Here is a 54358-nt window from a genome sequence, read left to right on the forward strand (position 1 = left end):
ATCCTGCTGCTCCTGACGGCGCGCACCGACCGCAGCGAAGGCCAGATGCGCGTACGCCGGGCGCTGGGCGAAATTCCGGCGGGTAGCATTACCCGCATCGAGGTGCCGTTGCTGAGCGAGGCCGCGGTGCGGTCGCTGGCCGCGAGCGCCGGGCGCGATGGCGAGGCCATCTACCGGGCCACCGCCGGCAACGCCTTTTTCGTCACCGAACTTTTGTGCGCCGACAACGAGACGATGCCGCCCGCCAGTGTGCGCGACGCCGTGCTGGCGCGCGCCGAGCGCCTGTCCGCCGGCGCGCGTTCGATGCTGGACGCGGTGTCGGTGTTTCCGCGCCGTGCCGACGCCTGGGCCCTGCAGGGCCTGTGCGGCGTCGCTAGCGCCGGCCAGCTTGCCGAATGCGTGTCGAACGGGCTGCTGGACGATCTGGGCGATGCCTATGCTTTCCGCCATGAGATCGCCCGCCGCGCCATCGAGATGACGCTGACGACCAGCCACAGGCGGCAGTTCAACCAGCGGGCTCTGTCGGCGCTGCTCGAACGGGGAGACATCGCCACCGCGCGTCTGGTGCATCACGCGGTCGAGGCAAGCAATTTCGAGGTGGTGCGGGAGTTGGCGCCGCTCGCGGCGCGCGAGGCGTCAAGGGTTGGCGCCCATCGCGACGCCGCCGGCTACTATGAAGTCGCCTTGCGCCAGGCGGACGGCCTGCCGGCCGAAGAGCGTGCCGCGCTCTACGAGCAATATGCCTTCGAATGCCACTTGATCGGCCGCATCGACGACGCCATCGCGGCGCAGGAACACGCGCGCAAGCTGCAGCGCGACCTGGGCAACGTGCTGAAGGAAGGCAACAGCCTCAGGTGCCTGTCACGCTTCGCCTATCTGCTCGGGGATCGGAAGACCGCGGATCTGCTAGGCGCCCAGGCGGTCGCGTTGCTGGAGACCGCGCCCGCCGGCCCGGAACTGGCGATGGCCTATTCCAATCTCTCGCAGTTGGCGATGCTGTCCGAAAGGCTCGACGAGGCATTGTCGCTGGGAGACAAGGCGATCAAGCTGGCCGGGCTGCTCGACCGGCCCGACATCTTCTGCCACGCCCTCAACAATGTCGGCTCCGCCGAGCAATGGCTGGATCTGGCCAGCGGCCGCCAGCGCCTCGCCCAAAGCCTCGAAATCGCCATCGAGCAGAATTTTCAGGAGCACGCGGCGCGCGCCTTCACCAACAGCGCCTGTGTCGAGATGAACCAGCTCGGCTATAGCGAGGCGCGATCCCTGCTCGAGCGCGGCATCAACTACTGCGTCGAAAACGACCTCGTCACCTGGCGCGATTACATGCGCGGCGTGCTGGCCCAGCTGCGGCTGCGTCAGGGGCAATGGGATTTGGCGGAGGCCGAGGCGCTCGACCTGCTTGCCAATGACCAGGCGACGGCTCTTGTGCGCTATCCCGCCGTGGTGGCGCTGGCCAAATTACGCGTCCGGCGCGGCGACTCCGGAACCGGGCCGCTCTTCGAGGAGATGATGCGCTTCCTGGAAAGGGGCGGGGAACTGCAAAGGCTGGCGCCCTATGCGTTGCTGATGGCCGAGCGGGCATGGCTCGGGCAGGCCGACACGGACGAGGCGCTGGACCTGATCGACGCGGCCGAGAGCCTGTCGCCGACGCGGGCCGTGTTCGCCGAACTGGCCTGCTGGCGGCAGGTGCTGGCGCCGGATTGCGACCCCGGCGACACCACGGGCATGGCCGAACCCTACCGGATGCTGCTGTGCGGCAACTGGCGGGGGGCGGCTGATGTGTGGGCGGGAATGGGCGCTTCCTTCGAGCGCGGGCTCGCGTTGCTGCAGGGCGACGAGCCGGCGCAGCGGTCGGCGTTGGAGATTTTCGAGCGCCTCGGCGCCGGGGCGGTGGCCCATAAGGTGCGCGAGATCATGCGGCGCAACGGCGTCAACAACATCGCGCGCGGTCCGCGCCAGACCACGCGCGCCAACAGCGCCGGCCTGACGCAGCGCCAGATGGAAGTGCTGCAACTGATCGAGCGCGGCCTCTCCAACAAGCGGATTGCCGAGCACCTCGCCATTTCGCCGAAGACGGTCGATCACCATGTCTCGGCGGTTCTGGGAAAACTGGACGCCATTTCCCGTGGCGAGGCGACGGCGGCGGCACGCGATTCCGGACTGATCTGAAACTCCAGCAACCGGCAACGGTGCCTCAGTCGTAGGTCAAATCCGTCGCCTTGCCGCCGAACACGCGGTAGGCATAGAAGGAATAGAAGATGATGATCGGCAGCACCACCACGGTGCCGACCAGGATGATGGCCAGGCTTTCCGGCGCCGAGGCCGCCTGCCAGATGGTCAGTCTGTCGGGCACCACGAACGGGTAGAACGACCAGGCAAGGCCGGCAAAGCCGAGCACGAAGATCGCGGCCAAGGTCAGGAACGGCGTCAGCGCATGGCGGTCGTCGGGCTTGGGCAGATGGAAGGTCTGCCGCCACAGCCACAGGAACAGCAGCGCCGACAGGATAGGCAGCGGCGACAGATACAGCATCTGCGGCCACACGAACCATTTGTCGAAGATGCGCGGGCTGGCAAACGGCGTCGCCAGCGACACCGCCGCCATGCCGAGCGCGGTCAGTACCAGCGCGGTGCGCAGCCAGCGCACCGCCTTCTTCTGCAGATCGCCTTCGGTCTTGTAGATCACCCAGGCCGCGCCCATCGCCGCGTAGGCGGCGGCCAGGCAGAACGCCACCAGCACGCCGAACGCCATGCCGCCCAGGCCGACATCGAGGCCGAGCACATAGACGCCCAGCATATAGCCCTGCGCCAAGGAGGCGATGATGGATCCCAGGAGGAAAATACGGTTCCAGCGGTGCTTGCGCTCGGTCGGCACCTTGGCGCGGAAATCGAAGGCGACGCCGCGCAGGATCAGCCCGACCAGAAGCACGAACACCGGGATGTAAAGTGCGGTCAGGATGACGCCATGCGCCATCGGGAAGGCGACCAGCAGCAGGCCGACGGCCAGCACAAGCCAGGTCTCGTTGGCGTCCCAGAACGGACCGATCGCGGCGATCATCGTGTCCTGCTCGGCGTCCTCGGCGGCTGCGAACAGGATGCCGATGCCGAGATCGAAACCGTCGAGAATGACGTAGATCAGGATGGCGAGGCCCATCAGGCCGGCGAAGATCAGGGGAAGCAGGGTTGGCCAGTCATAGGTCATTTTCTCACTCCCCCGCCGCCGGCTGCGACATCGGTGCGTTGAGCACGCCCGGCAGCGGCGATCTATCGCCGTCCTTCGCCGCCTTCAGCGCCAGATGCACCAGCACGCCGAGATAGGCGATCAGCAAAAGCACGTAGAGAATGAGATAGATGGCGAGCGTCAGCGCGACATGGCTGCCGGCGACCGGACCGACGGCATCGGCGGTCTTCAGCACGCCCGTCACCAGCCAGGGCTGGCGGCCGATCTCTGTGGTGTACCAGCCGGCCAGCGTCGCCAGCCAGCCCGACAGCGCCATCGGCACCATCAGCAAGGCGAGCGGTTTCGGCAGGCTGTGGCGGCGCTTGAGGAAAAAGGCGGCCGACCACGAGACGACAAGCATCAAAATGCCGGTGCCGACCATGATGCGGAAGCTCCAGAAGATCGGAAAGACCGGCGGATGATTGCCGGGATAGTCGTTCAGCCCCGGCACCACGCCGCCGGTCGAGTGCCGCAAGATCAGACTGGCCCCATCCGGAATCGTGATCTCGAATTTGTTTTCCTTTGCCGCCTCGTCGGGCAGTGCGAACAGGACCAGCGGCACGTTGGGCCCGGTGTTCCAGTTGGCCTCCATCGCGGCAATCTTCTGCGGCTGGTGTTCCAGCGTGTTCAGCCCATGCTGGTCGCCGGCAAGGATCTGGATCGGGATCAGGATCGCGGCGGTGAAGACGCCGGTGCGCAGCGCCTTCCACATCGATTCCGAACGATCGCCATAGAGGTAGCGCAGCGCCGACAGGCCGGCGATCAGGAACGATACCGTCAGGCCCGACGCCAGCAGCATGTGCACCAGCCGGTAGGGCATCGACGGATTGAAGACAATCGCCCACCAGTCGACGGCGTGCGCCTTGCCGTCGATCATCTCGAAGCCGGCCGGCGTCTGCATCCAGGAATTGAGCGCGATGATCCAGAAGGCGGAGACGGTGGTGCCGCCGGCCACCAGCACCGTCGCCAGCGTATGGATGCGGTTCGACACGCGGCGGAAGCCGAACAGCATGATGCCGAGGAAGGCCGCCTCCAGGAAGAAGGCGGTGAGGATCTCGTAAGCCAGCAGCGGCCCGGCGATGTTGCCGACCGTTTCCATGTAGCCCGGCCAGTTGGTGCCGAACTGGAAGCTCATGGTGACGCCCGAGACCACGCCCATGGCGAAGGACAGCGCGAACACCTTCACCCAGGTGAAATAGGCCCGCATCCAGGCGGAATCACTGGTCGCGTTGTAGCGCAGCTTGAAGAACAGCAGCACCCAGCCAAGCGCAATGGTGATCGCGGGAAACAATATGTGGAACGAAATATTCGCGCCGAACTGCATGCGCGATAGTATGAGCGGGTCCATGGCAGGCTCCGGCAGCTTCCAATATTCGCGAAGGATAGGCCCGTCGCGCCGGTCGGTCAAAGCGGCGTCCCGCCGCGAGGCGGAACGCCGCAGCGCCCCGCCAATATGACGCATGCGCGGCTCTACGCCGTTCGTTTCGGGCACCTCGCCAGGCGCGTCCGCGAACTTGCGCATCTTCAGACTGATCACGGCTTCGCGCACACGCCGATCGGCGGCGCTTGCTGGCGGCTGACGGCAAATTCTACGTCAAGAACAGCCAGCGAGCGTTAGACCGGAAGCTCCTTTCGCACGAACAGGCACTGTCCAGCCGCATCCACTGCTGGCTCGCCCGGGCCGGCACTGTCTTGCTAATGCATGCCGCCCCAAACCGATCTCGGTTTGGGAGAACGACGTGCAGAAAAACAAAGGGGAGGCCAATGCGACGGCGCGTCTTTGTCCAGAACTGTCAGCAGGGCCATTGACTTCCGGTTGCACGCAACGACATTCGGCCTATATCAGGGAACCTCTTTCAAGCAGCCTTTTTCACCCATGCCCTCCATCCTGTCCATTTCCGGGGTCTCCAAGACCTACGCCACCGGCTTCACGGCGCTCAAGGAAGTCAATCTCGACATCCAGCGCGGCGAGATTTTCGCGCTGCTCGGCCCCAATGGCGCCGGCAAGACGACGCTGATCTCGATCGTCTGCGGCATCGTCAACCGCTCGACCGGCACGGTCACCGTCGACGGCCACGACATCGGCAAGGACTACCGCGCCGCGCGCAGCCTGATCGGCCTTGTGCCGCAGGAACTGACCATCGACGCCTTCGAGAGCGTCTGGGCGACGGTCAATTACAGCCGCGGCCTGTTCGGCAAGCCGGCAAACCACGCCTTTGTCGAGAAGGTGCTGCGGGACCTGTCGCTGTGGGACAAGAAGGACGCCAAGGCGATCACGCTCTCGGGCGGCATGAAGCGGCGATTGATGATCGCCAAGGCGCTGTCGCATGAGCCGCGCATCCTGTTCCTCGACGAGCCGACCGCCGGCGTCGATGTCGAATTGCGCCAGGACATGTGGGCGATGGTGCGCCGCCTGCGCGAGGACGGCGTCACCATCATCCTCACCACCCACTACATCGAGGAGGCCGAGGCGATGGCCGACCGTGTCGGCGTCATCAACCGCGGCGAGATCATCCTGGTCGAGAACAAGGCCGAACTGATGCGCAAGCTCGGCCGCAAGCGGCTGGTGATGGAACTGCGCAATCCGCTGGCAACGATCCCGGAAGCCTTCTCGCACTATGCGCTGGAGCTGTCGCCGGATGGCGCGCAATTGACCTACACCTATGACAACCAGGCCGAGCGGCCGGGCGTCGCCTCGCTGATCCGCGACCTCGAGGCCGGCGGCATCCAGTTCCGCGACATCGACACGCAAAACTCTTCGCTCGAGGAGATCTTCGTCAATCTGGTGAGGAGGGAGGCATGAACCTCCGCGCGGTATGGGCGATCTACCGGATGGAAATGGCACGTGCCTTTCGCACCGTGCTGCAGAGCATCGTCTCGCCGGTCATCTCGACATCGCTCTATTTCGTCGTCTTCGGCTCGGCCATCGGCTCGCGCATCACCGAAATCGACGGCATCAGCTATGGCGCCTTCATCGTGCCCGGCCTGATCATGCTGTCGCTTCTGACGCAGTCGATCTCCAACGCCTCCTTCGCCATCTACTTCCCCAAATTCGTCGGCTCGATCTACGAGCTTCTGTCGGCGCCGGTCTCCTATCTGGAGATCGTCATCGCCTATGTCGGCGGCGCGGCCACCAAATCGATCATCCTCGGCCTGATCATCCTGGCCACCGCCTCGCTGTTCGTGCCGCTGCACATCGAACACCCGTTCTGGATGCTCGCCTTCCTGATCCTGACGGCGGTGACGTTCAGCCTGTTCGGCTTCATCATCGGCATCTGGGCTAAAAGCTTCGAGCAGCTGCAGCTGGTGCCGCTGCTGATCGTCACCCCGCTGACCTTCCTCGGCGGCAGCTTCTATTCGATCCACATGCTGCCCGGCATCTGGAAGACGATCACGCTGTTCAACCCGGTGGTGTATCTGATCAGCGGCTTCCGCTGGAGTTTTTACGGCAAGGCCGACGTCTCGGTCGGCGTCAGCCTCGGCATGACGCTGGTGTTCCTGGCCGTCTGCATAGCGATCGTCGCCTGGATCTTCCGGACGGGTTATCGGCTGAGGAATTGACGCGGGCACTCACGGGCAGGTCTGTCGAGATTCAGGCAGGGCCGGCATCACTTGAATACCGGCAGACCTAGATCGCCTTGACCAGCCGCAGCAGCCCCAGCATCTCGATATAGGTCCCCTCGCGGAAGGCGACATAGACCGGCTCTTCGACGCCATGGAAACGGCGCTTGAAGGCCGCCTGGCCCTGCAGGTTGAACCTGCGGCGGTTGACCCATGGCGACGAATAGGCGCGCTGGAAGGTGTTGCGCCAGAAATCGCTTTCGGCAAACCCGCTCGGGGTCACGTCGACAAGCGGCGACAGGCCAAGCGTGACCACTGAGATGCCTTCCTCGCGAAAACGGTCGACCGCGAATTTGGTCAGGCCGATCTCGGCGTGCGGCGAGGCATCGGTATGCTTGCGCTTGAAGGCTGTGGTGTAGCCGATGATCTTGCCGTCGCGACATATCGGATCGAAATCGAGCAACGCAATAAGGTCGCCGTCCGGGCCATGCAGGACGAAGCGGCGCATGTCGGTGCCGAGCTGATCGTAAAACGGACGGTTGAGGAACCCCATTTCCCAGCGCTTGACGATGCGGTCGCCGCGCCAATTGTCGGAGAGCCGCTGTATCTCGTCGAGATGGATCGTGCGTTTGTCCTCGTCGAACGAAAAGCCCTTTTTTAAAAGCCAGCGTTCGGAATAGCGCACGGTCTCATTGCGCTTGCCGGAAAAATCATGTTCGGGCAGGACAAGGCGAGTGTCGATGCCCAGCCGGTTGACCTTGTAGCCGAGCCCGGCCAGCACGCGTGCGGTCTCTTCGCCGATCTGCACGAACCACGGGTCGCCGGCGGTCTCGACGAAGCGCCTGATGTAGTCGGGCCGCCGGGCCGGCGCCGCCACCGGGTCGCCAAGCGCGAAATGATGCTTCATCTTGGTGCCGAAGGCGATGTAGCCGTCGGCGTCGCCAAAATAGGAGAGCTTCGCTTGCACGGCGGTGGAATAGGCGAGCGAGAAGTCGCCGTGGCGGCGCACGATCGCCAGGCGTTCGACATGCGTCAGTTCCTGGCGCTCGACCTTGGGCGAGGCGCCCTCGAGGATTTTGTCGAAATAGATCCGCAAGGAGGGCATGGTCGAGATTTCCGCGTGCCGTCTGTGGCGCGACGTGTCTGTCGACACGCAGGACGCGCCACGGCGCCTTGTTTTTTCGCGGGAAGCCGAAATCGGTTGCCGGTTTCGAATTCCTGCGTCGGTAACGGGATCCGCCCCCGGACCTCGAATCAATCACATTGCCGCGACCTGATTATCGCCGATGCCGCCGATATGCCATATAGGGCGCGATGTATTGGGACAGAAGCCGGCAATCGGCTCCGGCCGGCGTGGCGGTGGAATGCTCCGGAGCGCAGCCGCAGCTTGGCGCGGGCCTCGAAAATCGCTGCCGATCCGCTGTATCGGGGGATCCTGCCCGCGATCAGACGGTTACAGCGCCCTGCGAGCGTTGCGGGGATGCTATAGTGGTTGAATGGGACCGAAGAATGAATGGCTGATACGACAACCAGACAGATGATGGAACAGGTGGCGGCGGTCGAGCCGGCAATCGTCATTGGCGCCGGCGCCGCCGGACTGGCTGTCGCACAGGCTTTGATGAAGGCCGGCGTGCCGACCTCGATCCTGGAAAAGGAAAGCCGGCTGGCCGAGCCCTGGCATCGGCGGCACCGGCAGCTGCGTCTCAACACCCACCGCGATCTCTCGACGCTGCCCGGCCTTGCCTATCCCACGGGTACACCCGCCTTTCCGCCAAGGGAGGTCGTCATCCGCCACATGAACGATTTCAGGGAGACGAACCGCCTGCCGGTGGAGTTTGGCGTTGCCGTCGAGACCATCGTGTTCAGGGGCGATCATTGGGCCATACGCACCAGCGCCGGCTCGCGCCTGGCGCGTCATGTCGTCGTCGCCACCGGCCGCGACAGGCAGCCCTTCACGCCGCAGTGGAAGGGCATGCAGGCCTTCGCGGGCCGGATCGTCCATTCGGCGGATTTTGGCGACGCGACGACCTATGCCGGCAAGAAGGTGCTGGTCGTCGGCGCCGGCAATTCGGGCTTCGACGCGCTCAATCATCTGGCCGACGTGGATACGTCCGCGATCTGGCTGTCGGCCCGCAACGGCCCCGCCCTTCTGCCCAAGCGGATCGGCAAGATTGCCGTGCACCGGCTTTCGCCGCTCATGGCGCGCTTGCCGACCCGCATTGCCGATGCGGTGATCGCGGCGACACAGCGCCTGGTTTTCGGGGACCTCACCAAATTCGGCATGCCGCCCGCGCCGTCGGGCGGCGTCAGCCGCCTGACCTCGGACTACACCGCGATCGCCGCCGATGACGGCGCCGTCGACGCCATCAAATCGGGCAAGATCGTCGTGGTGCCGGCGATACGGGAGTTCACCCGCGACGGCGTGATCCTCGCCAATGGCAGCCTGGTCCATCCCGACATCGTCATTGCCGCGACGGGCTACCGCACCGGGCTGGAGAGCATGGTCGGCAATCTCGGCGTGCTCGACAACAAGGGCGTTCCGCTCTTCAACGGCGGCGAGGCCGATCCGAAACTGCCGGGCCTCTGGTTCACCGGCATGCGGCCGAGCATTCGCGGCTGTTTCGCCAATGCCGCCATACTGGCCAAGGCGATCACCAGGCGAATTGCCGGCTCCTTCCCCGCATCCGCCGCGTCGGGCTGACTAAGGTCGAGGCGACGGAAAACACCGGGTATTCGTCAGCCCGCCATCGCCTTGACCTATTCGCTTGCCTTGTTATATAACATGTTATGGTTATGCATCGAACAGGTTGATCATGGAAGATGTTCTGCAATCCCTTGGATATCTCTGCCTGGGCAGCCGGCTGAAGCGCATAGGCGAGCAATTGCAGGCCGATGCGCAGCGCGTGCTCGATGGCCTGGAGGTTCCGCTTCAGTCGAGTCAGTACCCGTTGCTGGCCGCGCTCGACAGGCTGGGGCCATTGGCTGTCGGCGAACTGGCGCAGTCGCTCGGGCTCACGCAGCCCGGCGTGACGCGAAGCGTGTCGCTTCTGGCCGAGTTGGGCCTGGTCGAAGCCATCCAGTCGGACGGCGACCAGCGGCGCAAGATGGTCTCGCTGACCAGGAAGGGCCAGCACCTGGTCGACGTTGCGAAGCAGGACGTCTGGCCGCGCATCGAGCGCGCCGTCGCGGATCTGTGCCGGGATCTTTCGGGGCCGCTTCTCGATCAACTCGCCGCCATCGAGGACGGCCTGGCCATGGCCCCGCTCGATCGACGCGTGAAAAAAGGCGCAGCGCAATGAAACATGTTCTCGACCGGCCCGTCTGGAGCGCACTGGAGACGCGGCATCGGGCTTTCGCGCAAGGCGGCAAGCTCGCCATGCGCTATTCACCGTCGATCGCCCTCTTCGCCGCCACCGCAGCGGACGATGCCGAAAGCCTGCAGGCATTGGCGGACCTTGTCGGTCCGGGCGAGAGCGTCATCATGGCTCAGGCCGACGCGATTGCCCTTCCGGCCAGCCTCCTGGCAACGTCGTCGGCGACCGCCGTCCAGATGCTCGCCGATGCACCGTTGCAGGCCGTGTCGGATGAGCGCGTGCAACGCCTGACGCAGGACGACGTAGCCGAGATGCTTGCCCTGGCGTCGCTCACCAAGCCCGGGCCGTTCACGTCAGGGGCACTGAGCCTCGGCGACTTCTGGGGCGTGAAAGTTAAGGGCAGGCTGGTGGCGATGGCCGGCGAGCGGATGAAGCAGCCGGGTTACACCGAGCTCAGCGGCGTCTGCTCCCACCCGGAATTTCGCGGCGGTGGCCTTGGGCGACTGATGTCCCTGTTCGTGGCCAATCGGATTTTTGCGCGTGGCGAGATACCTTACCTCCACGCCTACGTCACCAATGCCGGCGCGATAAAGCTCTACGAGTCCATCGGTTTCAAACCGAGAAGCACGATCAATGTGGCTGTCGTCCAGAGCCAGGGGTAGGAGAGCTCCTGGCCCCTGGCGTTCACGCCGATTTCGATTCCAGCCGCCGGAAACCGACGGCTTCCATCAGCATATCCTCGTCGACCATGCCGGCATTGTGGAGCGCAAGCAGGGTGAGAGCCAACTCGCGCGCCTCGGTGGATTCGGGATGCGCTTCGCGCCGTCGGCAGGCCTCGTCGAACACGCGTTGCAGCCTGGCGATATCATCGGGTTTGAGCAGGCCACGGTCATAAACGGACTTAGGCATGGCGGTCTCCTGAAGGAAGAGTTAGGGCGCCATTCCTAAATTGCCAATCTTTCCCGAGGCTTGAACGGTTCAGGCCGGATGGGCCCCGGATCGCCAAGGCCCATCCCGCAATTGCAAACCGGCGCCTGATATCAGACGGCGATCTTGCCGCCGCCCTGTTTCGTAATCGCGACAACCGCCGGCCGTACAGGCATGTCGGGCTTGAAGTCGGGCCAACGGGTCGAGGGATCCTCATAATAGGATGGGCGGCCAAACGCGTCCCAGTCCTCGCCGCCGTCGCCCGGATGCTGGACGGCGACGAAGGCGGTCTGGTCGTCGGGCGCAAACAGCGGGCCGCACATCTCGGCGCCGATCGGCACGCGGAAGAACAGTTTCGAGGTCGCCCGCGCCGATCCCTCCGTGTCGACCGCCCACAGGCCATCGGTGCGGCCGGTGGCCTTCGGACCTTGGCCGTCGGTGGCGACCCACAGGCGCCCGGCCGAATCGACCGCGCAATTGTCGGGCATACCGAACCAGCCATTGGCCGTCGTCGCCGTCGAGAAGGTGGCGCCGACATCGGCCACCGAGGGATCGCCGCATTTCAGCAGCACTTCCCACCTGCCTTTGGCAGCGGCAAAATCGCCGCCCTCTTCCGATATTTCGATGATGTGGCCGAAGGCATTTTCGGCGCGCGGGTTGGCGGCGTCGACCTGGTCGGCCTTGCGCTTGGAATTGTTGGTCAGCATGACATAGACCTTGCCGTTGACGGCATTGGGCTGGATGTCCTCCGGGCGGTCCATCTTGGTGGCGCCGAGCAGGTCGGCGGCGCGGCGTGTCTCGATCAGCACGTCGGCCTGGCCGGTGAAGCCGTTTTCGGTCGTCAGCGGCCCCTGGCCGAAGACGATCGGCAGCCACTCCACCGAACCGTTCTCGGCGAATTTGGCGACATGCAGCGTGCCGTCGTCCAGCAGGTCCTTGTTGGCGGCGCGGTCATTGGCATTGAAGGTGCCCTTGGTGACGAACTTGTAGACATAGTCGAAGCGCTCGTCGTCGCCGAGATAGAAGACGACGCGGCCATCCCTGGCGACGATCGATTCGGCGCCCTCGTGCTTGAAGCGGCCCATGGCCGTGCGCTTCCTCGGCGTCGAGGTCGGATCGTTGACGTCGACCTCGACGATCCAGCCGAAGCGGTTGGCCTCGTTAGGCTCCCTGGCCAGGTTGAAGCGGTCGTAATGCGCGCCCCATTCGTAAGCGCCTTCAGGGATGCCGAGGCGCTTGTAGTTGGCGGCCTCCTTGTGACCCTCCGGCAGTTCGCCGGAGAAATAGCCGTGGATGTTCTCCTCGGACATCACATAGGTGCCCCAGGGCGTGACGCCGCCCGCGCAGTTGTTGATGGTGCCGATGACCTTGGTGCCCGATGGATCGGCATTGGTCTTGACGCGGTCATGGCCGGCGACCGGGCCCGACAGGGTCATTTCGGTGTTCGAGGTGATGCGGCGGTTGAGCTTGCCGTCGCGCACCACTTGCCATTTTCCCGAGACCTTGCGGATCTCGACGATGGTGCCGCCATGCGCGGCCATCTCGACATCGACTTGCTCCTTGCTGAGCGGCGCCACTTCGGCCGCCTTCTTGCCGTCCTTGTCGACGATCTTGACGATGCCGGGGAACATCAGATGCGGATTGGTGTATTCGTGGTTGACCACCAGCAGGCCATGCTCGGCGGAACCGTCGATCGGGATATAGCCGACATAGTCGTTGTTGTAGCCGAACTGCCTCGCCTGGGCTTCGGCCGACTGTTTGGCCGGATCGAACTCCGGCGAATCGGCAAACAGCGGATCGCCCCAGCGCAACAGCACGTCGGCGTCATAGCCCGGCGCGACATGGTGCTTGTCGTCGATGCCGGCCTCGAGTTCGTCGAATTTGAAGGCGGAGCCGTCCGCGGCACGGGCTTCGTCGGCGCTGACAAGTGCCAGCGGGCTGACGGTGGCGGCAATCGCCGAGACGGCGAGCGATCCCTTCAGGAAACCCCGGCGCGAAAACCGCGCGGCGATGATCTCGCCCATGGTGCGGTTGTCGGTGGGATTGATGGCCGGTCCGTCGTTTTCCTCGAGCAGGCTGGTGCGGAATTTGGCGTCGGGGGCGCGGTGTTCGGTCATTGGGGCCTCTGGCTTTGGAGTGGCTGGAGCTTGTGTTTTTCGACCCCTTACAGTCGGCCGGTCACATTTTCGTGACACGGCAAGTCGCTTTTAACGACATTCCACGAAGGCCGGCAAGGCGGCCGTGTCCGCTTGTGCCGGGGAGCCGCGAAATGGGTTCTTGAACAGGCCAGGCAAGGGGTTCTTTCCGTCACCTCCGCCACTCCCGCCAGAGGTGACCTTCAAGCTCGACGGCTGTTGTCTCCCCGTCGGCGGTGATGCGCGGCGCGGCCGCTCCATTGCCCGCGAGGCGGGTTCTCAGGCATGCGATATGGGACTTTAGTCCAAGCTTGCGCTTGCAAAGGTCTTGGGTGACAAACGCAACGGTCGGAGGTCGCTTCCGGTCACCACGTCTTTCGGCGATGTTGGTTGCACTGCAACGTTGGGATGGGCACGCCGGCTCAATCGACGGAGATCAGGATGTACGGATCGATCACGGCCCGTTGCCGACGGCTGACGCTCGGATCGGCGGCTTTCCTGGCGCTGACTCTCGCCCCCTATCAGATTGCCTTTCACGGCTCCGCCCTTGGAATCGACGCCGCCAGCGCACAGGCCGCCAGCGGTGGCCATGGCGGCGGTAATGGCGGTGGCAACGGCGGTGGTAATGGCGGTGGTAATGGCGGTGGCAACGGCGGCGGCAACGGTGGTGGAAATAGCGGCGGCAACAGTGGTGGCGGCAACAGCGGGAACGGCAATGGCAATAGCGGCGGCAATTCCGGAAAAGGCGGCGCCGCCTCCGGCAAGGGCCAGAGCGGCAGCCATGTCAACGCCGCGACCGGCGACAAGGTCGACATCAATGGCAGCACGATCACGGTCGAGCACCCGGACGGCTTGACGGAAAAGATCGAGAACGGCCGTTTCAGAATGCAGGATGCGCTCGACCGAACGATCGTCGACCGCCCGGCCACGCCGGCCGATGTCAAACGTCTTAAGGCTTTGTGAATCCGGGCCTTGTGAAGCTGGTCAACAGGCAACGGCCGGCTTCGCATGTCACCTCCGCCGCCCCCGGCGGAGGTGACCTCGTTTTTATCGATCCTCGCGCGGTTTCCCCCATGGCGCCGGCATAGCGATGGCGTCTATGCGCGGTTCCGGTCGCGGTCACGAAACTCACGCATCATCAGGGCCGCCTCGGTGCGGTTTCGCGCGTTGAGTTTCGACAGCACACCGGTCATATGGTGCTTGACGGTCTTCTCCTGCAGATCCAGCCGCAGGGCAACTTCCTTGTTGCTGAGCCCCTCCGCCACCAGCCGCAGGATCTCGCTCTGCCGCTCCGTGAGTTGCCGCAGCCGGTCCGCCATGCCGTCGGCAGGCTGCTGGGACTGGAGATCGGAAAGCAGCCGCGCCGACAGCATCGGCGAAAGATAGCTCTCGCCTGCCACCACGTTGCGCAGGATGTCGGCGAGCGCACGCGATCCGACACCTTTGAGGACATAGCCGTGTACCCCGGCATTCAGGGCCTTGGTCACGTCGGCATTGGCCTCCGAAACCGTCAGCATGACGATCTTCTGGGCGGGATGGTTGGCAAGGATGCCTGCAACCGCGGTCAGGCCGCCGCCCGGCATGGAGATGTCGAGCAGCAGAATGTCGGGCCGCGCCGTCGACGCGATGCGTTCGGCGTCCTGCGCGGTCGCGCCTTCGCCGACCATCTCGAAGCCGCCGATCTCCGACAGGCTGCGCGTCACGCCTTCACGAAAGAGCGGGTGATCGTCGATGATGGCGATACGAATGGCTTCGGTCATGCTTGCTCCTCAACCGATAAACTGATCACCAAGCGCGTGCCTTGCGGTCCGGTCAAGGCTTCGAACTGGCCGCCAATGCTTTCGACCCGCTCCCTGAGGCCGGCGAGCCCCAATCCCTCGACCCGTGCCGCCGGGTCGAAGCCTGGTCCGCCGTCCGATACTTCGACGAAGAGCCGGCCGCCTTTCATTCCGGCAGCCACCGCCTGATCCTTGCCGCGGCCGTGGCGATAGGCATTGTTCAGCCCTTCCTGTACGAAACGATAGATGCTGATCTTCTCCGAAGCGCCGGGTTCGGGCAACTGTCCTGGCAGCGTGAGCGCCACCGACGTTCCGGTTCGGCGCTCGTGCTCTTTGACGGCCAGCCGCAATATTTCCGTTGCCGCGGCCGTCTCTATCTGCGGCAGGACAAGGCCGTTGCAGATGCCGCGTATCTCTCGCATCGCATCCTCGAGCGTCTTGCGGATCATCGCCACCTCGGTCGCGCGGTTCCCCTCCCAATGGTCATCGCCGGTAAACACCGGGCTGTCCATGCGTAGCGCCGCCAGGGCCACGAGTTGGGCCGGCCCGTCATGCAGGTCGGCGCCGATACGGCGCAAATATCTTTCATTGAGCGCGGTGGCGCGGCGGGACGCCCGCTGTACGCGCTGCCGCAAGGCGCTGTTTTGCGTCACCAGGTCCTGCAGCTCCGACACCTGGCGGCGCAGCGCTCCGCGCTGGTCGTCGATGGTGCGGCTGCCGCGCAGCACGATGCCCGACAGGAGCAGGAATGCCGTCAAGGTGGTGCCGGCCACGATCAGCCAGCTCGACAGCAGGGCGGAGGCCAGCGTGGCTTTGAAATCGGTGGCGATTTCGTAGAATTCGGTGACCGCCACCACATCGCCGGACCAGGGTTCGCGCACGGGATTGTAGATCTCCAGCAACGGCTCACCCGAAGCCCGCTCTTTCTCTTCGTTGTCGTCATACGTGTCGAACTGGGCAGCGACGTTGCCCTGGAAGGCGGAACGCAGGTGGTCGTTCAGATCGAAGCGGCGGCCGATCAGGGAGGAGTCTTTCGAATAGAGCACGGTGCCGTCGCGGCGCCACAGCCTGAACGACACCAGGCGCTTGCCGAGCGCGCCCTGTCCGAGCGTTTCGTCGAGCGCCTGCTTGACGGATTCGCTGAGTTCCTCGCTCTTGCGCAGGTCGGGCAGCAGCGGCGCGATCACGCTGTCGACATAAAGCGCCGTCGTGGCGGCCGAATTGCGGGTGACGCCGTCTCGGATCTGCGTCGTCACCCAGGCACCCACCAGCAGCATGACGACCAGAAGGCCAAAACCACCGGCAACGAGGAATTGCACAGCGAGCGAAAGCTCGCTCCAGCGCCGCGCCAAGTTCTGAAAGATGCGTATCATGAGCCCCTGACCGCCCTTCGATCGACAGGCTGGGCGGCGTCGATACATTGAGCCTCTGTCTTGCCGTTGCCAAGACCTTCGTTTGAACGAGGTCGCTTGACGTCCCGGCGCGCTTCGGAAACAAGGGCCGCGGCACAGGCGGCGGCAGCCGCTTCGAGGAGGGACGGGACGTTGAGTTTTTCGGGATTGCTGCAGCTTGGCTTTTCGACGGTCATCTTCCTTTTGGCGGCGACCGCGGCCAAGCAATGGGGATTGGCGCCGAGCCTGGGCAAGATCCTTTTGACGCTCGCGCTCTACTCGCTGGGCAATCTGATCATGCTGCGGCTGATCCGCGAATTCGGCATGTCGGTGTCGTTCAGCCTCTCGGCGGTCATCCAGCTGGTCTCGGTCAACGTCGTGGCGCTGGTGTTCTTCGGCGAGCGCGTCAACGCGCTGCAGGCGACCGGCATCCTGCTGGCGATCGCCGCGGTGGCGCTGATCACGCTCGGGCCCTATCTGCAAGGACGATGACCCGAGATGACGGCTGCGATACCGATCCGATGAAAGACACCGCCACCACCTTGCTCAACCGGATCGAATTCCCGGTCCTGCTGGCCGGCCTGGTCATCGCCGGCGGGCTATGGGGCTTCGTGGAACTGATGGAACTGGCGCGGACAACCGAGCCGCATGGCTTCGACACCGAGATCCTGCTTGCCTTCCGCCAGGCGGGGCAGCCCGGCGTGCCGCTCGGCCCGCCATGGCTGGAAGGGGCGATGCGCGACATCACCAGCCTCGGCAGCACCAGCGTGCTGGTGCTGATCACGGCGGCGACGATCGTCTATCTGCTGTTGATCCGCAGGCCGGGAACCGCACTTCTCATCTTCGTCGCCGTGGCCGGCGGCCAGCTTCTGTCGAGCCTGTTGAAAGTTGGCGTCGACCGGCCCCGGCCCGAACTCGTTTCGCATCTGGTCAACGAGACGTCGCTCTCTTTCCCGAGCGGCCATGCGATGCTGTCGGCGGTGACCTACCTCACGCTCGGTTCGCTGGCGGCGCGCTTCCTGCATGGCCGGGCGACCAAGATCTACGTTCTGTCGCTCGCCGTGCTGACGGCGGTTCTGGTCGGCGTCAGCCGCATCTATCTCGGCGTCCACTGGCCGTCGGATGTGCTGGCGGGCTGGTGCGCGGGCTTCGCCTGGGCGATGCTGTGCTGGTTGGTGGCGCGGCTTCTGCAGCGGCGCAAGGTGGTGAGCGACGATGCCTGATGGGGCGCCTGGTGCCCCTCAGGCCCGTCGTCAGATCAATCTGTTGATCAGGTGCCCGCAGCCCGTCAGCATGAAAATTGTCGACAGCAGGCATGCCGACGTCGTCAAGGTCCTGAAAATTTTCAACTGCGTTGCCCCCTAGCCCCGATAGAAACACCCTATCCTGCAATTCCCGGGACGTACCAGAAAAATGAACACGGGATCTGGCCGATGATCGCTGCCGCATGGGCCTGGCCGGTATCGACCAGAAGACACGCGCCGAGCGCGCCGGCGTTTTGCTTCCGACCATCCGCGACGCGCCGAGCGCAATTGGCGGGGAAGTCTCTTCGCGTCCGGCTTCCATCAGGAAGAGGAGGGCCGCCGCGTCCTTAACGGTTGAGCGACCTTGGACCGCTGACGAATGGGCTGCCCCTGACATAAAAGCGCAGCGGCCGGTCCGCGTCCTTCGAAATGCCGATCCTGATGCCCTGCCCGATTTCGCCGTGTGGGTGATTATCGCTTGCGAGCCATAGCGGGCCCTTCCGGCAAAGGTCGAGCCCGTCGAGCGAACGATCGATCCGCAACGCCATCGCCAGCCGTCCCGGTCCGCGCGCCAAATCGCGCAGGCGCTCGACACTGCGGTTCCGCCGCATGATCGCGATGCCTTCGAGCGGCTCGAGAGCCCTGATCAGAACGCCGGTGCCGGTGCCCTCCATCCCGCTCGAGACGTTCAGCATGTATGAGACGCCATAGGCGAGATAGACATAGGCGTGCCCCGGCTCGAGGAACAGCGAACGGTTGCGCGAGGTCATGCCCCGGTAGCCGTGCCCGGCGGCATCGCCGACGACATACGCCTCGGTCTCGACGATGCGGCCGCTGGCCATGCCTTCGGGCAAGTCGCGCACCACCAGCTTGCCGATAAGATAACGGGCGAGAGCGGCTGTATCGTCAGGCAATTCCGAACGGGCGATCGGGCGGTAGGAGGTCATCGTCATGGCGGCCGGGTTCTCAGGGGTCCATCCATGCCAAACCTCCCTGACCGTTGTTGTCGATGGACAGTCCTACCACGGCCCACCTCACGGCTGTTAGCGATGGTCGCCCGGGATGGCGCGGGATAGCCCCGAAGCGCCGGTTCTCAATCGAGCTTCAATGCCACCACCTCGCCTTCGTTCATCAGCGGCACATAGAGGATCGACTTGCCGTCGGTGCCGATGTCGGCGCTGCCCGGCTTGAAATGCGCCACTGCTTCCGGCGCACTGCCGGCCCTGTACCGGTAGAGCGTGCCGGTCATGTAGGCGGTGGCATAGATGGTGTCGCCGATGGCGACGACGCCGTCGAGGTAGGCGAATTTCTGCGCGCCGGGCAGCGGCGAGACCATTTTGCTGGCGAGGTCGACGGCCAGCAGCCCACCGGGTTCCGTTGTGCTGAAGTCGGGCTTGATGCCCTTGCCCCAGGAGGCGACGATCAGCCTGTTGCCATCGGCGAAGACGCCGTTGGGCGAGGCCAGCATCGGGTCCTTGACTAACAGTTCCGGCGTGTCGCCGCCGATGCGGTAGATCGTGTCGGCCAGCATGTCGGTGACATAGACCTTGCCGGCCTTGTCCGATGTCATGTCGTTGAGGAAGACGGCATTCGGCACGGCGATGCTGGCGACCAGCCTGCCGCTGGCGAGGTCGACGACGCGAATTTTGGTGATGTCGGCGACATAGAGCTTGCCGCCCGATATCGCCATGCCCTTGGGCGCGTCCATGCCGTCGGTCCAGTGCTGGGTCACCGTCTTGCCGTCCGGGGACAGCACACTGAGATAGCCGTTGCCGTCGGCATCGCCGGGATTGCCGACGATGTTGGAAACGATGATGCGGTTGTTGGCGGCGTCGAACAGCGCCGATTCCGGCTGTTCGAGCCCCGTGGCGCGCCAGAGCTCGCCGGCCTGGGCGGCCGGTGTGGCGGCGATACCGATGGTGGCGGCAAAGGCGGAGAAGATAAGGCGGGCGGAAATGATGAGGCGGTTCATGGCGGGTCTCCTGTGATGATGGCGGACAGCTATGATTTTCGATACTTCTCGGGAAGCCTGATTGCTGTTAGTATCGAATATCGATACGAAACTCCCGGCAAGAGGTGCATCCCGTGAGCGGTCTGATCTTCGAGGCGCTGAAGCGGACGCTGAAGGCGAAGGGTGTCACCTATCGCGAGCTTGCCGAGCGCATGGGTGTTTCCGAGCCGACGGTGAAGCGCATCTTCCATGAGAAGAACTGTAAGCTCGACCGGCTGGTCGAGATCTGCGCGGCCGCCGGCGTCGAGCTGGAAAACGTGCTCGGCTCGATGAACCGGGGGCCGGGGCCGGTCAACCACATCGCGCCCGAGATCGAGCGCAGGCTGGCCGGCCGGCCGGCGCTGCTGTTCATCTTCGTCATGCTGTCGGAGAAATTCACGCCGCAAGGCATCATGCGCTCGCAAGGCCTGAGCGAGGCCTCGATGTTCCTCTATCTGCGCGACCTCGAGGAACTCGGCCTTGTCGCGCTCGGGCGGGGACTCACGGCGAGGCTGCTGGTCGAGACGCCGATCCAATGGAATTTCGAGGGCCCGCTCAGGCCGCTGTTCGAGATGACCAACAAGAACTTTATCGGCTGGGCCATCACGCACATCGAGAAGGAGGCGACCTTCGTCAGCTTCTCCAGGCGCATGCGGCCGGAGACGGCGGAGATGGTGCGGCGCGAGGCGGAGGAATTGGCCGATCGCGCCAGGCTGCTCGCCCATCACGACCAGCACACCACGCCCGAGGACGGTCTCACCGGCTACAAATGGACGTTTGCCTTCGGCGCGACGCCGTTTCCGGCGATCATGCCGATCGGCCCGCACCCGCGCGATGCCGGCGCGCGGCCGCCCGAGCAGTCCGCGGCAAAAGGACGGCGCCCGCTTCCGGCGTGAAAGGACTATTCGGCGGCCTTCGTCTCCGCGTCCGCAGCCTTGTCGTCCCAGGTCACGGCCCGGTAGTCGAAGCCATATTCCAGGGTCGGCTTGACGATGCGGAAATAGGGCGACAGGTCGAAGTCGCGCGGCGTGTACAGCGAGTGGTGGCGGATGTGCAGGATTTCCTTGCGCGAATAGCTCGACTGCGCCGAGGCGCGGCCTGGCGCGCGGGTGATCTCGGGCAGGATCGGATAGCGGATCTGGCCATACGCCTCGGCAATCAGCGTCGAGCAGATGGCGCGCGTCGGGTCGCCGGAGCCGAAGGCCAGCATGCGGCGGCGCCAGCGCACCGGCACCGGCGGCGTCGGCAGGAAAAAGCGCAGCATGTCGAAGATGTTCTTGAGGTCGTATTTCAAGCCAAGCTTGCCGACCATGAAGGCGACGACCATGTCGCGGTCCTCCGGTGCCAGGCCGCTCGCCCGGCAGATGCGGGTGTTGTAGGTGCGGTAGCGCGACAATGGCACGGCGACGCAGCCTTCGCCCATGGTGACCTCGATCAGCCGGGGCCGCTCCGCTCCGTCTTCCGGCTTGGGCAAGGCATCGCCGACATAAAAGGCCGCATGCGACCATGTCGACTGGGTAAGGTACTTGATCGCCGCCGAGATCCTCTGGTTGCCCTCGACCAGCAGGATGTCGCCGGGCTCCAGCGTGCGGCGCAGCGTTTCGGCATCGGATGGCGTGTAGGGCTCATAGCCCGAGGATTCTTCCTGCAGCCGGCCGGCAAGCCAGCGGCCAAGGCGGTCGAGAAGCGTGTCGGCCGGCGCGGTCATAGCAGAGCGTGATTAACACAGGCTGGCGTGCGGACACCAGCCGCGGTTAGCCGGCCGATGCGCTGGCGTCTTCCTGCGGGCCGGCCAGATCGTCGCGCGCCTTGCGGGCCAGTCTTTTCGTCGCGTGCCTGGGGCTGTCGCCGAACAGGTCGGCGGCCTCGGCAAGGCAGGATTTCCTCAAGCTCTTTTCCGAGCGCTTCAGCAGCTTGCCGAGAAGCTTCGTATCCGCGTGCGGCCCAAGCGGCTGGTCGTCGGCCTCGAGCAGCGCGCGCATGACGAATACATCATGCAGTTCGCCCAGCCGCTCGCCCAGTTCGTCGACGGCCTTGCGCCGCGCCTTGATCGGCGTCGGCCAAAGCCGGCCCAGCAGCGACAGGTGCATGCCGTGCGTCTTGGCCGCCTTGCGCAAATCGTGGAAATCGTCGGCCTCGCCGCGTGCGCCGGCCTTGTCGAGCGCCTTCCTGGCGCGGCGCAGGGTGACGCGGGCGCCTTCGGCGAGCACGTCGGCGGCCTGTTCCGGCTGGTCGGGCAAGGCAAGGCTTTCGATCCGCTTCATGCCGTCCTGGCAAGCGGCGGTCGCCGCGCCGATTGCCGCCTGGAGGCCGGCGCCTTCGTGCAGATCATGCTGGCGGGCGACCAGCCTGTCGCGCACGGCATCGAGCCCGCCATCGGCGCTCTCCTTGGGAAAACCTGCCGCCAGCCGGTCGATGGTTTCGATCAGCGCCGTTGCTTCACGCGGGCCTGCAAGCAGCGCCGCCACATTGCGATAGCACTGGTTCTCGGTCGTGCAGAAAGTTTCGTCTCCGGAACGAACCAGGCGCAGCAAGGCACGTGCGCCCTTCAGCCGCTTGCGGCATTTGTGCAGTCCCTGTTCCGGCCGGCTCTGCGCCGCGTCCAGATGCAGCAGTGCCTTGCTAATTTCCTCGGCAAGGATGCGTCTGACCTCACCGGTCAGCGGCAGGCGCGGGTCGATGCGAAAACTCATGCGGCGATCTCCGGAATCCCCCCGAGGGCGAGCGACGCGTTGTAGAATTTCTGCTCGCCGGTGACTTCACGGCCGAGCCAGTCTGGCAGCATTTCGTCCGGCACGTCTTCCGGCGTCTCGAGTTCGGCCATCACAAGTCCTGCCAGCGCGCCGCCAAAGACGTCGACTTCATAGAGATAGCCGCGATGCCTAACATGGTGGCGTGTCTTCTCTATGACACGTCCTAGCGCGAAGGCCAGCATCTCCTCGGCCTCGGCAAGAGGCACCGGATACTCGTATTCGTCGCGCTCGCGCGCCTTGCTGCCGAATTTGAGCGTCAGCTTGGCGGACACGCCGTCGCTGATGCGGATCCGCACCGTCCGGCCGGGCGCGGCGGCAAGATAGAACTGGCGAATGCGGATATCCGCCTCGACCAGGTTCCGCCATGCGGTGCTGGAGACCAGGAACTTGCGCTCGACTTCCTTGCCCATGGCCGCGCACTAAAGCGTTTGCCGCAGGCGATGGCAAGACAGCCCCGCACACAAGTTGACTTTAATCAATCGATTGATTAAAGATGGGCCATGATCAAATCGCCCGAAGCCAAGAATCCACGCCGCGACACGCCCCCGGCGGAGTTGACGCGGGCCGCGCTCGTCCGCGCCGCGCTGAAACTGTTCGGACGGCAGGGTTTCGACGGCACCTCGACCCGCGAGATCGCGGCGGAGGCGCGAGCCAATATCGGTTCGATCGCCTACCATTTCGGCGGCAAGGAAGGCCTTCGCGCCGCCGCCGCCGACTTCATCGTCGAGACCATCCAGACCGTCGCCGGCCAGGCGCTGGGCAACAGCCAGGCGGCGGCTCCAACCGATCCCGAGGCGGCGAGGGCGCAGCTCTTCGCGGCGCTGGAGCGGATGGTCGGCTTCATCGTGGCGCAGCCGGAGGCCGGCGAGATCGTGCAGTTCGTGCTGCGCGAGCTGTCGCATCCCACGGCTGCGCTCGACCGCATCTATGATGGCGTGTTCGAGCCGACGCATCGCCGGCTGTGCCTGATCTGGGAGCAGGCGACCGGCGAGCCGGCCGAAAGCGAACGGACCCGGCTCACCGTGTTCACGCTGATCGGCCAGGTCATCTATTTCCGCATCGGCCGCGAAGCGGTGATGCGCCGCATGGGCTGGCATGACATCGGCAGCGCCGAGGCGGCAAAGGTCGTGGCGGTCACGGCTGACAATCTCAGCGCCATACTGGCCGCCAGGAAGAAGCAGAAATGAAGGGGCAAAGACCATGAGTTTTCTATGTTCGCTGCCGCTCGCCGTGCAGCTTTTCGGTGCCTGCGCCCCGGCGCCGCCGCTGGCCGTCGGCTATGTCGAAGGCGACTATGTGCTGCTGGCGCCGATCGAGGTGGCGCAGGTCGAGACCGTCACGGTCAAGCGCGGCGACCGCGTCACGTCAGGCGCGACGGTGGTGACGCTGGAAAGCGCCGATGCCAAGATCGCGGTGGCGCAGGCGCGGGCGAGCCTGGCGCAGGCGCAGGCACAGCTTGCCGACCTTCAGGTCGGCAAGCGACCGGAAGAAATCGCCGCGCTCAAGGCCCAGGTCGACATGGCCAAGGCGCAGGCCGACGACGCCAAGCGCAAATACGACCGCGCCGCCGACCTGTTCAAGCGCGGTACCGGCACGCAGGCCGACTACGACACCGCTTCGGCGACGCTGGAGACCGCCAACGCGCAGGTTGGCCAGGCTGAGGCCAATCTCGCCGTCGGCGGCTTGCCGGCGCGCGCCGAGACGATCAAGGCCGCCGACAATCAGGTTAAGCAAGCGCAGGCCGCGCTCGACCAGGCCGAGTGGCGGTTGTCCAAGCGCATATTGGCGGCGCCCTCGCCCGGCCGCGTCAACGACGTCATCCGCAATCCCGGCGACACGGCGGGTCCGACCGCGCCGGTGATTTCGGTGCTGCCCGACGGGGCGGTGAAGCTCAGCGTCTATATACCGGAGGCCGCCTTCTCATCGGTCAAGGTCGGCAGCCTGCTCAGCGTGCATTGCGACGGCTGCGGTGCGGACGTCAAGGCGCGCGTCAGCTACGTTTCGCCCGATCCCGAATTCACCCCGCCGGTGATCTATTCGCTGGAGAACCGGCAGAAGCTGGTCTACCTCGTCGAGGCGCGGCCGGAGGGCGATGCGGGTCCGCTGCAGCCCGGCCAGATCGTCGATGTCGATCTTGCGGAAACGGCAAAATGAATGTCATCGACGTTCATGGCCTGGTCAAGCGCTTCGGCGACAAGACCGTCGTCGACCACGTGACGATGTCGGTCGCCGAAGGCGAGATCGTCGGCTTCCTCGGTCCCAACGGGTCGGGCAAGACCACCACCATCCGCATCATGTGCGGTCTGCTGACGCCGGACGAGGGCGAAGGCACGGTGCTGGGTTTCAACATCCGCACCGACTCGCTCAGGATCAAACGCGAAGTCGGCTACATGACGCAGAAATTCTCGTTCTACGAGGATTTGACGATCGGCGAGAATCTCGAATTCGTGGCGCGGCTCTACCGGCTGAAGCCGGTCGAGGAGCATGTCGCCAGGACGCTGGAAGAGCTCGGCCTCACCACGCGCCGCAACCAGCTGGCCGGCACCTTGTCGGGCGGCTGGAAGCAGCGTCTGGCGCTGGCCGCCTGCATCATGCACAAGCCGAAACTGCTTTTGCTCGACGAGCCGACGGCCGGCGTCGATCCGAAGGCGCGGCGCGAATTCTGGGACGAGATCCACCGCCTCGCCAGCGGCGGGCTGACCGTGCTGGTCTCCACCCACTACATGGACGAGGCCGAGCGCTGTCACCGCATCAGCTACATCTCCTACGGCAAGATGCTGGCCACCGGCACCGTGGCCGAGGTGGTCAGGAATGCCGGGCTGACCACCTTCGTGCTGCAGGGTCCGCGGCTCGATCAGGTGGCCGAAGCGCTGCAAGGGCGCCCCGGCGTCGACCAGGTGGCGCCGGTCGGCGCCACGCTGCATGTCGTCGGCTCCGACAAAAAGACGCTCGAAGCGGCACTTGCCGATGTCGAGAAAGAGCACAAGGGCGTGACGGTGGCGCCGGGGGAAACCAGCCTGGAGGACGTCTTCATCCAGTTCATGTCGGGGTCGAAGGACAACATGGCATGAACGGCATCTTCTCCTTCGCCAGGCTCGGCGCGCTGCTGATCAAGGAATTCATCCAGATGCGGCGCGACCGCATCACCTTCGCCATGATGCTGGGCGTGCCGCTGATACAGCTCGTGCTGTTCGGCTACGCCATCAACAACGATCCGAAGAGCCTGCCTGCCGCACTGGTGGCGACCAGCAGCGACCCCTACACCCGCGCCATCGTCGCGGCGCTGCAGACCACCGGCTACTACCGCTTCGACCATGTCGCGCAAAGCGCCGAGGGGGCCGAGTTCCTGATGGCGCGCGGCGACGTCGCCTTCGTCGTCACCATACCGGCCGACTTCGCCAAGCGGGTCGAGCGCGGCGACAACCCGCAGATCCTGATCGAGGCCGACGCCACCGATCCTGCCGTCGCCAGCGGCGCCATCTCCACGCTCGGCACCGTCGCCAGCCAGGCCCTGCTCAGGGCCCAGGGCATGCAGGAAGCCGCCGCCGAGGCCGCCAGGGGACAGCTCGATGTCGTGGTGCACCGGCGCTACAATCCCGAAGGCATCTCGCAATACAACATCGTGCCCGGCCTGCTCGGCGTCATCCTGCAGATGACCATGGTGATGATGACCTCGATCGCGCTGACGCGCGAGACCGAGCGCGGCACGATGGAAAACCTGCTCGCCATGCCGTCGAGCCCGCTCGAGATCATGATGGGCAAGGTGCTGCCCTATCTGGCGGTCGGCGCCGTGCAAGTGGTGGTGGTGCTGGCGGCGGCGAAGCTTCTGTTCGCCATCCCCTTCACCGGGTCGATGTCGCTGCTTTTGTCGGCGGTGCTGGTGTTCGTGCTGTCGCTGGTGCTGCTCGGCTATACGATCTCGACCATCGCGCGCACGCAGATGCAGGCCCTGCAGCTCACCTTCTTCTTCTTCCTGCCGTCGATCATGCTGTCCGGCTTCATGTTCCCCTATCGCGGCATGCCGGATTGGGCGCAGACCTTCGGCGAGATCTTCCCGCTGACGCATTTCCTGCGCATCACCCGCGCGGTGATGCTGAAGGGCGCCGAACTGCCGGCCGTGGCAACCGAGATTGGCTGGCTGGTGGTGTTTGTCGTTTTGTTTGCCGGCGTCGCGTTGGTCCGGTTCAGGCGTACGCTGGATTAGGGGCCGCGATATCGGGAAGTTTTGAAGTCGGCGGGACAGAGGGGGATGCTCAAGCGCGACGCTTCCGCGTGGAGCGCCTAAGCCGCCGCCATGATCCCGGCATACGTCCCGAAATCGACATTGCCGCCAGACAGCACCACGGCGATATTCTTGCCTGACAGCTCGATCTCGCCCGACGACAGCGCCGCCAGCGCGACGCAGCCGCCGGGTTCGACCACCAGCTTGAGATAGGCCATGGCGTCGCGCATCGCCTGCGCCGCCGCCTGGTCCGAGACGGCGATGGCTCCAGTGAGGTTCCGGCGGTTGATCTCGAAGGTGATCACGCCCGGCTCGGCGGTCAGCAGCGCGTCGCAGATGGAATCATGGCCCGGCTCGTTCGAGACCCTGGCGCCTGCCGCGAGCGAGCGGCGCGTGTCGTCGAAATGCTCGGGCTCGACCGCCCAGACGGCGGTGCCGGGCGAAGCATCCTTGACGGCAACGGAGATGCCGCTCGACAGGCCGCCGCCGCCGCAGGGAACGATCACCGCGTCGAGCTCGACGCCAAGCGCTCTCGCCTGGCGCATCAGTTCGAGGCCGATCGTACCCTGGCCGGCGATGATGGCCGGATCGTCGAAGGGCGGCACCAGCACCATGCCCTTCTCGATGTAAGGGCGGATCACGGCCATGCGGTCATCGCGAAAACGGTCGAAAGGCACCACCTCCGCGCCCATCTTGCGGACATTGCCGACCTTCATCGCCGGCGCGTCGGCGGGCATGGCGATGACCGCCTTGACACCGAACATGGCGGCCGAGGCGGCAACGCCTTGCGCATGGTTACCCGAGGAGAAGGCAACGACGCCCCGGCCGCGTTCCGCCTCGCTCAGCGACGACAGCTTGTTGTAGGCGCCGCGGAACTTGAACGAGCCGGTGCGCTGCAGCGTCTCCGGCTTGAACAGGATGCGCGCGCCGAAGCGCTTGTTGAACTCGGCCGATTCGATCAATGGCGTTTCGACGATCAGGCCGGAGAGCCGGGCCGCGGCGGCGTGGATGTCGGCGATGCCGGGAGGGGTGATCATGACGGATCCTGCGAGATGTGGCCCGTCATGGTGCACGCAAAGGCCCGCGCGAAGCCAACGAAAAGATGTGACCGCTACAAAATTTGGCGATTATGACGAGGTACAAAATGTCGCCAGCGTTGCGGCCGGCACACCCCCCTCTGTCCTGCCGGACATCTCCCCCGCAAGGGGGGAGATTGGCAGTTTAGAGGCCGCCGCTTCCTTGCGGCGTGTGAGATTGGCGAAGGCAAAGATGAAGTCTGATCTCCCTCCTTGCGGGGGAGATGGCCGGCAGGCCAGAGGGGGGTGCTGGCCCGCCGACATATCTGATTGTCTTCCAATCGCAGAGCATGCAGCCGGAGTCCCGCTGCCTGCGGCGAACCGGGTTCTCACCCCAGCAGCGTCCGCTGCCTCTTGGTCCCGCCCAGCTTGCGCCAGTTGTTGAAGCGGTGGGTGGCGGCGGCGAAGGAGATCTTCATCTGCTGGGCGACCGAATAGCGCGACTTGCCCTCGTCGAACATGCGGTAGCAGCATTCGACGCCTTCCTCGGTCAGCTTGCCGTCCGGGGCCTTGTTGTGCGGATTGGCGGGGTCGAACTTCTCGACCTGCTGCTCGACCAGGCCCTTCAGGCGCTGCAGGTCGGCCTCGATGCTGGCAATGAGATCGAGAACGGGCTTTGGGTCGAAATGCTCTGCGTGCGGCTTCGTCATGCGTTGATCCTCATCCTTGTCTTGAGTTCAACTATATAGGTTAACCTTTGCCAATAATGAAGGGCACGCTCCGGCGTCGGCTTCAACAATTCTTGAGCCGTGAGCAAGCGCGCGATTGACCCGGGGTCCGTCAAACCCTAGTTTAGAACAATTCTAAACTAGGGTGATTTGCTCATGCTTTCCCGCGTTTTCGGCTTCGGCCGCCGTCCCTTCGAATCGCTGTCCGAACAGGAGATCCTGGCGCTGGCCATTTCATCCGAGGAGGACGACGGGCGCATCTACCGGGCCTATGCCGATGGGCTGGCGGATAGGTATCCGCAATCGGCGAAGATGTTCGAGGAGATGGCGCATGAGGAGGATGGCCATCGCGATGCGCTGATCGAGCTTCATCGCAAGCGTTTCGGCGAGCGCATTCCGCTGATCCGGCGCGAACATGTGAAAGGCTATTACGAGCGCAAGCCCGATTGGCTTGTCCGGCCGCTCGGGATCGAAAATGTGCGCAGCCAGGCCGAGGTGATGGAGCGGCAAGCCTACCTGTTTTATGTCGAGGCGGCAAAGCGTACCACCGACGCTTCGACGCGCAAACTGCTCGATCATCTGGCGGCGGTCGAGCAAGGCCACGAGACGCTGGCTCAGCAATTGGAGCAGAAGCACGTGCCTGGCGAGGTGAAGGACGAAGAAGCGGCGGCCGAGCAGCGCCAATTCATCCTCACCTATGTGCAGCCGGGCCTTGCCGGTCTGATGGACGGCTCTGTGTCGACGCTGGCGCCGATCTTCGCCGCGGCTTTTGCCACGCATGACACCTGGCAGACCTTCCTGGTCGGACTTGCGGCCTCGATCGGCGCCGGCATCTCCATGGGTTTCACCGAAGTCGCCTCCGACGACGGCAAGCTCTCGGGACGCGGCTCACCGATAAAGCGCGGCGTCACGACCGGCGTCATGACGGCCGCAGGCGGCCTCGGCCACGCGCTTCCCTATCTCATCCCACATTTCTGGACCGCGACCGCCGTTGCCGCCGTGGTGGTGTTCTTCGAGTTATGGGCCATCGCCTTCGTCCAGAACCGATACATGCAGACGCCCTTCCTGCGCGCCGCCTTCCAGGTGGTGCTCGGCGGCGCGCTGGTGTTCGCCGCGGGCGTGCTGATCGGGAATGCCTGAGCTTCTTTCCTTCCCTCCTTGTGGGGGAAGGTGGATCGGCGCGCAGCGCCGAGACGGATGAGGGGTGTTCCAGCGGAGTGAGACGTTGGCGATTTAGGCCTACGGTCTGGATGAAGAGTATCGCCAAGCTGGAGCACCCCTCATCCGACCGAGCTTCGCTCGGCCACCTTCTCCCGCAAGGGGAGAAGGAGGAGTCGCTACCCATTCACCGCCCGGCTATCGACCGGCGCCTCATCCCTTTCCGTCAGCCCATAGTCGCGCACCACATGCGCGATGCGCAGTCGATAGCCGGCAAAGATACCGCCGCGGCCGGCCTTCTGGGCCTGCCTGTGTTCTTCCGTATTGCGCCAGGCCTTGACCGCTTCCTCGTCGCGCCAGAACGACAGCGACAGGATGCGGTCGGGGCCGGCCAAACTCTGGAAGCGCTCGATCGAGATGAATCCATCGATGCCATCGAGCAGCGGACGCAGCTTGGCGGCGATGCCGAGATAGGCATCGCGTTTGCCCTCGGCCGGCTCGACCTCGAAGATGACCGCGATCACGGCAACACCTTTTCCCTTGGCATGATCCCGGTCTGAAAAGTCTGCAACTTTTCAGGATCAAGCCTTGGCGCATGCGGGCCGGATGCCAGTTTCAGGAACATGCGGTCCTCCTTGAGGATGAATCGTTCACGCTTGGCGAACGCGTAGTTTGCCTTGCCGGCGGGGTCGGCGGCAAGCCGGGCGCGATAGGCTTCGTAGGCCGCCAGGCTGTCGATATTGTAGGCGGCGTACGCCGTCGTGGCCGATCCCTCATGCGGCGCGAAATAGCCGATCAGGTCGGCGCCGCAGCGTGGAATGGCCTGGCCCCAGTTGCGGGCATATTCCTCGAAGGCAGCCTTGCCGAACGGGTCGATCTCATAGCGGATGAAACAGGTGATGGTCATGGTCGTCTCCTCGGATCGTTGCATCAATGGTTCGAGCGCGGTCGAAACGTCGCGCGCCTGTGTGTGCTAGGCAGTTTGGTGTCAGGAGCCGTCGTGGTGTGCTTCGCCGCTTCCTTGAGCCGACCGGAGAATAATGCTTATCTGACGAGAATGCTTCGACGAGGAACGAACTATGCGTGAAGGACCCGACATTGCCCGCATCGCCAGCCTGGTCGGCGATCCGGCCCGCGCCAACATGCTGAACGCGCTGATGGGCGGCACCGCATTGACCGCGAGCGAACTGGCGCTGGAAGCCGGTGTCTCGCTGCCGACCGCCTCCTCGCATCTGTCGAAACTGATGGAGGGCGGCCTTCTGACCCTGGCCAGCCAGGGCCGCCATCGCTATTACGGCCTCGCCGGGCCGCAGGTGGCAGGCATGATCGAAGCCATTACCGGGGTCGCCGAAGCCGTCGGCCCGAAGCGCGTGCGGCCGGGCCCGCGCGACGGCGCCATGCGCGTGGCCCGCGTCTGCTACGATCACCTCGCCGGCGAGCAGGCCGTGGCGATGCTCGACCGACTGGTCGAAAAAGACATCCTGATCCGCGACGATAAGGAAATCAGGCTCGGGCCTTCGGCCGCATCGCATTTCGCGGCAATAGGCATCAATGTCGGCGCCAAGCCACGCCGCCCGGTCTGCCGTGCCTGCCTCGACTGGAGCGTGCGCCGTTCCCACCTCGCCGGCACGCTGGGTGCCGCGATCCTCGACAAGATCCTTGCCGAGAAGTGGGCGCGCCGCGAGAAGGACAGCCGCGCGGTGGTGTTTTCACCACCGGGAAAGCAGGCGTTCGAGAAGGTGTTTTTGGGTTGATGGCCCAGCGGCGCTACTCCGGCAGTCGTTGGCGGGACAGCACCCCCCTCTGGCCTGCCGGCCATCTCCCCCGCAAGGAGGGAAATTAGGCGCTCCTCCACTTTCGCCAATCTCCAACGTTGCAGAAATGAACGACACTTTGAAATAGCCGATCTCCCCCCTTGCGGGGGAGATGTCCGGCAGGACAGAGGGGGGTGTGACGGAACGCTACGTCAGCCATTCTGCTGATGTTGCACTTGCATCGGAAGGTCTCGGCTTCGTCTCGGACCTATCCCCGCTTCAACGCTTTCCCCACCTCGAAAAACTCCTTCCACGGATCGGGCTCCTTCAACTGCTTCATCGTCGTCTTGTCGCCGATCGGGAAAGCGTTGGGCGCCAGTCCGGCCTCGATTTCGGCCCAGGTCGCCGGCATCGACACGGTAGCCCCCTTCTTGGCGCGCGACGAAAAGGGCGCCACCGTCGTCGAGCCTCTTCCATTGCGCAGATAGTCGACGAAGATCTTTCCGGTGCGCGCCTTCTTCGACAGCGTCGCCGTGTAGCGGTCGGGCGAGGCCTGTTCGAGCGCCCTGGCGAAATCATGGGCGAAATTCTTGACCTCGTCCCAGTCGGCCGCGGGCTTCAGCGGCACAAGCACATGATAACCCTTGCCGCCCGATGTCTTGACGAAGTTCGGCAGCGACAGCTCGTCGAGCTTGTCCTTGATATCCAGCGCGGCGTCGCGCACCTTTTTGACGTCGACGCCTTCGTCGGGATCGAGATCGAAGATGATCTGGTCGGGCTTTTCGATCTCGTCGACGGTAGAGCCCCAGATATGAACTTCGACAACGCCGTACTGGACCAGCGCGGCGATGCCGTCGAAATCCCGGATGAACAGGATCTCCTCGCCGTCCGTCGGGTCCTTCGTCCGGGCTATCTTGTCGCTCATCCCGGCCGAGGCGTGCTTCTGGAAAAAGCGCTGGCCGCCGACGCCATCGGGCGCCCGCACCAGGCTGAGCGGCCGGTTGATCACGAAGCGCTCCATGCGCGGCCAAACCTGCGCGTAGTGATCAAGCAGGCCCTGCTTGGAGATTTTTTCGTCGGGCCACAGCAGCTTGTCGGGATGGGAGAGTTTTACCATGGTTGTCATCGCCCCGGCAGGTTTGCCAGCGCCGCTTGGCGCGGATTTCATCTTGGCTGAGCTCTTGCCTCCTGGTTCCTTGCCCCCTGATGTCTTGCCCCGTGGTTCCTTGGGTGTCGCCGCCCTGGGCTTTTCCTGCACGACTTCCTCCGCCGGCTTGTCCTCGCGCAGCCCCTGGAACGAGGCATGGCGTATTATACGGTCCGATGTCCAGCTGCGGAACTCCACTTCGCCGACAAGCTCGGGTTTGACCCAGACCAGCCCCTTGCCCTTGGGAACGGCTGCGTCGAACGGCGAGGTATTCGCCTTCAGCTCATCGAGTTTCTTCTTTAGATCGTTGGCACCCCTGGTGGAGAAGCCGGTGCCGACGCGGCCGGCATAGTGCAGGCTGCCGCCCTCGTAATAACCGACCAGCAGCGAGCGCAGCCCGCGCCCGGTCTTGTCCGACGGCAAATAGCCGCCGATGACGAATTCCTGCCGCGCCGTGCATTTCGACTTCACCCAGCTAGGGCCGCGCCCGCTGCGATAGGGCGCATCGGCGCGTTTGGAGACGACGCCCTCCAGTCCCATGCGGCAGGCATGCTCCAGCATGATCTTGCCGGGCTCGGTGAAATGGTCGGAGAAACGCACCGCCGCGTTCTCGGATGGCTTGCCGAGCAGTTCCTGCAGGGCTTGCTTGCGCTCGACCAGCGGCTCGCGGCGTAGGTCCTTGCCGTCGAGGCGCATCAGGTCGAAGACATAGTAGATGAAGCGGTTTGTCCGCTTCGCCGACAGGTCCTGCTGCAGCAATGAAAAGGACGAGACACCGCTGTCGGCCAGCACGACGACCTCGCCGTCGATGATGGCGTCGCTGCACTTCAGGCGAGCGAGTTCGGCAACGATCTCGCCACCGAATTTCTCCGTCCAGTCGAGGCCGGCGCGGGTCAAGAGCCGCACCTCCGTGCCGGCGATCTGTGCCTGCATGCGATAGCCGTCGAACTTCACCTCGTGCAGCCAGTCCTCGCCCGACGGAGCCTCCCGTTCCAGCGTGGCAAGCTGCGGTTCGACAAAGTCGAGTTTCCGGCCCGCGGCCTTCGCCTTGCTGGCGGCCGGCCTGTTGGAATGCCAGACTTTCGGTTTCTCGCCCCTGGCGGTCTTGCCCGCGCCGACCTCCTCGATCGTCAGGCCCGACTTTACCGATTGCGGCGCCTCCTCGAGGATATCCTCGCCCGGACGCGCCGCCGCATCGTCCGACTTGATCAGCAGCCAGTTGTCGCGCTTCTCGCCTGGGCGCGGCCTCAGCCGCACCAGATGCCATGAGCCATGCAGCTTGTGGCCCTTGAGCTCGAAGTTGATATAGCCCTTCTTCATCGCCTTGGCCGGGTCGGTCTCGGGAACCCATGTCCCCTCGTCCCAGACGATGACGGAGCCGCCGCCATATTCACCCTTGGGAATGGTGCCTTCGAACCCGGCATAGTCGATCGGGTGGTCCTCGACATGGACGGCGAGCCGCTTTTCGTGCGGGTCGAGGCTCGGGCCGCGCGTCACCGCCCAGCTCCACAGCACCCCGTCATGCTCGAGGCGGAAATCGTAATGCAGCCTGGTCGCCGCATGCTTCTGGATTACGAAGAGACCGCCACCAACCTCGCCCTTCTTGCCGCGCGCGACCTTGCCGGCCGGTTCGGACGTTTTCTTGAAGTCGCGCTTGGAATGATACTGTTCGAGTCCGGCCATTGTTTTCTGGTTCTCAAGCTTCCCTGGTCCTCAGGCTTCTCTGGTCCTCAGGCCGATTTGCGTTTGGGCGCGGCCGTTTTCGGCTTGGCGCGTTTGGCTGCCGGCCTGGCTTTCGCCGACGAAGACGCTTTCGATGACCCGGAGTCCGACAGGCTCTTTTTCAACGCGTCGAACAGGTTGATGACATTGGAAGGTTTTGGCGCGGCCTTTGCCTTCGGCGCCTTGTGGCCGGCCTTCTTGGCGCGGATCAGCTCGAGCAGCGCGTCCTCGTATTTGTCGTCGAATTTCGACGGGTCGAACTTCGTCTTCTTCTTGTCGATGATGAGTTCGGCAAGATCGGTCATCTCCTGGTCGGTCTTCACCGCCTCGATCTCGCCGAACACGGTATCAGGCTGGCGCACCGTGTTGTCATACCGCAGCGTGGTCAGCACCATGCCTTTGCCGAGCGGCTCGATAACCACGGGCCGTTCGCGTCGATAGAGCACGATGCGCGCCAGCCCGGCCATCTTCTTGCCCGACATGGCGTCGCGAATGACGGCAAACGCTTCTTCCGACACCTTGTCGCCCGGCGTGACATAATAGGGCGTATCGAGATAGACCTGCTGGATCGAGGCCTTGTCGACGAAACCGTCGAGGCTCATCGTGTGCGAGGATTCGATCTGCACCGCCTCGATCTCGTCTTCCTCGATATGGATGAAATCGCCGTCGTCGAGTTCATAGCCCTTGATCTCGTCATCGTCGCCAAGCGGCTCGCCGGTCTCGGCGTCGACATAAATGCGCTTCACCGTATTGCCGGTCTTGCGGTTGAGGATGCGGAAAGACACCCTTTCGGTGTGGGTGACGACATTGGTCAGTTCGACGGCGCAGGTGACCAGCGACAGCTTCAGATAGCCCCTCCAGGCAGGACGCGGCGCCATGACAACTCCCTTCAGGAACGCGATGAAGGTGAGAACGGATGGCGCGCGCTCCAGTTCCTTGCCAGTTTCCTGATCGCTTGATGTTCGAGCACCTTGAAGTCAGGCCCGCATCGAAGCGTCCCGAACGGAAATTTCACGGGCGCGGCGGAAATTGAAACAGAACCGCGCGCGGGCGACATTCAAACGAAACATATGTGATGCAAAAGTCACACTGAGCGAAATGGCGACAAAAGGCACCGAAACACCCCGAATCAGCCGCATTCCGGCCACGAAGCGACGGGTTTTCGACCAGAAATTAACATCACGTTCACCGACTATTCACGCCTCGATGCTATCATTCTCGCAATTCGGAAGGGACATCCGAAAATCGGGACAGGGACAGGGTAAATGAACTTCCTCACGCACCTCATCGGCTATGCCGCCGCCATCCGCGAATTCGTCGCGCCGACCTACCGGCCCGAGCGCTACTACATGCGCGGTCCCGGTCCGGCTTGCGCCCGTCGCGGCACGTCGCTGGGCGCGCACTGACCATGACGTTCGAGAGCCGCCACAACAGCCGCATCTGCAGGCCCGGTGCCAACGCGCGTGCCACCACCTATCGCGCCGAGCGTCCCGTTCTGGGTGACCGGGTCCTCAGTGACGGGCGGCGTGCGGCATCGCCACGTCTTTAACCCCGCCTGCGGCTGGCTTAGTGTCCTGGGACACGAGCAGCCGAGGCCCGCGTGACCGACCTTCCCCAATCAAATCTGCCCCAATCAAGTCCCTCTGAGCCGTCAGGTACAAGCCGTCAGCTGATCGTCTTCGATGGCGTCTGCGTACTCTGCTCCGGCTTCGTGCGCATGGTGGTCAAGCTGGACCGCAAAAGTCGCTTCCGCTTCGCCACAGCCCAGTCGCCTTTCGGCGAAGCGCTGTTCAGGAAGCACGGGCTGCGCACCGACGCTTACGAAACCAATCTCGTCCTTGTCGACGGTGCCGCCTTCACGCGGCTCGACAGTTTTGTCGCCGTCATGGCGGAACTCGGCTGGCCGTGGCGCGCGGCCAAGGCGCTGTTGCTGCTGCCGCGCCCGCTGCGCGACTGGCTCTATGAGCGCGTCGCCAAGAATCGCTATGCCCTGTTCGGCAGGAAGGACAGCTGCGACATTCCGTCGGCCGAACTGCGCGGGCGGTTCCTTGGCTAGATTGCGATCTCGCCGCGCAACTGGCGTTGGTGCGCTATCGCGGCTGGCTCGTGCCATCCGACCCGCATGGCTCCAGCGCGATGGAGCCGCCGGCCTCCCTGCCGAGTTCCCGGCAGCCCTGAACCGTGCACAGCGTCCAGCCGCCGCCGGTTGCGCCGGAGGCGGCGAGAGAGACGTGACGCTGCGGCCCAACCTTCGGGACATAGACCCACCAGCCGTCTTTCAGCACCGCGCCCTCCGGCGGTTCCATGCCGGCGCCCGAACCCTTGATGCGCGCCTCGACCACTTGCAGCCCGGACGGCGTCACCTTCCAGTCCTCCTCCCATCGCGTCCGTTCCACCGAATGCGTCCAGGACAGCGTGAAGGCGGCGATCGCCAGCGTCACCGTCTTGCCGGCGGCGAGGATGCACAGGCTCATGCGCTGCTATTTCTTTGCTTGAGCATGGTCTCTTCCGAAAACCGGATCCCACTTTTCGGGATCATGCTCTGGCCCGCCGCGCCCGCCAGCAATGCCAGCCGATCCAGGCAAGCGACAGCGCCCAGCCGGTTTCGTCCGTAAGCGGCACAGCCGCGACTAGGAGCACGCCGGCGGCGAAGGCGACCAGCCGTTCCCACCACGCCATGCGCGTGGCGAGGAAGCCGACGGCGGCCGCGCCCCACAGCACGATGCCCATGCACGCCTTGACGACGATATAGGCGACCTCGATGGGATAGCCGAACTGGGCGGCGATCGGCCCGGCATCCTGCAGCATCAGCGCCGGCGTGTAGACAGCCATGAACGGCACCACGAAGCCGGCGATGGCGAGCTTGGTCGCCTGGATGCCGATCTTGAGGCCGCTCTCCTTGGCCATCGGTGCCGCCGCGAAGGCGGCCAGCGCCACCGGCGGCGTGAGATCGGCCATGATGCCGAAATAGAAGACGAACATGTGGCTGACCACCAGCGGCACGCCGAGCGACAGCAGCGCCGGGCCGGCCAGCGACGAGGTGATGATATAGTTGGGGATGGTCGGGATGCCCATGCCCAGCACCAGGCAGGTCAGCATCGTCAGCACCAGCGACAGGAACAGGTTGTTCTCGCCGATCGAGATGATCCAGCCGATGAAGGTCGATGCGATGCCGGTCAGTGTCAGCGTGCCGATGACGATGCCGACGATGGCGCAGGCGATGCCGACCGGCAGCGCGTTCTTGGCGCCCTCGGCAAGTGAATCGACGCAGATCCGCAGCGTCTCGCGCCCACCCTTGAATGTGGCGCAGGCGATGATCAGGGCGGCGATGACCAGGCCCAGCACGTTGACGCCGAACTTCATGAACGAGGCGGCGGCAAGCCCGAGCGCCAGCCAGAAGACGATGCGGAAGGCGAGCGGCCCGATCGCCGCCGCCAATGGCGTGCCGAGGATGAGCACGATGGTCAGCGCCAGACCCATCGTGCCGGCGAAGACCGGCGTGTAGCCGGCGAACAACAGATAGATCAGCGCGGCCAGCGGCAGCACCAGTGGCCAGTGCTGCCGCACCGCGTCCCACGGGTTGGGCAGGTCCGCCTTGGCCATGCCGCGCAGGCCGGCCTTGCCGGCCTCCAGATGCACCTGCCAGAAGCAGGCGCCGAAATAGAGCAGCGCCGGGATGATCGCCGCCTTGACCACGTCGGCATAGGGAATGTTCAGCGTCTCGGCCATGATGAAGGCGACCGCGCCCATCACCGGCGGCATGATCTGGCCGCCCATCGAGGACGTCGCCTCGACCGCGCCGGCAAAGGCCGGGCGGAAGCCGAAGCGCTTCATCAGCGGAATGGTGAACTGGCCGCTTGCCACCACATTTGCGACGCCGGAACCGGAAATCGTCCCCATCAGCGCCGACGACAAAACGCAGACCTGCGCCGGGCCGCCGCGCCATGAACCGACGAGGCCGAGCGCGAAATCGTTGAACAGCGCGATCATGCCGGCGCGTTCGAGAAAAGCGGCGAAGACCACGAAGATGAAGATATAGGCCGCCGAAACGTAGATCGGCGTGCCGTAGATGCCTTCCGTGCCGTAGGCGAAGGTATCGACCAGCTGGGCGAAGTCGTAGCCGCGATGGATGAAGGGCGCCGGCAAATGGTTGCCGAAGAAACAATAGGCAAGGAAGATGAAGGCGATTGTCGCGAGCGGCAATCCCATCAGCCGCCTGGCCGCCTCGAAGACCAGCACCACCAGCACCGCACCGACGATCAGGTCCGGCGTGGTCAGGAAGCCGGAGCGCCGGATGAGGTCGGTATAGAACACCCAGTTGTAGAGGCCGGTGCCGAAGCCGAGCGCGCCGAGCGTCCAGAACATTGTTTTGGCGGCCATGCTTTTGGCGCGCAGATTGGCGATCAGGGCAAAGCCGAGCAGCAGCAGGAAGCCGACATGCATGGCCCGCACCACCTGACTCGGAAGGCTGCCATAGGCGGCGATGTAGATCTGGAAGACGGAAAAGGCGACGGCGATGACAAAGGCCGCCTTGCCGGCGATGCCGTCGCCGAACCCCGGCGGCAGGCCTTCGACTTGTTCTTCGGCGACAGGAAGGTGGAAAGTACTGGAGGATTTGCTGTCGGCTGGTTCGCTCATCCGACGCACTCCCAAGCAAGCGAACTGCAGCGCGAGGTGCCCCCCTCTGCCCTGCCGGGCATCTCCCCCTCGAGGGGGGAGATCGGCGGCATCGTTGTCGGCGCAGGTTTTGCAAGGTTTGGCGAAGAACATAACAACGGCCAATCTCCCCCCTTGAGGGGGAGATGCCCGACAGGGCAGAGGGGGGCGCTTAGCGAAGACATCTCAGATAAGCCGAGCGAACCTTGCTACTTCACCAGCCCCTTCTCCTTGTAATACCGCTCCGCGCCCGGATGCAGCGGCACCGGCATGCCGTCGAGCGCCTTGGCCGGATCGATGCCCTTGGCGGCGGCGTGCGCGGCGGCAAGCTGGTCGAGATGGTCGAACATCTGCTTGGTCATCTGGTAGGCGGTCTCGTCGGAGACGTCGGCGCGGGTGATGAGGAAATTGCCGACGGCGGCGGTGGCGACGTCCTCGCTCTGGCCTTCATAAGTGCCCTTGGGAATGACCACCGACAGATAGGGCGCGCCGATCTTGGCGACGTCCTCGGCCGGCACGGCAACGACGTTGATCGGCACCGAGGTGGCGAGATCGCGGATCGAGGCGACGCCGAGCCCCGCCGACTGCAGCGTGGCGTCGAGCTGGCGGTTCTTGATCAGTTCGACGGATTCGGCGAAGGGCAGGTATTCGACCCGGCCGAGATCCTCGTATTTCAGCCCGGCGGCGGCGAAGATGGCGCGGGCGTTGAGTTCGGTGCCGGAGGCCGGCGCGCCGACCGACAGGCTTTTGCCCTTGAGATCGGCAAGCGTCTTGATGCCGGACTCCTGGCTGGCGACGATCTGGATGTAGTTGGGATAGATGGCGGCGATGCCGCGCAATTTGTCGAGCTTGCCGGGGAAACCGGCCTCGGCATTGCCTTCGGCGGCGAGCTTGACGGAATCGCCGAGCGCAAACGCGATCTCGCCCTTGCCCTGCTGCAGCAGATTGAGGTTCTCGACCGAGGCCTTGGTCGCCTGCACCTGGGTACGCGCGCCCGCGATGCCCTTGCCGTAGATCTCCGACAGCGCCACGCCGAGCGGGTAGTAGACGCCCGAAGTGCCGCCTGTCAGTACGTTGATGAATTCTTGCGCGCCGGCAGAAACAACGCCAAGGCCAAGCGAAAGCGCCACCGCGCTGGCTGCAACAAATCTCGTCCTGAAATGGAACATCTGGTTTCCTCCCTGAAATATCGACACCCGCACCACCTCCTCGATGCGACCGGGCCGAGTTTAGACAGCGAGACGCAAATGCCAACCCGCAATTCTATCCATTAGACGAACGGTTGAGTGGATGCGTGACACCTTCCGGCTTGCGCTAGGCGCGGCCACGGCCGAAAGATTTTCACGGCACCTGTCGAAATCGGCCGACACCGCACGACATTGGGTCGGCCCGCACGGAGCGGCCGTTCGAAAAAACGGGAGAAGACCATGCGATACATGCTTTTGATCTATAATGACGAAGCCGCGACGGCGAATGCGCCGCGCGACAAGACAGAGCAGATCCTCGCGGCCTACGGCGCTTATACCGAAGCGTTGAAGACATCCGGCGCCTGGCTGGCCGGCGACCGGCTGCGCCCGACCCAGGCGGGCGCCTCGGTGCGGATGGCCAACGGCAAGACCAACGTGCTCGATGGCCCCTATGCCGATACCAAGGAACAGCTTGCCGGCTTCTACATGATCGAGGCGAGCGACATCGACGCGGCCAAGCAATGGGCTGGCCGCTGTCCGGCGGCCAGCACCGGTACGGTCGAGGTGCGCCCGATCTGGGAAATGACCGACTACCTGTCGGAGAAATGACCGAAACGCCGGACCAGGCCGAAGGAATTTCGCGGCCCCTGTCGAAATCGGTCCAGGCCACGCGACATAGGGTCGGCCAGCAACGGAGCGGCCTTCGAGAAAACGGGAGAAGACCATGCGATACATGCTTTTGATCTACGTCAACGAAGCCGCGATGGCGGCAGCGCCGACCGACAAGGCCTACGAGATCAGCGCGGCCTATGGCGCCTATACCGAGGCGTTGAAGAAATCGGGCGCCTGGCTCGCCGGTGACCGGCTGAAGCCGACCCAGGCCGCCACGTCGGTGCGAGTGGCCAACGGCAAGACCAACGTGCTCGACGGCCCCTATGCCGACACCAAGGAGCAGCTTGCCGGTTTCTACATGATCGAGGCCGAGGACGCCGATGCTGCTCTCGCCTGGGCGGCGCGCTGCCCCGCCGCCAGCGCCGGCACGGTCGAACTGCGGCCGATCTGGGAACAGACCATGTGATGGACAGTCGTCCGGAGATCGCGCGGGCGGCGGCGGAAGCGGCCGCCCGGCAGAGCTATGGCAAGCTGGTCGCCTGGCTGTCGGCCCGCACGCGCGACGTGGCCGCCGCCGAGGACGCGCTGGCCGATGCCTTTGCCGCGGCGCTCGAACGCTGGCCGCGCACCGGCGTGCCCGACAAGCCGGAAGCCTGGCTGCTGGCGGTGGCGCGCCGGCGGCGTGTCGATGCGGTGCGGCGGCGGCTGACCAGCGAAGCCGGCCGCGAGCATCTCAGGCTGATTGCCGAGGAAGCGGAGGCGCGCATGACCGACAAAGACTTGCCCGACGAAGACATGCCCGACGAACGCTTGCGGCTGATGTTCGCCTGCGCCCATCCGGCGATCGAATCGAGCGTGCGTGCGCCGCTGATCCTGCAGACCATTCTGGGTTTCGATGCCGCGGCCATCGCCTCTGCCTTCCTGGTCTCGCCGGCGACGATGGGCCAGCGCCTGGTTCGTGCCAAGACCCGTATCCGCGAAACCGGCATTCCGTTCCGCGTGCCGGAGCGGGCCGAACTCGGCGAGCGGCTGGACGCGGTGCTGGAAGCCATCTACGCCGCCTTCGCCGAAGGCTGGTCGGACCCGGCCGGCACCGAAACACAACGCCGCAACCTGGCGACCGAAGGCATCTGGCTCGGCCGGCTGGTGGCCTCGCTGATGCCGGATGAGCCGGAGGCGCTGGGTCTGCTTGCGCTGATGCTGTTTGCCGAGGCCCGCCGGGCTGCCCGGCGCGATGCCGAAGGCGACTTCGTGCCGTTGGCGCAACAGGATTGCGAGCTGTGGGACCGTGCCCTCATCAATGAGGCGGAGGCGCTGCTGTCCCGCGCCGCGCAGAGTGGCGTCATCGGCCGTTACCAGCTCGAGGCCGCAGTCCAGTCGGCGCACGCGGCGCGACGGCTGACCGGTCGCACCGACTGGGTGGCGATCCGCGAGCTCTATGACGCGCTGTTTTCGATCGCCGGATCGCCCGTCGTGGCGATCAACCGTGCGGTGGCGATCGCCGAGGCCGAGGGCGCCGTGGCGGGACTGGCGGCCCTTTACGTGCTGGGTGACGACAAGCGCCTTGACGACTATCAGCCCTATTGGGCCGCGCGCGCCGGGCTTCTGGCCAGGCTCGGGCAAGTGCCGCAGGCGAGCGAAGCCTATGACCGGGCGATCGGCCTCGAGCGCGACCCGGCGGTACGGCGCTTCCTGCAAGGCAAACGGGCAGCGCTGCGAAATTGACCTTCAGCCCGGCCACATCTCGTGCGAGGTGTTGAGCGTCTTCATCAGCGGATGGCCGCGCAGTCGCGCCCATAAGCGTTCGATGTTCGGCCATGCCATCCGCGCGCTCTCGATGTCTGGATGCCAGGCCACCAGCATGATGAGATAGATGTCGGCCAGCGACAGGCCGTCGCCGACCAGCCAGTCACGGCCTTTGAGCGCGTTGTCGAGAACGGCGAAGCCACGATCCATCTCGGCGACCGCGGCCTGCTTGACGGCCTTCGTGCCGTCGGCATCGGACGTGTAGCGAGGCGCGTAGTAGAAACGCAGCACCGCCGGATAGAGCACCGAAGACATGAAGGCCATCCAGCGCAGGAAATCGACGCGAGCCGGCGCGCCGATCGCCGGCGCCAGGCCGGCCTCGGGATGGCGCTCGGCCAGCAGGATGCAGATCGCCGCCGATTCGGTCATCGACCGCCCGTCCGGCAAGATCAGCACCGGCACCTGGTTCAGCGGGCTGATGTCGAGAAAGGCGGGATCCGGCCGGTCGGTCTTCGGCACGTCGATCTGCTCGAACGGAGCGTTCGCCAGCGCCAGCGCCGCCTCGACGACGAAGCCGCCGCTGCCGGGACGTGTGTAGAGCTTGTACATTGGATTCTCCCCCGGCCCGAAAGAAGACGGACCGGGGGCGATATGAACCGGAAGCAGGGTGGGGCTCAAGCGGGTGGCGGTCGCCACGGCTGGTTTTTTCAGCGGGCCAGGATTGCTATGCAACCTTGAAAATTGGCGAAAGCAGTGAGGCGCGTAATCTCCCCCCTCGAGGGGGAGATGTCGCCGAAGGCGACAGAGGGGGTCGCCTCACATAGAGCGCCAACTTTCATCTCTCGCAAGGAGATCGCATCCGGTCGAACCGACCCCCTCTGGCCTGCCGGCCATCTTCCCCTCAAGGGGGGAGATTATGCTTTTCGAACGCGGCGCGAACGGCTGTGAAACTACGCCCCGAGACCTTCAAACAGGATCGTCGACAGATAGCGTTCGGCGAAGTCGGGGATGACCACGACCAGGGTCTTGTCCTTGTTTTCCGGCCGCGAGCCGACGACGATTGCCGCCTGCAAGGCGGCACCCGAAGAAATGCCGACCGGCACGCCCTCGAGGCGGGCGACAAGACGGGCATTGGCGACGGAGTCCTCGTTCGAGACCTTGACGATCTCGTCATAGATCGTGGTGTCGAGGATTTTCGGCGCGAAGCCGGCGCCGATGCCCTGGATCTTGTGCGGGCCGGGCTGGCCGCCCGACAGCACCGGCGATGCCTCCGGCTCGACGGCGACGACATGCAGCGAGGGCTTGTGCTTTTTCAGCACCTGGCCGACGCCGGTGATCGTGCCGCCGGTGCCGATGCCGGCGACGAAGATGTCGACCTCGCCATGCGTGTCGTTCCAGATCTCCTCGGCCGTCGTCTTGCGGTGGATCTCCGGGTTGGCCGGGTTTTCGAACTGCTGCGGGATGATCGCGTTGGGGATGGTCGCGGCCAGCTCGTCGGCCTTGGCGATGGCGCCCTTCATGCCTTTCGGGCCCTCGGTCAGCACCAGTTCGGCACCGAGCAGCGCAAGCATCTTGCGGCGCTCGACCGACATCGTCTCCGGCATGGTCAGGATCAGCTTGTAGCCCTTGGCGGCGGCGGCGAAGGCGAGCGCGATGCCGGTGTTGCCCGAGGTCGGTTCGATCAGCGTGGTCTTGCCGGGAGAAATCTTGCCGGCCGCCTCCAGCGCCTCGATCATCGCCACGCCGATGCGGTCCTTGACCGAAGCGATCGGGTTGAAGAATTCGAGCTTGGCGACGAGCTTGGCTACGATGCCCTTCTCCTTGGCGAATTTGTCGAGCCGCACCAGGGGCGTGTCGCCGATCGTGTCGGTGATGGAATTGTAGATGCGGCCGCGGCCGGGGGCGCGGGCGGAGGTGACGGGCTTGTTCATTGGTTTCGCTCCCAGGAGTCAGGCAAGTAATTTCAGGCAATTGGCGGCAAAGGGCCTTCGGTCGCGCAAGATAGACCGTCAGCGAAGAATATCCGAGTGGGGCGCATCTCTAAAGCGCCTGCGTCTCGGAAAAGCGTTTTCCGAAAAGGCCGATATCTGGAATATTTTGGCCGAGCAGGGGCTATTGGCGGGCAGCGATCGCCGCCGCGGCGCCGACCATGAAGCCGGCGGCGGTGCGGTTCAGCACCCTTAGCGCACGCGGCGATTTCAGGAACCAGCGCGCCTTGGCGGCCAGCGCAAGGTAGGGCACCAGCACGACGAACAGCACGACGATCGTCAGCGCGACGAGAATGCCGTAGTCGGCCAGCGTGATGGTCTTCAGGTCGACGATGGTCGGCGTGATCGCCAGGTAGAAGATCATCGTTTTCGGATTGCCGAGCGTGACGGTCAGCCCGGCGAGGAAACTCGACGCCAGTCCACCCTTGCCCTTCCGGGCTTCGACGGTTTCGGGTGTGATGCCGGCGGTCCAGAAGCGCCAGCCGAGAAATGCCAGATACGCGACGCCGGCCCATTTGATCGCCAGGAACACCATGCCGAAAGTCTGCGCGACGAAGGCGAGGCCGAGCACCACGGCGGTCAGGTAGGTGAGGTCGCCGAGCATCAGGCCAAAGGACATGGCCAGCGATGAGCGGAAGCCGGAGCCGAGCGCCCGCGCGACAAGCGCGGTGACGCCGGGACCTGGAATGGCAGCGGCTATGCCAAGGGCGGCACTGTAGGCGAGAAAGCCGGTGAGGGTCATGGCTGGTGGTCCCAGATTGGCCTGCCTTGTCGCATGGAACGGACCAGAATTGAATTCTCTGGGGACGGAATCCATTGCACCAGACATCCGAGATACGTCGCGCTGGCCCGCTCATCCGGGTGACGGGGCCTGCGCCGGCGCTGCAGGATCAGGAACGGCCGTCGCCATAGGTCACGCGCCAGATGGTGCCGTTGCCGTCTTCGGTCACGATCAGCGCGCCATCCTTGGCCACCGTCACGCCGACCGGCCGGCCCCACACCTCGCCGTTGGAGACGACGAAGCCGGTCATGAAATCCTCGTATTCACCGGTCGGCTTGCCATCCCTGAACAGCAGGCGCACGACCTTGTAGCCGGTCCGGTTGCCACGGTTCCACGAACCGTGGAGGGCGACGAAGGCATCGCCGCGGTATTCCCTGGGAAATCCCGCGTTCGCGGGCAGGTCCTTGCCGTCGTAGAAGGCGATGTTGAGCGGCGCCGAATGCGCCTGCATCAGCACATCGGGAATATCGACCTTGCCGGCAAGGTCGGGGCGCTCGCCCTTGTGGCGGGGGTCTTCGTTGTTGCCGATATAGTACCAGGGCCAGCCGTAGAAGGCGCCTTCCCTGACCGATGTGGCGTATTCGGCTGGCGTGTTGTCGCCCAGCGCATCGCGCTCGTTGACGACGCACCACAGCGCGCCGGTCGCCGGCTGGACGGTCATGCCCGAGCAGTTGCGCAGGCCGGTGGCGACGGTGCGGCCGTTCTTGCCGTCGGGGTCGAAGGCCTGCACGTCGGCGCGTCCCTCTTCGGAGCCCCAGGCGGCGCCGAGCGGCTTTGACTTGACCCATGCCTCGAGCCCGCCCCTCGGCCTCTTGCCCATGTCCCCGGCGGCGTTCGAGCCCGAGCCGACCGAGAGATAGAGCGTCTTGCCGTCAGGCGAAAAGGCGATGTCGCGCGTCCAGTGATGGTTCGATGGAATGTCGTCGACGATGGTTTCCGGGTCGGCGGATGCCTTGAGATCGCCATTGCGGTAGGCAAAGCGCACGATGCTGTCGCTGTTGGCGACATAGACCCATTGCGGATCGCTGCCCGGCGGATAGAAGGCAATGCCGTAGGGCTGGTTGAGATCGCCGGCGAAGATGCTTTTCTCGGCGGGTTTGGCGCTGCCCTCGGTCAAACGATAGACGCGGATCTGGTTGGCTTCGCTGTCGGCGACGAACAGGTCGCCATTGGGGGCTGTGCGCACCACGCGCGGATTGTCGATGCCCGACGCGATCAGCTCGGCTGAAAAGCCTTCCGGCAGTTGCGGTTTGGCGTCCGCCGGCCTTTCGGCAAGGCCAGCGCTGTTCGAGGCCGACTTGGCGACATTGGGCTTCGGCAGGTCTTCCGGCTTGATCAGGCGGCGCACCCCGGGCTTGTCGGCGCGCCAGTCGCCAAAGGCGGCCGGACCCCTCAGCACCGGCTGGTCGGCCTGCTGGGCGAATGCCGCGGTCGTGAGGAGTAGTGCGGAAAGGCCGGCCATTCGGATTCCAGCCATTCGGGTCCCAGCCATTCGGGTCCCAGCTATTCGGGCCATTGTCTTCCTCCACCTGGTCGCGAAGGAAACCAACGGCCGGTTTGTCCCTGGGTTCCGTCTTGCTTCCGGGTTCAGGTCCCGGCGGCGTAAAAATCGTCGTCGAGGCGCTTTTCCAAGGCGACGAGATCCGCCGGCAGCGGCAAGCCCATGGCGCGCATTTCGCGCAGCTTCTCGCGCAGCTGTTCCTGGATTTCGTGCTGGTCTTCCGGCTGGTTGACCATTTCCTCCAGCAGCAGGCTGATCCGGGCCTTGAACTCTTCGAGCGCCATTCTTTTTCTCCTTGGCGGCCAGGAAGCGCAGGAAGTCGCCGCTCGCAGGCCGGCTGAATATCAATACACCTAGCGCAGCATGCGCGATATCAGCTGCGCCGTGTAATCCACCATCGGCACGATGCGCGCGTAATTCAGCCGGGTCGGGCCGATGACGCCGAGCGCGCCGACGACGCGGGCATCCTTGTCGCGATAGGGCGCGACCACCAGCGACGAGCCCGACAGCGAGAACAGCTTGTTTTCGGAGCCGATGAAGATGCGCACGCCTGATCCCTGCTCGGCCAGATCAAGCAGCTGGATCAGCCCGTCCTGCGTCTCCATGTCCTCGAACAGGTGCCGCAGCAGTTCGATGTCCGCCTGCGCGGTGACGTTTTCGAGCAGATTGGCCCGGCCGCGCACGATGAGCCGCGCCGGCAGGCCGCTTTCGGCGCCCGCCCATACCGCCAGCCCCTTCTCGACGAGATCCTGCGACAGCGTGTCCAGCGCTGCCCTTGTCTCTTCCTTGATGCGGGCGATCTCGGTCCGCGCCTCGGCCAGCGTGCGGCCTCGAATATGCGCGTTGAGGAAATTCGAGGCCTCGTGCAGCTGCGAGACGGTGATGCCGGCGGGCAGCTCGACGACGCGGTTTTCGACGTCGCCATTCTGCGACACCAGCACGGCAAGTGCCTTGGTCGGCTCCAGCTGGATGAATTCGATGTGCTTCAGCGCCACCTCGTTCTTGGCGGCCAGCACCAGGCCGGCGCCGCGAGACATGCCCGACAGCATCTGGCTGGCCTCGGTCAGCATATGCTCCAGCGTCGCGCCCGAGCCCGAGGCCCGCACCTGTGCTTCGATGGTGCGGCGCTCCTCGTCGGAGAGATCGCCAAGTTCCATGAAGGCATCGACGAAGAAACGCAGGCCCGCCTGCGTCGGCAGCCGGCCGGCCGAGATATGCGGCGCATAGATCAGCCCGAGATGTTCCAGGTCGCTCATCACATTGCGGATGGTGGCCGGCGACAGTGAGGAGGGCAGGATGCGCGACAGGCTGCGCGAGCCCACGGGCTCGCCATCCCTGAGATAGGAATCGACGATGCGCCGGAAGATGTCGCGTGAGCGCATGTCGAGTGATTGAAGTGCAAGCGACTGCGAACCGGGATCGATTGCCTTGGTCATACGGCCAAAAACCTCCTTGTTCAGGATATAGACTTCGGCACGGTGGGCGCAACCCGGTGTCTGCATCAGATCGCCCGGCGTCTGTGTCAGATCGCCCGGCGTCTGTGTCAGATTGCTCGGTGCCGCGTTTGCGCTCAGCCGGCCATTTTCCTTTGCGCCCTAAGCTTGGTGAGGCTACAAGCCGGCCAAGATTCCGAAAATGACAAGAAAGAAGCCTGAATGCGCCCCTCCAAACGCCAATTCGACGAAATGCGTGCCATCTCCTTCGAGCGCGGCGTCTCCAAGCACGCCGAAGGCTCGTGCCTGGTGAAGTTCGGCGACACCCACGTCCTGTGCACGGCGAGCCTCGAGGAGAAGGTGCCGGGCTGGATGCGCAATTCCGGCAAGGGCTGGGTGACGGCCGAATATGGCATGCTGCCGCGCTCGACTGGCGAGCGCATGCGCCGCGAGGCATCCGCCGGCAAGCAGGGCGGCCGCACGCTGGAAATCCAGCGCCTCATCGGCCGTTCTCTGCGCGCCGTGGTCGACTTGCAGGCGCTGGGCGAACAGCAGATTACCGTCGACTGCGACGTCATCCAGGCCGATGGCGGCACCCGTACCGCCTCGATCACCGGCGGCTGGGTGGCGCTGTACGACTGCCTGCGCTGGATGGAAGCGCGGCAGATGACCAGCGTTTCCAAGGTGCTGAAGGACCATGTCGCGGCGATTTCCTGCGGTATCCATGACGGCCAGCCGGTCATCGACCTCGATTACATCGAGGATTCATCGGCCGGCACCGACGCCAATTTCGTCATGACCGGCAAGGGCGGCATCGTCGAGATCCAGGGAACCGCCGAGGGCGAGCCGTTCTCCGAAGGGCAGTTCGCGGACTTGATGGGCCTGGCCAAGAAAGGCATCCAGCGCCTGGTGAGTTTGCAGCAGATGGCGGTGGCTTAGGGTCAAATGGCGGTGGCTTAGGTTTTAAATGTCGAGCTTGAACACCCCCCTCTGGCCTGCCGGCCATCTCCCCCGCAAGGGGGGAGATCGGCTGTGGTCGCGGATTTCGCCAACCACCGACGGTGCAAATTATGAACCGGCTTTGACGCTGCCAATCTCCCCCCTTGCGGGGGAGATGCCCGGCAGGGCAGAGGGGGGTGCCTCGTGACTCCCTCTGCCATTCTTGAGTCAGCGCTCTACGTCACAGACTTGCACGCAGCCGAACAATTCTATCGCGACACCCTCGGCCTTCACCTCCTCGGCAAGGTCGAAGGCCGCCACCTGTTCTTCCGTTGCGGACCCGGTGTGCTGCTCATCTTCAACGCCGAGGCAACCAAGATCCCACCCGCGCCCGATGCCAAGCTGAAAGTGCCGCCGCATGGCACGGTCGGCGAAGGCCATCTCTGCTTTGCGGCGACCGCCGTGGAAATCGCGGCCTGGAAGGCCCATCTCAAGACGAAGAACGTCGCCATCGAAAGCGAATTCGAATGGCCGCAAGGCGGCCGTTCGATCTATATACGCGACCCCTCGGGCAATTCGATCGAGTTTGCCGAGCCAAGAATCTGGGGCCTTTGATGCATTCGCCAACTGTTCACTCACTTGACGGCAAGAAGATCGTCGTTGCCAGCCACAATGCCGGCAAGCTGCGCGAGTTCGCCGACCTGATGCGGCCGTTCGGCTTCGAGGCGAAGTCGGCCAAGGACTATGGCCTGCCGGAACCCGACGAAACCGGCACCACTTTCGAGGAAAACGCCTACATCAAGGCGCTGGCCGCCGCAAAGGCGACCGGCCTGCCGGCGCTGTCGGACGATTCCGGCCTGTGCGTCGACGCGCTCGACGGCGCGCCCGGCGTCTACACCGCCAACTGGGCTGAAACCCCCGACGGCGGCAGGGATTTCGCCATGGCCATGCAGCGCACCGAAGTGGCGTTGCAGGAAGTGGGAGCCGCTTTGCCGGAGCAGCGCAAGGGCCGCTTTGTCGCCGTCATCTGCCTCGCCTTCCCCGACGGCGAGGCCGAATATTATCGCGGCGAGGCCGAAGGCACGCTGGTCTGGCCGCCGCGCGGCGAGCTCGGCTTCGGCTACGACCCGGTGTTCTTGCCGGATGGTTTCGACAAGACGTTTGGCGAGATGAGCGCCGAGGAAAAGCATGGCTGGAAGCCTGGCCAGGCGACCGCGCTGTCGCACCGCGCCCGTGCCTTCCAGAAATTCGCCCAGGCACGATTGGATCTGGCGAGATTGGGCGAGGCATGAGCATGCTGCTCGACCGGGCCCCCGGCTTCGGCGTCTACATTCATTGGCCGTTCTGCGCGGCCAAATGCCCTTATTGCGACTTCAACAGCCATGTCCGCCACCAGCCGGTCGACCAGGAGCGCTTTGCCGCCGCCTTCGAGGCGGAACTGGCGACGATGCGCCAGCGCACCGGCCCGCGCGAGGTGACAAGCATCTTTCTCGGCGGCGGCACGCCCTCGCTGATGAAGCCGGAAACCGTGGCCAGGGTTCTGGACGCCGTGGCCAGGAACTGGACAGTGCCTGACGGCATCGAGGTGACGCTGGAGGCCAATCCGTCCTCGGTCGAGGCCGAACGGTTTCGCGGCTACCGGACGGCCGGCGTCAACCGCGTCTCGCTTGGCGTACAGGCGTTGAACGACAAGGATCTGCGCTTCCTCGGCCGCCTGCACAATGTCGAGGAGGCCTTGCACGCCATCGGGCTGGCGCGGGAAATATTCCCAAGGCTCTCCTTCGATCTCATTTACGCCCGGCCCGGCCAGACGCCGGAAGCCTGGGCATCCGAGCTCGAACAGGCGATCGGTCATGCCGCCGACCATCTGTCGCTCTACCAGCTGACCATCGAGGAAGGCACGCCCTTCCACGCGCTGCACGCGGCGAAGAAATTCATCATCCCCGACAACGACCACGCCGCCGACCTCTATGCGTTGACGCAGGAGATCACCACGGGGCATGGTTTGCCGGCTTATGAGATATCCAACCACGCCCGGCCGGGCGCCGAAAGCCGCCACAATCTGACCTACTGGCGCTACGGCGAATATGTCGGTGTGGGTCCCGGCGCGCATGGTCGCTTCGTCGAGCATGGCCGCCGCACGGTGACGATCGCCGAGCGGATGCCGGAGACCTGGGCCAATCTGGTCGAGGCCAAGGGCCACGGCATCACCGGCGGCGAGATCCTGACGCGCTCGGAGGAGGCCGACGAGTTCCTGCTGATGGGGCTGAGGCTGGCCGAAGGCATCGACCTTTCGCGCTACGAGGCGTTTTCCGGCCGCGGCCTGTCGAGCGCGCGGCTGTCGGTGTTGCAGGGCGAAGGACTGGTGGCGCCGATCGGCAATACGCGGCTGCGCGCCACGCCGGCCGGCATGATCGTGCTCGACGCCGTGGTGGCGGATTTGGCGCGCTAACTTTGAAAAACGTCCTCTTTATCTGCAGCCAGAACCGCTTGCGCAGTCCCACAGCCGAACAGGTGTTTTCCACGCGCCGGGATCTGGAGGTCGCGTCGGCGGGAACCAACCACGACGCCGATACGCCGCTGACGCACGAACTGGTCGCCTGGGCCGACATCATCTTCGTCATGGAAAAGGTGCACCGCACCAAGCTGCAGAAGAAATTCAAGGCCAGCCTGAACAAGGCTCGGGTCATCTGCCTCGATATACCCGATAACTATGAGTTCATGGATCTGGAGTTGATCGAGCTTCTGAAGGCGCGCGTTTCACGCTATCTCGATTGAAACCCCGAAGCGCGAGGCCCGAATGAACCTGACCTTCTCCTCCTGGCAATTCTGGGCGCTGCTGTCTGCGGCCTTCGCGGCGCTGACGGCAATCTTCGCCAAGGTCGGCATCGAGAACATCAGTTCCGACTTCGCCACCTTCATCCGCACGGTCATCATCCTGGCCGTGCTCGGGGCGATCCTGCTGGCAAGCGGCCAGTTCCAGTCGCCGTCCACGATCTCGGCAAAGACCTGGCTGTTCCTCGGCCTCTCCGGTCTGGCGACCGGGGCCTCCTGGCTCTGCTATTTCCGCGCGCTGAAGATCGGCAATGCGGCGCAGGTGGCGCCCATCGACAAGCTAAGCGTCGTGCTTGTGGCGGTGTTTGGCGCGGTCTTTCTCGGCGAGCGCCTCTCCGGAGCGAACTGGCTTGGCGTCGCCCTTATCGCGGCGGGTGCTGTGCTGGTCGCCTATCGGGGGTAGCGGCACGCCATGGCGTGCGCTCTTCGTTTCAAGACGGGTGATGAAAATATCGAAGCGATTGGGCATCGTCCGGTCAGTGCTCCGTCATGCTTTGGGGTTCGTTGTCGGAATGCCTGATAGTCGTGGGCACGGTCCTCATGGGCAAGCCGCGTGCGGGCCGCTTGGTCAGGTTGGCGTCGGTCTCTGCAGGCAGCCGCTCGTCCGTGGGGACGGCAACGCGGTTGCGGCCGGCATAGTAGGGCTCGAAAGCATCCTGTATCTTGAGGCTGTCCATCATCTCCTCCCGGGGGAATTAGGGACTAAATCTGCCAGACCCGGTTTCGTTCCCTACTGTGGCAAAGGAATGGCGATTGCCTTAAATCGACGTGAGCTTTTGCAAGCCCGCGCCAGCCATGCCAAACAAGGATTTGGCAGGCCAAACAGGGCCGAACGGAGAGTTGATCAGTGACCGGTGAGACGGGCAAGCGCAGCTATGTGGTCGGGCAGGCCGAGATCGCGGCCCGGCCGCTGGAGCCGGCGCTCTATCTGGTGGCGACGCCGATCGGCAATCTCGCCGACATCACGCTACGTGCGCTGGAGACGCTGGCCGCCGCCGACATTGTCGCCTGCGAGGACACGCGGGTGTCGCGCGTGCTGCTCGACCGCTACGGCATCCGCCGCCGCACCACGGCCTATCATGAGCACAATGCCGGCGAGGCCGGGCCGAAGCTGATATCGGCGCTTCAGGCCGGGCAGAGCGTGGCGCTGATTTCCGATGCCGGCACGCCACTGGTGTCTGATCCAGGCTACCGGCTGGTCGGCGAGGCGCTCGACCAGGGCATCCGCGTCGTGCCGATCCCCGGTCCGTCGGCACCGCTTGCCGCGCTGACGGCATCGGGCCTGCCGTCGGACGCCTTTTTGTTCGCGGGCTTTTTGCCGGTCAAATCAGGCCAGCGGCTGACACGGTTGGAAGCCTTGAAAGCGGTGCCGGCAACGTTGATCTTCTTTGAATCGCCGCGCCGGCTGGCTGAGTCGCTCGGCGCCATGGTTGAAGCCCTCGGCGGCGAACGCAAGGCCGCTATCGGCCGCGAATTGACCAAGACCTTTGAGGAGATGCGCACCGGCACGCTGCAAGCGCTGGCCGATTACTATGCGGCTGCCGATACGCCGAAGGGCGAGATCGTCGTCTGTATCGGCCCCGCCGAAGCCAAGGCGGACGAGCCCAAGGATATCGACCGTCTGCTGTTGTCGCTCGCCGCTGAAATGCCGGCCTCCAAGGCAGCGGCGGAGGCCGCGAAAATGACTGGCGGTCAGAAGCAGATGCTTTACCGGCGGCTCCTGGAACTGAAGGATATGGAGGGCAGCGGTGGCTGAGCGTCCGAGCGCCAGTCGCCAAAAAGCCTATCGGCGCGGCCATCGCGGCGAATGGCTGGCCGCGGTGGCGCTGATGCTGAAGGGCTACCGGATCCTGGCGCGCCGCCACCGCACCCGCTTCGGCGAGATCGACCTCATCGCGCGCCGCGGCGACCTCGTGCTGTTCGTCGAGGTCAAGGCGCGCCGCACGCTGATGGAGGCTATGGAGGCGGTCGGCCACGAATCGGAGCGCCGCATCGAGGGGGCCGCCGACATCTGGCTGTCGCGCCAGGCGGATTATGGCAAGCTGTCGATGCGCTTCGACATGGTCGCCGTGCTGCCTTGGCGCTGGCCGGTGCATGTCGAGAACGCGTTTTATGGGAGGAGTTAGAGGGTTACTTGCCGGCGTTGCTCGCCCTTCGCGGGCTCAGGGCGTTCGTCGTTCGGAAAGCCAAGCAATTGGCTTTCCGTCCGCTACGCGGACCACTCCTCACCCCCAGATCATCAACGCCACCAGTCCGACGCCGCCGACCACCAACCGCCACCAGCCGAACAGCGAGTAGCCGTTGCGCGAGACGTAATCGAGCAGGAAGCGCACCACGATAAGCGCCGTGACGAAGGCGGCGACGAAGCCGATGGCGATGATCGGCAGGTCGGCACTGCTCAGCACGTTGCGGTTCTTGAACAGGTCGAAGGCGAAGGCGCCGACCATGGTCGGGATGGCGAGGAAGAACGAAAATTCCGCCGCCGCCCGCTTGTCGACACCCAAAAGCAGCGCGCCGACGATGGTCGAGCCCGAGCGCGAGGTGCCGGGGATCAGCGACAGGCACTGGAAAAGGCCGATCTGCAGGTAAAGCCGGGTCGGAAACCGCTCGACGTCGCGATAGA

General features: G+C 64.7%; 58 protein-coding genes (2 of these 58 running past the window's edge). 29 read left to right on the top strand and 29 right to left on the bottom strand.

Features of this window, described 5'->3' with window-relative positions:
• Positions 1–2169: the 3' portion of an AAA family ATPase gene (locus tag FJ978_RS12270; RefSeq protein WP_246678114.1), read on the top strand. The gene continues 423 nt to the left of window position 1, outside the view; only the last 2169 of its 2592 coding nucleotides appear in the window; the start codon falls outside the window, past its left edge; it ends in the stop codon at positions 2167–2169.
• A gap of 25 nt (positions 2170–2194) precedes the next feature.
• Here FJ978_RS12270 and FJ978_RS12275 read toward each other — a convergent pair whose 3' ends face one another.
• Both FJ978_RS12275 and FJ978_RS12280 read right to left on the bottom strand, forming a co-directional pair.
• Positions 2195–3199: a cytochrome d ubiquinol oxidase subunit II gene (locus FJ978_RS12275; RefSeq protein WP_140572322.1), complete on the bottom strand. Its 1005-nt coding sequence runs from the start codon at positions 3197–3199 to the stop codon at positions 2195–2197.
• A gap of 4 nt (positions 3200–3203) precedes the next feature.
• A complete protein-coding gene (locus tag FJ978_RS12280; RefSeq protein ID WP_140572323.1) occupies positions 3204–4565 on the bottom strand; it encodes a cytochrome ubiquinol oxidase subunit I in 1362 nt (453 codons plus the stop codon).
• Positions 4566–5093: 528 nt separating this feature from the next.
• On the opposite strand from FJ978_RS12280, the gene FJ978_RS12285 reads away from it, so the two are divergent.
• The gene (locus FJ978_RS12285) at positions 5094–6020 is read left to right on the top strand and encodes an ABC transporter ATP-binding protein (RefSeq protein ID WP_140572324.1); all 927 of its coding nucleotides are present in this window, start codon (positions 5094–5096) and stop codon (positions 6018–6020) included.
• Entirely contained in the window at positions 6017–6778 is a 762-nt protein-coding gene (locus FJ978_RS12290) for an ABC transporter permease (RefSeq protein ID WP_013892077.1), read from the top strand. The genes FJ978_RS12285 and FJ978_RS12290 overlap by 4 nt, the downstream gene beginning before the upstream one ends.
• 67 nt (positions 6779–6845) lie before the next feature.
• Here the strand turns inward: FJ978_RS12290 and FJ978_RS12295 are convergent, their stop codons facing one another.
• Positions 6846–7883, bottom strand: coding sequence for a phosphatidylglycerol lysyltransferase domain-containing protein (locus FJ978_RS12295; protein WP_140572325.1), 1038 nt, complete (start codon positions 7881–7883; stop codon positions 6846–6848).
• 408 nt (positions 7884–8291) lie between these two features.
• On the opposite strand from FJ978_RS12295, the gene FJ978_RS12300 reads away from it, so the two are divergent.
• The 3 genes from FJ978_RS12300 to FJ978_RS12310 all read left to right on the top strand — a co-directional run bounded on the left by FJ978_RS12300 (position 8292) and on the right by FJ978_RS12310 (position 10754).
• Positions 8292–9479, top strand: a complete 1188-nt coding sequence (locus FJ978_RS12300; protein WP_013892075.1) for an NAD(P)/FAD-dependent oxidoreductase — start codon at positions 8292–8294, stop codon at positions 9477–9479.
• Between the two features lie 112 nt (positions 9480–9591).
• Positions 9592–10077 carry a MarR family transcriptional regulator gene (locus tag FJ978_RS12305; RefSeq protein ID WP_140572326.1) on the top strand — a complete coding sequence of 162 codons (486 nt, stop codon included), beginning with the start codon at positions 9592–9594 and terminating at the stop codon, positions 10075–10077.
• A complete protein-coding gene (locus tag FJ978_RS12310; protein ID WP_140572327.1) occupies positions 10074–10754 on the top strand; it encodes a GNAT family N-acetyltransferase in 681 nt (226 codons plus the stop codon). Before FJ978_RS12305 ends, FJ978_RS12310 begins: the two co-directional genes overlap by 4 nt.
• A gap of 22 nt (positions 10755–10776) precedes the next feature.
• Here FJ978_RS12310 and FJ978_RS12315 read toward each other — a convergent pair whose 3' ends face one another.
• Both FJ978_RS12315 and FJ978_RS12320 read right to left on the bottom strand, forming a co-directional pair.
• Positions 10777–11001: a hypothetical protein gene (locus tag FJ978_RS12315; protein WP_140572328.1), complete on the bottom strand. Its 225-nt coding sequence runs from the start codon at positions 10999–11001 to the stop codon at positions 10777–10779.
• A 131-nt stretch (positions 11002–11132) separates the two neighbouring features.
• Positions 11133–13136: a PhoX family phosphatase gene (locus FJ978_RS12320; protein ID WP_140572329.1), complete on the bottom strand. Its 2004-nt coding sequence runs from the start codon at positions 13134–13136 to the stop codon at positions 11133–11135.
• Positions 13137–13595: 459 nt separating this feature from the next.
• Between FJ978_RS12320 and FJ978_RS32785 the strand changes: the two genes are divergently transcribed.
• Positions 13596–14117 carry a hypothetical protein gene (locus tag FJ978_RS32785; protein ID WP_181176824.1) on the top strand — a complete coding sequence of 174 codons (522 nt, stop codon included), beginning with the start codon at positions 13596–13598 and terminating at the stop codon, positions 14115–14117.
• 134 nt (positions 14118–14251) lie between these two features.
• Here FJ978_RS32785 and FJ978_RS12330 read toward each other — a convergent pair whose 3' ends face one another.
• On the bottom strand, positions 14252–14914 hold the full coding sequence (locus FJ978_RS12330) for a response regulator transcription factor (protein ID WP_013892069.1): 663 nt from the start codon (positions 14912–14914) through the stop codon (positions 14252–14254).
• Positions 14911–16305 carry a sensor histidine kinase gene (locus FJ978_RS12335; RefSeq protein ID WP_013892068.1) on the bottom strand — a complete coding sequence of 465 codons (1395 nt, stop codon included), beginning with the start codon at positions 16303–16305 and terminating at the stop codon, positions 14911–14913. The genes FJ978_RS12330 and FJ978_RS12335 overlap by 4 nt, the downstream gene beginning before the upstream one ends.
• A gap of 171 nt (positions 16306–16476) precedes the next feature.
• Here FJ978_RS12335 and FJ978_RS12340 point away from each other — a divergent pair, with 171 nt between their 5' ends.
• On the top strand, positions 16477–16815 hold the full coding sequence (locus FJ978_RS12340) for a hypothetical protein (RefSeq protein ID WP_013892067.1): 339 nt from the start codon (positions 16477–16479) through the stop codon (positions 16813–16815).
• Between the two features lie 29 nt (positions 16816–16844).
• Entirely contained in the window at positions 16845–17546 is a 702-nt protein-coding gene (locus FJ978_RS12345; RefSeq protein ID WP_140572429.1) for a phosphatase PAP2 family protein, read from the top strand.
• Between the two features lie 368 nt (positions 17547–17914).
• On the opposite strand, the gene FJ978_RS12350 is transcribed toward FJ978_RS12345, so the two are convergent.
• Both FJ978_RS12350 and FJ978_RS12355 read right to left on the bottom strand, forming a co-directional pair.
• Complete coding sequence (locus FJ978_RS12350) at positions 17915–18514, bottom strand: DNA-3-methyladenine glycosylase (RefSeq protein ID WP_041164514.1); 600 nt, start codon at positions 18512–18514, stop codon at positions 17915–17917.
• A 146-nt stretch (positions 18515–18660) separates the two neighbouring features.
• Positions 18661–19539, bottom strand: coding sequence for an SMP-30/gluconolactonase/LRE family protein (locus FJ978_RS12355; protein WP_140572330.1), 879 nt, complete (start codon positions 19537–19539; stop codon positions 18661–18663).
• 113 nt (positions 19540–19652) lie between these two features.
• Here FJ978_RS12355 and FJ978_RS12360 point away from each other — a divergent pair, with 113 nt between their 5' ends.
• Positions 19653–20453: a helix-turn-helix transcriptional regulator gene (locus FJ978_RS12360; RefSeq protein WP_140572331.1), complete on the top strand. Its 801-nt coding sequence runs from the start codon at positions 19653–19655 to the stop codon at positions 20451–20453.
• A 5-nt stretch (positions 20454–20458) separates the two neighbouring features.
• Here FJ978_RS12360 and FJ978_RS12365 read toward each other — a convergent pair whose 3' ends face one another.
• Genes FJ978_RS12365 through FJ978_RS12375 form a run of 3 tightly spaced genes read right to left on the bottom strand, consistent with a single transcriptional unit; the run spans position 20459 to position 22720 of the window.
• A complete protein-coding gene (locus tag FJ978_RS12365; protein WP_023768721.1) occupies positions 20459–21265 on the bottom strand; it encodes a hypothetical protein in 807 nt (268 codons plus the stop codon).
• 46 nt (positions 21266–21311) lie between these two features.
• A complete protein-coding gene (locus tag FJ978_RS12370) occupies positions 21312–22250 on the bottom strand; it encodes a CHAD domain-containing protein (protein ID WP_140572332.1) in 939 nt (312 codons plus the stop codon).
• Positions 22247–22720: a CYTH domain-containing protein gene (locus tag FJ978_RS12375; protein ID WP_140572333.1), complete on the bottom strand. Its 474-nt coding sequence runs from the start codon at positions 22718–22720 to the stop codon at positions 22247–22249. Before FJ978_RS12375 ends, FJ978_RS12370 begins: the two co-directional genes overlap by 4 nt.
• Before the next feature lie 90 nt (positions 22721–22810).
• Here FJ978_RS12375 and FJ978_RS12380 point away from each other — a divergent pair, with 90 nt between their 5' ends.
• Genes FJ978_RS12380 through FJ978_RS12395 form a run of 4 tightly spaced genes read left to right on the top strand, consistent with a single transcriptional unit; the run spans position 22811 to position 26514 of the window.
• Positions 22811–23497, top strand: a complete 687-nt coding sequence (locus FJ978_RS12380) for a CerR family C-terminal domain-containing protein (protein ID WP_140572334.1) — start codon at positions 22811–22813, stop codon at positions 23495–23497.
• A 13-nt stretch (positions 23498–23510) separates the two neighbouring features.
• On the top strand, positions 23511–24464 hold the full coding sequence (locus tag FJ978_RS12385) for an HlyD family efflux transporter periplasmic adaptor subunit (protein ID WP_013892058.1): 954 nt from the start codon (positions 23511–23513) through the stop codon (positions 24462–24464).
• Positions 24461–25381 carry an ABC transporter ATP-binding protein gene (locus FJ978_RS12390; protein ID WP_140572335.1) on the top strand — a complete coding sequence of 307 codons (921 nt, stop codon included), beginning with the start codon at positions 24461–24463 and terminating at the stop codon, positions 25379–25381. Before FJ978_RS12385 ends, FJ978_RS12390 begins: the two co-directional genes overlap by 4 nt.
• Positions 25378–26514: an ABC transporter permease gene (locus FJ978_RS12395; RefSeq protein WP_013892056.1), complete on the top strand. Its 1137-nt coding sequence runs from the start codon at positions 25378–25380 to the stop codon at positions 26512–26514. The genes FJ978_RS12390 and FJ978_RS12395 overlap by 4 nt, the downstream gene beginning before the upstream one ends.
• Positions 26515–26591: 77 nt before the next feature.
• Here the strand turns inward: FJ978_RS12395 and FJ978_RS12400 are convergent, their stop codons facing one another.
• Together FJ978_RS12400 and FJ978_RS12410 are read right to left on the bottom strand one after the other, a co-directional pair.
• Complete coding sequence (locus tag FJ978_RS12400; RefSeq protein ID WP_140572336.1) at positions 26592–27569, bottom strand: threonine/serine dehydratase; 978 nt, start codon at positions 27567–27569, stop codon at positions 26592–26594.
• A 368-nt stretch (positions 27570–27937) separates the two neighbouring features.
• Complete coding sequence (locus FJ978_RS12410; RefSeq protein ID WP_013892054.1) at positions 27938–28258, bottom strand: hypothetical protein; 321 nt, start codon at positions 28256–28258, stop codon at positions 27938–27940.
• 174 nt (positions 28259–28432) lie between these two features.
• On the opposite strand from FJ978_RS12410, the gene mbfA reads away from it, so the two are divergent.
• Positions 28433–29416, top strand: a complete 984-nt coding sequence (gene mbfA / locus FJ978_RS12415; protein ID WP_140572337.1) for an iron exporter MbfA — start codon at positions 28433–28435, stop codon at positions 29414–29416.
• 197 nt (positions 29417–29613) lie between these two features.
• On the opposite strand, the gene FJ978_RS12420 is transcribed toward mbfA, so the two are convergent.
• Positions 29614–29958 carry an antibiotic biosynthesis monooxygenase gene (locus FJ978_RS12420; protein WP_140572338.1) on the bottom strand — a complete coding sequence of 115 codons (345 nt, stop codon included), beginning with the start codon at positions 29956–29958 and terminating at the stop codon, positions 29614–29616.
• Positions 29955–30341, bottom strand: coding sequence for an NIPSNAP family protein (locus FJ978_RS12425; protein ID WP_140572339.1), 387 nt, complete (start codon positions 30339–30341; stop codon positions 29955–29957). The genes FJ978_RS12420 and FJ978_RS12425 overlap by 4 nt, the downstream gene beginning before the upstream one ends.
• A gap of 172 nt (positions 30342–30513) precedes the next feature.
• Between FJ978_RS12425 and FJ978_RS12430 the strand changes: the two genes are divergently transcribed.
• Positions 30514–31188, top strand: a complete 675-nt coding sequence (locus FJ978_RS12430) for a winged helix-turn-helix domain-containing protein (RefSeq protein ID WP_140572340.1) — start codon at positions 30514–30516, stop codon at positions 31186–31188.
• A gap of 268 nt (positions 31189–31456) precedes the next feature.
• Here the strand turns inward: FJ978_RS12430 and ligD are convergent, their stop codons facing one another.
• Positions 31457–34018 carry a DNA ligase D gene (ligD, locus tag FJ978_RS12440; protein ID WP_140572341.1) on the bottom strand — a complete coding sequence of 854 codons (2562 nt, stop codon included), beginning with the start codon at positions 34016–34018 and terminating at the stop codon, positions 31457–31459.
• A gap of 47 nt (positions 34019–34065) precedes the next feature.
• A complete protein-coding gene (locus FJ978_RS12445; RefSeq protein WP_140572342.1) occupies positions 34066–34935 on the bottom strand; it encodes a Ku protein in 870 nt (289 codons plus the stop codon).
• A gap of 387 nt (positions 34936–35322) precedes the next feature.
• Here FJ978_RS12445 and FJ978_RS12450 point away from each other — a divergent pair, with 387 nt between their 5' ends.
• A complete protein-coding gene (locus FJ978_RS12450) occupies positions 35323–35463 on the top strand; it encodes a hypothetical protein (protein WP_013892047.1) in 141 nt (46 codons plus the stop codon).
• Positions 35464–35657: 194 nt separating this feature from the next.
• Entirely contained in the window at positions 35658–36113 is a 456-nt protein-coding gene (locus FJ978_RS12455) for a DCC1-like thiol-disulfide oxidoreductase family protein (RefSeq protein ID WP_140572343.1), read from the top strand.
• A 34-nt stretch (positions 36114–36147) separates the two neighbouring features.
• Here FJ978_RS12455 and FJ978_RS12460 read toward each other — a convergent pair whose 3' ends face one another.
• From FJ978_RS12460 to FJ978_RS12475, 3 genes are all read right to left on the bottom strand, one after another.
• Positions 36148–36531, bottom strand: a complete 384-nt coding sequence (locus FJ978_RS12460; protein WP_013892045.1) for a DUF1850 domain-containing protein — start codon at positions 36529–36531, stop codon at positions 36148–36150.
• Between the two features lie 61 nt (positions 36532–36592).
• Positions 36593–38695, bottom strand: coding sequence for a TRAP transporter permease (locus FJ978_RS12465; protein WP_140572344.1), 2103 nt, complete (start codon positions 38693–38695; stop codon positions 36593–36595).
• A 227-nt stretch (positions 38696–38922) separates the two neighbouring features.
• Positions 38923–39882 carry a TAXI family TRAP transporter solute-binding subunit gene (locus FJ978_RS12475; protein ID WP_140572346.1) on the bottom strand — a complete coding sequence of 320 codons (960 nt, stop codon included), beginning with the start codon at positions 39880–39882 and terminating at the stop codon, positions 38923–38925.
• Positions 39883–40140: 258 nt separating this feature from the next.
• On the opposite strand from FJ978_RS12475, the gene FJ978_RS12480 reads away from it, so the two are divergent.
• The 3 genes from FJ978_RS12480 (at position 40141) to FJ978_RS12490 (ending at position 42237) form a co-directional block, all read left to right on the top strand.
• Complete coding sequence (locus FJ978_RS12480; protein WP_140572347.1) at positions 40141–40509, top strand: YciI family protein; 369 nt, start codon at positions 40141–40143, stop codon at positions 40507–40509.
• Between the two features lie 115 nt (positions 40510–40624).
• Positions 40625–40978 carry a YciI family protein gene (locus tag FJ978_RS12485; protein ID WP_140572348.1) on the top strand — a complete coding sequence of 118 codons (354 nt, stop codon included), beginning with the start codon at positions 40625–40627 and terminating at the stop codon, positions 40976–40978.
• Positions 40978–42237, top strand: coding sequence for an RNA polymerase sigma factor (locus FJ978_RS12490; protein WP_140572349.1), 1260 nt, complete (start codon positions 40978–40980; stop codon positions 42235–42237). The genes FJ978_RS12485 and FJ978_RS12490 overlap by 1 nt, the downstream gene beginning before the upstream one ends.
• A gap of 3 nt (positions 42238–42240) precedes the next feature.
• Here the strand turns inward: FJ978_RS12490 and FJ978_RS12495 are convergent, their stop codons facing one another.
• The 6 genes from FJ978_RS12495 to hrcA all read right to left on the bottom strand — a co-directional run bounded on the left by FJ978_RS12495 (position 42241) and on the right by hrcA (position 47964).
• A complete protein-coding gene (locus FJ978_RS12495) occupies positions 42241–42867 on the bottom strand; it encodes a glutathione S-transferase family protein (RefSeq protein WP_013892040.1) in 627 nt (208 codons plus the stop codon).
• Between the two features lie 341 nt (positions 42868–43208).
• The gene (gene cysK, locus FJ978_RS12500) at positions 43209–44189 is read right to left on the bottom strand and encodes a cysteine synthase A (RefSeq protein ID WP_013892039.1); all 981 of its coding nucleotides are present in this window, start codon (positions 44187–44189) and stop codon (positions 43209–43211) included.
• A 181-nt stretch (positions 44190–44370) separates the two neighbouring features.
• Positions 44371–44988, bottom strand: a complete 618-nt coding sequence (locus FJ978_RS12505; protein WP_013892038.1) for a LysE family translocator — start codon at positions 44986–44988, stop codon at positions 44371–44373.
• Positions 44989–45136: 148 nt separating this feature from the next.
• Positions 45137–46489: a sorbosone dehydrogenase family protein gene (locus FJ978_RS12510; RefSeq protein ID WP_224728691.1), complete on the bottom strand. Its 1353-nt coding sequence runs from the start codon at positions 46487–46489 to the stop codon at positions 45137–45139.
• Between the two features lie 125 nt (positions 46490–46614).
• On the bottom strand, positions 46615–46812 hold the full coding sequence (locus FJ978_RS12515; RefSeq protein ID WP_013892036.1) for a hypothetical protein: 198 nt from the start codon (positions 46810–46812) through the stop codon (positions 46615–46617).
• 69 nt (positions 46813–46881) lie between these two features.
• On the bottom strand, positions 46882–47964 hold the full coding sequence (hrcA, locus tag FJ978_RS12520) for a heat-inducible transcriptional repressor HrcA (protein WP_041164512.1): 1083 nt from the start codon (positions 47962–47964) through the stop codon (positions 46882–46884).
• A 219-nt stretch (positions 47965–48183) separates the two neighbouring features.
• On the opposite strand from hrcA, the gene rph reads away from it, so the two are divergent.
• The 6 genes from rph to FJ978_RS12555 all read left to right on the top strand — a co-directional run bounded on the left by rph (position 48184) and on the right by FJ978_RS12555 (position 52138).
• Complete coding sequence (gene rph / locus FJ978_RS12525; RefSeq protein WP_013892034.1) at positions 48184–48900, top strand: ribonuclease PH; 717 nt, start codon at positions 48184–48186, stop codon at positions 48898–48900.
• A 204-nt stretch (positions 48901–49104) separates the two neighbouring features.
• Positions 49105–49515 (top strand): VOC family protein, encoded by a 411-nt coding sequence (locus tag FJ978_RS12535; RefSeq protein WP_140572351.1) that lies wholly within the window; start codon positions 49105–49107, stop codon positions 49513–49515.
• A complete protein-coding gene (gene rdgB, locus FJ978_RS12540; protein WP_140572352.1) occupies positions 49515–50192 on the top strand; it encodes an RdgB/HAM1 family non-canonical purine NTP pyrophosphatase in 678 nt (225 codons plus the stop codon). Before FJ978_RS12535 ends, rdgB begins: the two co-directional genes overlap by 1 nt.
• The gene (gene hemW, locus FJ978_RS12545) at positions 50189–51352 is read left to right on the top strand and encodes a radical SAM family heme chaperone HemW (protein ID WP_140572353.1); all 1164 of its coding nucleotides are present in this window, start codon (positions 50189–50191) and stop codon (positions 51350–51352) included. The genes rdgB and hemW overlap by 4 nt, the downstream gene beginning before the upstream one ends.
• Positions 51353–51354: 2 nt before the next feature.
• A complete protein-coding gene (locus tag FJ978_RS12550; protein WP_140572354.1) occupies positions 51355–51678 on the top strand; it encodes a low molecular weight protein tyrosine phosphatase family protein in 324 nt (107 codons plus the stop codon).
• 22 nt (positions 51679–51700) lie between these two features.
• Positions 51701–52138 carry an EamA family transporter gene (locus FJ978_RS12555; protein WP_140572355.1) on the top strand — a complete coding sequence of 146 codons (438 nt, stop codon included), beginning with the start codon at positions 51701–51703 and terminating at the stop codon, positions 52136–52138.
• A gap of 73 nt (positions 52139–52211) precedes the next feature.
• Here the strand turns inward: FJ978_RS12555 and FJ978_RS12560 are convergent, their stop codons facing one another.
• Positions 52212–52412 carry a hypothetical protein gene (locus tag FJ978_RS12560; RefSeq protein ID WP_140572356.1) on the bottom strand — a complete coding sequence of 67 codons (201 nt, stop codon included), beginning with the start codon at positions 52410–52412 and terminating at the stop codon, positions 52212–52214.
• A gap of 170 nt (positions 52413–52582) precedes the next feature.
• Here FJ978_RS12560 and rsmI point away from each other — a divergent pair, with 170 nt between their 5' ends.
• Together rsmI and FJ978_RS12570 are read left to right on the top strand one after the other, a co-directional pair.
• Complete coding sequence (rsmI, locus tag FJ978_RS12565) at positions 52583–53491, top strand: 16S rRNA (cytidine(1402)-2'-O)-methyltransferase (RefSeq protein ID WP_140572357.1); 909 nt, start codon at positions 52583–52585, stop codon at positions 53489–53491.
• A complete protein-coding gene (locus tag FJ978_RS12570; RefSeq protein WP_140572358.1) occupies positions 53484–53861 on the top strand; it encodes a YraN family protein in 378 nt (125 codons plus the stop codon). The genes rsmI and FJ978_RS12570 overlap by 8 nt, the downstream gene beginning before the upstream one ends.
• A gap of 99 nt (positions 53862–53960) precedes the next feature.
• Here the strand turns inward: FJ978_RS12570 and FJ978_RS12575 are convergent, their stop codons facing one another.
• On the bottom strand, positions 53961–54358 hold the end of the coding sequence (locus FJ978_RS12575) for an undecaprenyl-diphosphate phosphatase (protein ID WP_013892025.1). Its footprint extends 409 nt past the window's final position; only the last 398 of its 807 coding nucleotides appear in the window; its start codon lies beyond the right edge, outside the window; the stop codon is at positions 53961–53963.

Source organism: Mesorhizobium sp. B1-1-7, from assembly GCF_006442705.1.
In the GTDB taxonomy this organism is placed as follows: Bacteria; Pseudomonadota; Alphaproteobacteria; order Rhizobiales; family Rhizobiaceae; genus Mesorhizobium; species Mesorhizobium opportunistum.

Coding starts and splice junctions, on each gene's coding strand:
- FJ978_RS12275 (WP_140572322.1), bottom strand. CDS start 3,199: ATGACCTATGACTGGCCAACCCTGCTTCCCCTGATCTTCGCCGGCCTG.
- FJ978_RS12280 (WP_140572323.1), bottom strand. CDS start 4,565: ATGGACCCGCTCATACTATCGCGCATGCAGTTCGGCGCGAATATTTCG.
- FJ978_RS12285 (WP_140572324.1), top strand. CDS start 5,094: ATGCCCTCCATCCTGTCCATTTCCGGGGTCTCCAAGACCTACGCCACC.
- FJ978_RS12290 (WP_013892077.1), top strand. CDS start 6,017: ATGAACCTCCGCGCGGTATGGGCGATCTACCGGATGGAAATGGCACGT.
- FJ978_RS12295 (WP_140572325.1), bottom strand. CDS start 7,883: ATGCCCTCCTTGCGGATCTATTTCGACAAAATCCTCGAGGGCGCCTCG.
- FJ978_RS12300 (WP_013892075.1), top strand. CDS start 8,292: ATGGCTGATACGACAACCAGACAGATGATGGAACAGGTGGCGGCGGTC.
- FJ978_RS12305 (WP_140572326.1), top strand. CDS start 9,592: ATGGAAGATGTTCTGCAATCCCTTGGATATCTCTGCCTGGGCAGCCGG.
- FJ978_RS12310 (WP_140572327.1), top strand. CDS start 10,074: ATGAAACATGTTCTCGACCGGCCCGTCTGGAGCGCACTGGAGACGCGG.
- FJ978_RS12315 (WP_140572328.1), bottom strand. CDS start 11,001: ATGCCTAAGTCCGTTTATGACCGTGGCCTGCTCAAACCCGATGATATC.
- FJ978_RS12320 (WP_140572329.1), bottom strand. CDS start 13,136: ATGACCGAACACCGCGCCCCCGACGCCAAATTCCGCACCAGCCTGCTC.
- FJ978_RS32785 (WP_181176824.1), top strand. CDS start 13,596: ATGTACGGATCGATCACGGCCCGTTGCCGACGGCTGACGCTCGGATCG.
- FJ978_RS12330 (WP_013892069.1), bottom strand. CDS start 14,914: ATGACCGAAGCCATTCGTATCGCCATCATCGACGATCACCCGCTCTTT.
- FJ978_RS12335 (WP_013892068.1), bottom strand. CDS start 16,305: ATGATACGCATCTTTCAGAACTTGGCGCGGCGCTGGAGCGAGCTTTCG.
- FJ978_RS12345 (WP_140572429.1), top strand. CDS start 16,845: ATGAAAGACACCGCCACCACCTTGCTCAACCGGATCGAATTCCCGGTC.
- FJ978_RS12350 (WP_041164514.1), bottom strand. CDS start 18,514: ATGACCTCCTACCGCCCGATCGCCCGTTCGGAATTGCCTGACGATACA.
- FJ978_RS12355 (WP_140572330.1), bottom strand. CDS start 19,539: ATGAACCGCCTCATCATTTCCGCCCGCCTTATCTTCTCCGCCTTTGCC.
- FJ978_RS12365 (WP_023768721.1), bottom strand. CDS start 21,265: ATGACCGCGCCGGCCGACACGCTTCTCGACCGCCTTGGCCGCTGGCTT.
- FJ978_RS12370 (WP_140572332.1), bottom strand. CDS start 22,250: ATGAGTTTTCGCATCGACCCGCGCCTGCCGCTGACCGGTGAGGTCAGA.
- FJ978_RS12375 (WP_140572333.1), bottom strand. CDS start 22,720: ATGGGCAAGGAAGTCGAGCGCAAGTTCCTGGTCTCCAGCACCGCATGG.
- FJ978_RS12380 (WP_140572334.1), top strand. CDS start 22,811: ATGATCAAATCGCCCGAAGCCAAGAATCCACGCCGCGACACGCCCCCG.
- FJ978_RS12385 (WP_013892058.1), top strand. CDS start 23,511: ATGAGTTTTCTATGTTCGCTGCCGCTCGCCGTGCAGCTTTTCGGTGCC.
- FJ978_RS12390 (WP_140572335.1), top strand. CDS start 24,461: ATGAATGTCATCGACGTTCATGGCCTGGTCAAGCGCTTCGGCGACAAG.
- FJ978_RS12395 (WP_013892056.1), top strand. CDS start 25,378: ATGAACGGCATCTTCTCCTTCGCCAGGCTCGGCGCGCTGCTGATCAAG.
- FJ978_RS12400 (WP_140572336.1), bottom strand. CDS start 27,569: ATGATCACCCCTCCCGGCATCGCCGACATCCACGCCGCCGCGGCCCGG.
- FJ978_RS12410 (WP_013892054.1), bottom strand. CDS start 28,258: ATGACGAAGCCGCACGCAGAGCATTTCGACCCAAAGCCCGTTCTCGAT.
- mbfA (WP_140572337.1), top strand. CDS start 28,433: ATGCTTTCCCGCGTTTTCGGCTTCGGCCGCCGTCCCTTCGAATCGCTG.
- FJ978_RS12425 (WP_140572339.1), bottom strand. CDS start 30,341: ATGACCATCACCTGTTTCATCCGCTATGAGATCGACCCGTTCGGCAAG.
- FJ978_RS12430 (WP_140572340.1), top strand. CDS start 30,514: ATGCGTGAAGGACCCGACATTGCCCGCATCGCCAGCCTGGTCGGCGAT.
- ligD (WP_140572341.1), bottom strand. CDS start 34,018: ATGGCCGGACTCGAACAGTATCATTCCAAGCGCGACTTCAAGAAAACG.
- FJ978_RS12445 (WP_140572342.1), bottom strand. CDS start 34,935: ATGGCGCCGCGTCCTGCCTGGAGGGGCTATCTGAAGCTGTCGCTGGTC.
- FJ978_RS12450 (WP_013892047.1), top strand. CDS start 35,323: ATGAACTTCCTCACGCACCTCATCGGCTATGCCGCCGCCATCCGCGAA.
- FJ978_RS12460 (WP_013892045.1), bottom strand. CDS start 36,531: ATGAGCCTGTGCATCCTCGCCGCCGGCAAGACGGTGACGCTGGCGATC.
- FJ978_RS12465 (WP_140572344.1), bottom strand. CDS start 38,695: ATGAGCGAACCAGCCGACAGCAAATCCTCCAGTACTTTCCACCTTCCT.
- FJ978_RS12475 (WP_140572346.1), bottom strand. CDS start 39,882: ATGTTCCATTTCAGGACGAGATTTGTTGCAGCCAGCGCGGTGGCGCTT.
- FJ978_RS12480 (WP_140572347.1), top strand. CDS start 40,141: ATGCGATACATGCTTTTGATCTATAATGACGAAGCCGCGACGGCGAAT.
- FJ978_RS12485 (WP_140572348.1), top strand. CDS start 40,625: ATGCGATACATGCTTTTGATCTACGTCAACGAAGCCGCGATGGCGGCA.
- FJ978_RS12490 (WP_140572349.1), top strand. CDS start 40,978: ATGGACAGTCGTCCGGAGATCGCGCGGGCGGCGGCGGAAGCGGCCGCC.
- FJ978_RS12495 (WP_013892040.1), bottom strand. CDS start 42,867: ATGTACAAGCTCTACACACGTCCCGGCAGCGGCGGCTTCGTCGTCGAG.
- cysK (WP_013892039.1), bottom strand. CDS start 44,189: ATGAACAAGCCCGTCACCTCCGCCCGCGCCCCCGGCCGCGGCCGCATC.
- FJ978_RS12505 (WP_013892038.1), bottom strand. CDS start 44,988: ATGACCCTCACCGGCTTTCTCGCCTACAGTGCCGCCCTTGGCATAGCC.
- FJ978_RS12510 (WP_224728691.1), bottom strand. CDS start 46,489: ATGGCCGGCCTTTCCGCACTACTCCTCACGACCGCGGCATTCGCCCAG.
- FJ978_RS12515 (WP_013892036.1), bottom strand. CDS start 46,812: ATGGCGCTCGAAGAGTTCAAGGCCCGGATCAGCCTGCTGCTGGAGGAA.
- hrcA (WP_041164512.1), bottom strand. CDS start 47,964: ATGACCAAGGCAATCGATCCCGGTTCGCAGTCGCTTGCACTTCAATCA.
- rph (WP_013892034.1), top strand. CDS start 48,184: ATGCGCCCCTCCAAACGCCAATTCGACGAAATGCGTGCCATCTCCTTC.
- rdgB (WP_140572352.1), top strand. CDS start 49,515: ATGCATTCGCCAACTGTTCACTCACTTGACGGCAAGAAGATCGTCGTT.
- hemW (WP_140572353.1), top strand. CDS start 50,189: ATGAGCATGCTGCTCGACCGGGCCCCCGGCTTCGGCGTCTACATTCAT.
- FJ978_RS12555 (WP_140572355.1), top strand. CDS start 51,701: ATGAACCTGACCTTCTCCTCCTGGCAATTCTGGGCGCTGCTGTCTGCG.
- FJ978_RS12560 (WP_140572356.1), bottom strand. CDS start 52,412: ATGGACAGCCTCAAGATACAGGATGCTTTCGAGCCCTACTATGCCGGC.